Source organism: Winogradskya humida, assembly GCF_016862215.1.
Taxonomy (GTDB): domain Bacteria; phylum Actinomycetota; class Actinomycetes; order Mycobacteriales; family Micromonosporaceae; genus Actinoplanes; species Actinoplanes humidus.
On the sequence record NZ_BOMN01000098.1, the window covers coordinates 1 to 57,671 of the forward strand.

The window sequence follows — 57,671 nt, forward strand, 5'->3', positions numbered from 1 at the left end:
TCGTCGTCGCTTACGTCGGAGCAGATGGCTGCGGCTCTGACCGAGTCGGTGCTCGCCTGGGCCCGGCAGAACGAGGCGCTCGCGGCTTCCGTGAACCACAGCCCACCGGCCTGCGCCGTCGAGGACCTCACCGTCATCCACCAGGGCCGGCTCGCCGCCGTCCGTGCCGCCGCGCAGCTCTGCGACGTGCTGAGTTCCGCGATGGTGGCGAACTGAGCTCCGCGATGGTGGGGCCTGAGCTCCTCCATGGTCGCGAACTGACGTAGATCACGTGAACACGTGATGCCCCGTCCCGGCGGTGCGAGCCACGCTCGACATCGGAGACAAGCCGACCCGAAAAGGGGCCCCAGCCGATGTCCACGACCATCACCCACGAACTGCGGCACACCGTCACCGCCGGCTGGCTCCTCAGGCTCTCGGGCAACACGTCCCTGCGCCGCAACCACTGGCAGACGAAAATCATCTACTTCCGCGCGGCGGCGGAGCTCCTGGTCACCCGCCCCGGCACCCCGCTAACCTGGAAGAGCATCGTCGCCGCGGCCCGGCCACACGGCTGCCGCAGCACCTTCTACGAGGTGGCCGGCTCCCACGCCCGGCACCGCATGGTCGACGACCTGATCGCCGACGGCCGCCCCGACTCCGTCCAGCTCGCCCTGCGCTACCTTCGCACCGACCCGGTAGAGCAGCTGCTCGACGAAACCAAGGTCTGGTCCTACTGGCCCCACCGCCAGCAACTCCTCGCGTACTACGCAGCCCACGACCTCCCACCCGCCGCCATGGCCACAGCCCTCATCGAATCGGTCACCACCTGGGCCCGCCAAAACGAAGCCCTGGCCGCCGCCATCAGCCACACCCCACCCGCCGGCGCCGTCGAGGACCTCACCATCCTCCACCAGGGCCGCCTGGCCGCCGTCCGCGCCGCCGCCCAACTCTCCGACGTCCTGCGTCACTCCTCAGGGGCGCGCTGACCAGCCACTTCAGCACAATTGGCCGGCAGTGCGGGGCGGACCCGGCACCCGGGAGCGGAGGCGGCCGCCCCGGGCGCCGGGCCACTCACTCACCCCGGCCACTCACCCTGCCCGGCCACTCACTCTGCTCGGGCCGCTCAATCTGCGAGCACCGTTCACTCTGCGCGGGCCACTCGTTCTGCGACCGCCGCTTAATCCGCAACCACCGGCCACTCTGCGCGGACCGCTCACTCTGCGAACGCCGCTCACCCTGAGAGCACCGCTCACCCTGAGAGCACCGCTCACCCTGAGAGCACCGCTCACCCTGCGCGGGCCACGCACACTGCGAACGCCACTCACTCCGCGCGGGCCACTCACCCTGCAAGCGCCACTCACCCTGCAAGCGCCACTCACCCTGCAAGCGCCACTCACCCTGCGTGGGCCACTCACCCTGCGGGCGGCACTCACCCTGCGAACGCCACTCACTCTGCGAACGCCACTCACCCTGCGAATGCCGCTCACCCTGCGAGCACCGCTCACTCTGCGTGGGCCGCTCACCCTGCGAACACCGCTCACCCTGAGAGCACCGCTCACTCCGTGAGCACCACTCACTCTTTGAGCGCAGCGCGCTCTGCGCAAACCGCTCACTCTGCCGGGCCGCTCAAGCGGCCTCGCGCGGTCCGGCCGCCCAGCCACGGGGAAAGCGCATCCCCCCGGACCTGGCCGATCATGAGGACAGCCGTCCAGGCCACCAGAACCAGCAGACCGCCCCACCACGGCAGCGGGAAGTAACCGGTCGAGGGCGCATAGTGGGCCGCGACCTGCGAATATTCGGGAACCGTCCCCACGACCGCGAAACCCGCCGCCGGGGTGAGCCGCAAAAGCCACCCGGCAACCACGTCCGGCAGAAGCGGGAACGCCGCCAGCAGGTAAGGCAGAACGACCACGGCGATCGCGACAAGTATCGCGAGCCAGCGCCGGTGGAGGCGGACGGCGAGGGCTCGGGCGAACAGGGCGGCCAGCGCGAACAGCACCCCGACGCCGACGACCACTCGTAGCTCGGTAAGGGCAGACACCGCGTTGACCGTGTTGCCGTTCGTGCGCAGCAGCCGGACGCCGAGCGGGATGGTGACACCCGCCGCGATCAGTCCGGCGCCGAAGGCCACCGCGGCGAGTTTCATCGGGCCGGTGTTCGCGCGCGTGCTGATCACGAGCACGATCAGGAGGCCGAGTGCCAGGGCGGCCAGGGTGTCCTCGATGTCGCGCGCGCCGCCGTCGACCTGGGGGCCGATGTCGCCGCTGCCCGTGACGGTGACCGTGCCGGCGGACTCGGTCACGCCCGGGGGTCGATGGTGTTTCTCCCAGTCCGTGTGGCCGAGGTCGCCGACGATCGCGGGGGTCCAGGGCGCGGTGGGCGTACCCGTGGTGGTGATGGTGTCGAAGGTCGCGGAGGCCTGGGTGAAGCCGGATTCCGCGACGCTTCCGCCGAGTGCAACAGTGCGCAGTCCCAGCCAGCCGGGCGAGGTTGCGAACATGCCCGTTTCGACCGTGGCGGGCAGTCCGGGAATGCGCGTACGGCCAACTTCCGTCCACTCACGGCCGTCCATAGAATCAAAACCGATCACGGTGTCACCCGCCCGGGTGAGGCGCAACCAGGTCGCATCCGGGCTCCCGGCCAGATCATGGGTGTACGCGTACTGCAACCGGACGCCGTGCTCGGCTGTCCGCATGAGCGCGACGTACGGGCTGCCCTGACCGGTTCCGTCCTTGATGATGATGCCGCCCTTCGCCCACGGCACCAGCCCCGGCACGATCGCGTCGCGGCCGGGCGGCGGATAGGTGAGCGTTCCGGTCAGCGCGGCGACGTGGACGGTGATGCTGCCGTTCGCGCTCATCGGCTTGTGCGCGAAGGCGAACGTGTCGCTCACCCGTTCGGCGGCCGGGCAGGGCACTTCCCGCTCGCCCTCACTGCATTGGGCCATATCGGTGTACGCGGTGAGCAGCCCGCCGAGAATGACGACCAGCACAGCACTGGCGAACCCGATGATGATGGTTTTCCGCATGCCGAAATTCCTACCGGCCGGGCGGTGACAGGGCGGTGTCGCGAGCTGTTACCGCGTTGTTCCCGGTCATGCGGCATCCTTCACGCCATGGATCAGCCACGACGGACAGCCCGGCAACGGCTCGTGATCATGTACGCGGCCATGTTCCTGGTCTCGGGCACCGTGCTGCTGGCCCTGGCCAACGTCCTCGGCACGGTCAGGTACACCCGCCCCGCCGGTGCCGGACCGGATCTCCGTGAACAACTGGCCGGCGCCGAGGCGGCCCAGAACCGCCAACTGCTGGCCGGCTCCCTGATCGCGCTGGCCGTGATGGCGGCGGTGTCGGTGCTGCTGGGCTGGTCAGCCGCACGGCGCGTGCTGCGGCCCCTCACGATGATCACCACGGCCACCCGCCGGATCACCGCCGAGAACCTGCACGAGCGGCTCGCCGTCCCCGGCCCGGCCGACGAGGTGAAAGACCTCGCCGACACCATCGACGACCTGCTGGAACGTCTGGAGGTGTCCTTCGCGGCGCAGCGCAGATTCGTCGCGCACGCATCACACGAGCTGCGTACCCCGCTCACCACGATCCGCGCCACCCTCGACGTCGCCTCGGCGAAACCCCAGGCCGCCGCGCAGACCGTCGCCCTGGCCGAGCGGTTGCGCCCCGAACTCGACCGGATCGAGACCCTGCTCGAAGGCCTCCTCATGCTCGCCCGCGCCCAGCACGGCACCCTGTCCGCCGGCGGCGACCCGGCCGGCACCGCGGAGGTGGAGCTCGGGGCACTGATCGAGCGGGCGGTCGAGGCGCGCGGCGCGGACATCGCGGCCAAAGGACTGACGGTGGAGCGCACCGGAGACCCTGGCCGGACGTGGGGCAATCACGCGTTGCTGAGCCGGTTGGTGGACAACCTGATCGACAATGCGGTCACGCACAACGTGGACGGCGGGTGGGTGCGCGTTTCCGGCGACCATGCCCGGATCGTCGTGGAGAGCGGCGGGCCGGTGCTCGATCCCGCGCGGGTCGCCCGGCTCGGACAGCCCTTCCAACGGCTCGGCGAGGGCATCGGGGCGGGCAGCGGATCGGGACTCGGGCTGTCGATCGTCGCGGCTGTCGCCGGTGCGCACGGCGGGCGGCTGGAGTTGCACACTCGCGCATCGGGCGGACTTGCGGCGACGGTGACCTTGCACGAATGGACACCTGGAGGCGTACACCGATGAGGGTCCTGGTTGTTGAGGATGCGCGAGCCCTGGCCGATGTCGTCGCGGAAGGGCTGCGGGATCAGGGTCTGGCGGTCGACCTCGCCCACGACGGCCTGGAGGCGGCCGCAAAACTCGACATCACCGGGTACGACGTGGTCGTGCTCGATCGCGATCTGCCCGGGCTGCACGGCGACACGCTCTGCCAGATGATCACCGAACGCGACGACCGGCCGATGGTGCTGATGCTGACCGCCGCCGGAGCACCTGGCGATCGCGTCCGCGGGCTCACCCTCGGCGCCGACGACTACCTCGCAAAACCGTTCCACTTCCCCGAACTGGTCCTGCGCGTCCGGGCCCTGGCACGGCGCAGACCGGCGGCCCGCCCACGAACGTTACGGGCCGCGGGCATCGAGCTGGATCCCGTACGCCGCACCGCGGTCCGCGACGGCAGACAGCTCGACCTCTCCGCCAAAGAATTCGCGGTCCTGGAAGCCCTGCTTCTCTCCGGGCCGGCGTTCCTCAGCACCGAGACCCTGCTCGACAAGGTCTGGGACGAGCACACCGACCCGTTCACCAAAACGGTGACGGTGACGATCGGCCGCCTGCGCCGCAAGCTCGGCACACCACCGGTCATCATCACGATCCCCGGTGCGGGCTACCGCATAGCCGACTCCTGATCACCCGCGGCCGAGGGGGACTCCGCGGCCCAGGAGGTGAGCATGCGCAGGCCGTCGTGGGCGGGGGTGCCGGGGGCGGCGGTGAGGGCGATGAGTTGCTGGTCGGGATCGGCGGCATCGGTCAGGGTGGACCAGTCGAGTGCGAGCTCGCCCACGACCGGATGGCGCAGCGTCTTGGTCCCCGCGGCCGACGCGCCGACGCGGTGGTCGCTCCACCATCGACGGAAATCCGGGTCCTGCACGGACAGTTCGCCCACCAGCGTTGTCAGGCGGGGATTGCGCGGGTCGCGGGCGGCCTCCATCCGCAACTGCGCGACGCATGCGCGTGCCACGTAGTCCCAGTCGACGTACATTGCGCGGATCGCCGGGTCGGTGAACACCAAGCGGACAAAATTGCGCTCCTTCTCCGGCACCTGTGCGAAGTCGGTGAACAGTGCGGCGGCCAGCGGATTCCAGCCGAGAATGTCCGTGCAGCGACCGAGGACCATGGCCGGGGTGCTCGTCAGGTCATCGAGCAACCGCTGCAACTGCGGCTGAACCCGCTGGGTGGCACGCCGCCGCGGCCGGGCGGCATCCTTGCCCGAGAGCTCGAAAAGATACGTACGCTCGTCGTCGCTGAGCCGCAACACCCGCGCAAGAGCGTTCAACACCGGTTCGGCGGCCTGACGACGGCCCTGCTCAAGGCGGGTGTAGTAGTCCGGGCTGATCGACGCGAGCAGAGCAACCTCTTCCCGGCGCAGACCCGCCACCCGCCGCCGCCCGCCATCGGGCAGCCCTGCCGCCGCCGGGCTCACCTCCCGCCGCCGGGCCCGCAGAAAGTCCCCGAGTTCGCTGCTCACAGGTTCAAGTCTCGCACCGGAAAAGCATGGGGCAGGCGCCGTTGAGGGGGCCAATTCTGGCCCCTTATCGCAGCACGCAACGCCTGCGAGTGTCGAACCATGAAGATCGACGTCACCTTCCCCAGCAACAACCTCGCAATCGCCGGCACCCTCTACCTGCCCGAAGCGTCCGAAGCACCCGAAATCCTAGAAGCACCGGACGCGCCGTCCACCGACCGGCTTCCCGCCGTAGTCGTCTCCCACCCCGGCGGCGGGGTGAAGGAGCAGACCGCGACCATCTATGCCGAGCGCCTGGCCCGGGCGGGCTTCGCGGCCCTGGTCTTCGACGCGGCCTACCAGGGCGAGAGCGAAGGCGAGCCACGTGGCCTGGAGAACCCGTTCCAGCGCGCCGAGGACATCAAGTCAGCCGTGAGCTTCCTGACCACCCGCGACGAGATCGACCCGGACCGTATCGGCGCCCTGGGCATCTGTGCCTCCGGCGGCTACGTCCCGTACGCCGCCCAGACCGACCTGCGGATCAAGGCCGTGGCCACGGTCAGCGGAACGGACATGGGCGCGGTGATGCGCGAGGGCCTCGGCCGCACCCAGACCCCGGAGACGCTGCGTACGATCCTCGAGCTCACCGCCGCCGCCCGCACCGCCGAAGCACACGGTGAGGGCGTCCAGCGCCAGGAATGGATCACGGACGCGGTGGACGCCGAAACCTACGAGTACTACCGCACGCCGCGCGGTTATCACCCCCGTGCGGTGCAGCCCTGGCCGGTGCGCAGCCTCGATCAGCTCATCCAGTACGACTCGTACGCCCTGATCCGCCTCATTGCACCCCGCCCGCTCCTCATGATCATCGGCTCGGACGCGAACACGGCCTACCTCAGCCGCGAAGCGATCGCAGCGGCAGCCGAACCCAAGGAACTCTTCGTCATCGACGGCGCCACGCACATCTCGCTCTACGACAAGGACGAGCACGTCACTCAGGCCGTCGCCAAGCTGGTCCCGTTCTTCGCCGCGCTGCGTCAGGACGCCGAGCCGGTGGCCGCGCTCTAAAGGCTCCGGATCCGATCGCGGATGGCCCCGGCGACGAGGCCGACCGCTTCGGGAACGGTGTCGCTCTGATACGCAGGCTCAAACACCTCGACCTCGATCACTTCCGTCCCGGCTGCGATGTCGATCCGGGCATAAAGCGGAAGATCAAATCCCGTTTTCCGTACGGCCTCAAGTGCCCGTTCACCCAAAGCGATCTCCGCCGGGCTGGCCTCCGCGGCGGTGATCGCCGGCCCGTACTCCCCGCCCACATATTCCCCGCCGGGCGCCAGAATCGGCCCCTTGTGGAACGCGTACGCGTACGTCCCGTTCAAGAAGAACAACCCGTTCTCGCCGTACGAGATCACATGCTCGTTCGCGGGCTGAACCATGACGGTCTTCCCGGCGGCAACAATCCGGCCGGCCAGTGTGAGCGCCTCAAGATCACCGGCCGCGAACAACCCGGTATCCCGCGACCCGGCGGAAATGGACGGCTTGACCACGATCCGCCCCTGCCCCGAGCGCGACACGGCCACTTCCGCCTCCTCAACCGTCTCGCAGAAGACGGTGGGCACACACGGCAGACCATGTCCTTCAAGATCGCGCAGGTACTTTTTGTCGATGTTCCACCGGATCAGCTCGGGCGCGTTGAGAATCCGCGTCAACCCCGCCGCCCGATCCAGCCAAGCCATGAACTCCGCGAACCGCTCCGAGTAGTCCCAAGGCGACCGGACAACCACCAGGTCGTACGCACTCCAGTCAACCGACCCGTCATGCCAGACCGGCGCATCAACCCGAAGCCCGTCCCCCCGCAGCGCATCGAGCAGGGGTCCGGTGTCCACATCGCGACCGTGCAGGGCAACGCTGTCCGTGGTGAGCAGTCCGAGATAAGCCACCCGGCCAGCTTAAACTGTTGATCATCAAGCCGTTCCGCGCCCTTTATGAGCATTATTCGGTTAAATAACCCAGGTGCTGCGCCTCCACCGCGCCGAACGCGCCGACCGCCTCGCCGAAGCCCTGGCCACCCTCCTGCGCACACCACTCCCCGACCCCTTCACCCCAGAAATCATCAGCGTCCCCTCCCGCGGCGTAGAACGCTGGCTAACCCAACGCCTCTCCCACCACCTCGGCACAGCCCCCGCAACGTCCCGCCCCAAGGTGGTCGCCCACAACCCGGCCGGCCACGAGAAGGCCGGACACGAGAAGGCCGACCATGAGACGGCTGGTCGTGGAGACGGGATCTGCGCGAATGTGCAGTTCCCGTCGGTGGCCGCACTGATCGACTCGATCACCGATCCCGGCGCCCGGGCGGCCCTGGACGCAGCACCCGACCCCTGGCATCCCGACCGACTGGTGTGGCACGTCCTCGACGCGATCGACCGCTCAGTTCGTCAGCCGTGGTGCGACGCCCTGGCCGCCTACCTGGCGACGGACGGCCGCCGCTACGCGACAGCCCGCCACCTGGCCACACTGTTCGACTCGTACAACCTGCACCGCCCGGACATGGTCACCGCCTGGACAGCCGGCGACGACGTCGACGGCATCGGCAAAGCCCTCCCCGACGACCTGCGCTGGCAGGCAGCCCTCTGGCGCGACCTGCGAGCCCACCTCCACACCCCGAGCCCGGCCGAACGCCTCACCGACATCTGCGAAGCCCTGCGCCACGCCCCGCAAGCAGCGTCGATGCCACCCCGGTTGTCCATTTTCGGGCTGACCCGCCTCCCCTCCGCACACGCAACGCTCCTGACCGCCCTGGCCGAACACCACGACGTCCACCTCTGGCTCCCCCATCCCTCCCCCGCCCTCTGGGACCGCCTCCGCCCCTACTCAAAACCCCGCACCCGCCTGGACGACCCCACCAAGGACCTCCCCCGCAACCCGCTGCTCGCCTCACTGGGCCGCGACGCCCGAGAACTCCAACTCACCCTCACCGCCCCACCCCACGACACCCACCACCCCGGCCCCGCCTACCCGAACACCGCCCTCGGCCGCCTCCAGCACGCAATCGCCAACGACCTCCCGCCCGGACAAACACCGGCGTCGCAGAGACCCCCATCGCAAGAACCCTCGCCGCAAGAACCACCGTCACAGCGACCGGCACAGCAGGAACCGGCGACCCAAGGACCAACGCGGCAAGAACCGATACCGCAGGGACCGGCGCGGCAAGAACCGATGTCGCAGGGACCGGCGCCGCAGGGACCGATGTCGCAGGGACCGGCACCGCAGGGACCGGCACCGCAGGGACCGGCACCGCAGGGACCGGCCGATTTCAGTGTTCAGGTGCATGCCTGTCATGGGCCGGATCGGCAGGTGGAGGTGTTGCGGGAGGTGATCCTGCAGTTGCTGTCGCGTAGTCCCGGGCTTGAGCCGCGCGACATCCTCGTCATGTGCCCGGACATCGAGACGTTCGCGCCGCTCATCTCGGCCTCGTTCGGTCTGGGCGAGCAGGCGACGCACCCCGCGCACCGCCTCCGCGTCCGCCTGGCGGACCGGGCACTCCGGCAGGTCAATCCCCTGTTCGCCGTGCTGGCCCGCCTCCTGGAACTGGCCGAGTCGCGCGTGACGGCGGCCCAGGTCCTGGACTTCGCGAGCCTTCCCCCCGTACGCCGCAAGTTCCGGCTGGACGACGACGACCTCGACCGGATGCGTGACCTCGTGGTCGACTCCGGTGTCCGGTGGGGGTTCGACGCCGGTCACCGTGCCCGTTTCCAGCTTGACGTACGCCCGAACACCTGGGCCGCGGGCCTCGACCGGATCCTGCTGGGCGTGGCGATGTCGGAGGAAGAACTGACCTGGCTCGGGACAGCCCTGCCGCTCGACGACGTCGACTCCAGCGATGTGGATCTCGCCGGCCGGTTGGCCGAGCTGGTCGACCGCCTGGAGACCGTCCTGACAGTCATGACCGACGAACAACCGCTCAACGAATGGCGCGAAGTGCTCGCGGGCGCCGTCGATTCGCTCACCGAGGTGTCGGATGCCGATGCCTGGCAGAGCTCCCAGGTACGCGCGGAACTGTTCGCGCTCACCGAGAACGCGCAAAACCCGTCACTCGGTCTCGCCGACATCAGTTCACTTCTGAGCGAGCGCCTCCGGGGCCGGCCCACGCGAGCAAACTTCCGCACCGGCGATCTGACGATGTGCACCATGGTCCCGATGCGCTCGGTGCCGCACCGGGTCGTCTGCGTGCTCGGCCTCGACGACGGCGCTTTCCCGAGGCAGGCCGGCGTCGACGGCGACGACGTGCTGGCCCGTGACCCCTGCGTGGGTGAGCGCGACCCACGCGGTGAGGACCGGCAGCTTCTGCTCGACGCGGTCATGGCAGCCACTGACACTCTTGTCATGCTCTACTCGGGTGCGGATGAGCGGACGAACGCGCCGCGCCCGCCGTGCGTACCCCTGGATGAACTGCTTGATGTCCTCGGCCCGGACGTTGTGACCCGCCATCCGCTGCAACCGTTCGATCAACGCAACTTCACCGGTGACCCGTTCAGCTTCGACCCGACGGCGCTGGCCGGCGCGCTGGCCGCGGCCGGGGAGCGCCGGGCGCCCATGCCGTTCCTGACCGGCCCGCTGCCCCGCAACGGCCACAGCGGCCACAGCGGCCACAGCGGCCACAGCGAGACAGTCGCCCTGGACGATCTGCGCGCTTTCCTCGACCATCCCGTGCGCGCGTTTCTGCGCCGGAACCTCGGGCTCGGGTTCACCACCGGCGAGGACGAGCCGGACGACGCGCTCCCCCTCGAGCTGGACGCGCTGAGCAAATGGGCAGTCGGTGACCGGATGCTGCGCGCCCTGCTCGACGGTGCAGACCTGGAACGCTGTGTCCAAGCCGAATGGCGGCGCGGAGCCGTCCCTCCTGGCCCGCTGGGCAAGCGGCTGCTGGACGAGATAGCCACGGACGTCCGCCCACTCTCCGATGCTGCCCAGGCCCATCTGATCGGTACGCCCGAAGCCCTCGACGTCGAGCTCCCCCTCCCCGGCGGCCGCCGCATCACGGGCACCGTCACCAACGTCCACGACCACACCACCGTGACGGTCACGTACGCCAAACTCGGCCCCAAATACCGGATCCGCGCGTGGCTCAACCTCCTGGCCCTGTCCGCCACCCGCCCCGGCGTCCCGTGGCGGGCGGTCACCATCGGGCGCGGCATGCGCGGCGGGGCAAGCCGTTCCACGCTCGGCCCGATCGACGCGGACACGGCGCTGCGGACGCTGACCACGCTCACCGCATGGGCTGAGCAGGGAGAGCCGGCACCCATGGCGACAAGGACCTCCCATGCGTACGCGCAAAGCCGCCTTGCCGGTCGACCACCGGAGGTCGCAGTCGGCAAAGCCCGGGATGCGTGGACCCGCTTCGGTGGCGGTGGCGAGTCGGACGACCCGGCGCACACCCTGGTCTGGGGTCCCGGTGCCCCGCTGGATCGCCTGACAGCGACGGCGTCCACCGGTCCGGAACCGACTCTCTTCGGCGGCCTGGCGCTGCAACTCTGGCGCCCGCTGCACGACGCCGAAGTCCTGGACGTCCCGTGACGACCACGATTCCCGCGTTCGACGTGTGCGGGCCGCTGCCGACCGGCACCACGGTCCTCGAGGCCAGCGCCGGCACCGGGAAGACGTTCACGATCGCGGCGCTGGCGGCCCGCTATGTCGCCGAGGGGCGGGCGGGGCTGCGGGAGTTGCTGCTCGTGACGTTCGGGCGCGCGGCCACGGCGGAGCTGCGTCAGCGCGTACGGGAGAGACTTGTCAGTGCTGAGCGAGGGCTCGCAGACCCGGCAGCTGCCCGCGCGGGTGACGATGTGGTCCTTGCCCTGCTGGCGACGGCAGGCCCCGGGGAGGTGGCCGCCCGCAGGCAGCGGCTCGCGGCGGCGGTGGCGGACTTCGACGCGGCAACGATCGCCACCACGCACCAGTTCTGCCACCAGGTGCTGGCCGGGCTCGGCATCACGGCCGGCAGCGACCCGGACGCGACGTTCGTGGAGGACCTCGACGATCTGGTCGCGGAGGTGGTCGACGACCTCTACATCCGCAAGTACGCGCGAAGCGGCGCACCCGTCCCGCATTTCGGCCGCGAGATCGCGCTCGCCATCGCACGCCAGGCGGTCGCGGACAGCCAGGCGCGGCTCGAACCTGCGACAGCGCCACCGGATTCCGTTGCGGGGGTGCGCTACCGGTTCGCGTGCGCCGTGAGGTCCGAAGTAGAGCGACGGAAAGCGAGCCGACGGCTGTACTGCTACGACGACATGCTCACCGGGCTGCAGGCCGCACTCGCCGACCCGGCGCGGGGTCAGGCGGCGTGCACGCGGTTGCGCGAGCGGTACCCGGTGGTGCTCATCGACGAGTTCCAGGACACCGACCCGGTACAGTGGACGATCGTCAGCACCGCGTTCCACGGCCACACGACGCTGGTCCTGATCGGCGACCCCAAGCAGGCGATCTACGCGTTCCGCGGCGCGGATGTGGTGAGCTACCTGACCGCCGCCGGTGCCGCGCCCGCGCACGCCACTCTGGCCACGAACTGGCGCAGTGACGAGCAGGTCCTGTCCGCCTTCGAGACCGTCTTCGGGCACGCCGCGCTCGGCGACAGCCGCATCACCGTGCGCCCGGTCCGCGCCGCAACCCCCGCCAGGCACCGGGCCATGACGCCGTTCCGCCTGCGCGTCCTTGCCCGCACCGGATTCACGCTGAACAAACCCGGGCTGATCCCCGCCGCGGACGCCCGGGACGCGGTCGCCGCCGACCTGGCCGCCGACATCGCGAGCCGCCCCGGACTGGTCCCCGGCGACGTAGCGGTCCTGGTGCGCACCCACCGGCAGAGCACCCAGGTCCACGACGCCCTGACCGCACTCGGGGTCCCCGCCGTCCTGGCCGGGGCGACCAGCGTCTTCGGCACCCCCGCGGCCCGCGACTGGCTGGCACTGCTGGAGGCCCTGGAACAACCGCATCGCCGGGCCCGGGTCGCCGCCGTCGCGTTGTCGGGCCTGATCGGCTGGTCCGCTCAGCGCCTGGCCGCCGCCACCGAACCGGAGCTCGACGAACTCGGCGCGACGCTACGGCAGTGGGCCAAGCTGCTCGACCAGCGTGGCGTCGCCGCCCTGCTGGAAGCGGTCACCGCGACGGGGCTGCCCGCCCGGCTGCTCGCGGAGCGGGCCGGCGAACGCCACCTCACCGACCTGCGCCACATCGGCATGGCGATGCACGCCGCGGCGACCGAGGGCACCCTCGGGCTGGCCGCCGTCGCGGAGTGGCTGCGCCGCCGCATCGACGAGGCCCCGCACGACATGAGCCTGGAACGCAGCCGCCGCCTCGAATCCGACGACGACGCGGTACAGATCCTCACCGTCCACAGTAGTAAAGGCCTCGAATATCCGGTGGTGTATCTGCCGTTCGGCTGGGACAGGCACCTGGGCAAGCCGGACCTGCTGCACCTGCACGACGACACCGGCGCCCGGGTCCTCGACGTCGGCGGGCCCAGCGGCCCCGCGTTCACGGCGAGTCTGCGCCGGCATCTGGCCGAGGAAGCGGGCGAGGACCTGCGCCTGCTCTACGTCGCGCTGACCCGGGCCGCGAACCAGGTCGTCGCGTGGTGGGCGCCGACCCTGAACACCACCGCCTCGGCCCTGCACCGTTTCCTGTTCGGCCGTCCCGGTCCCGGTGAGAACCCCCTCCCCGAATACCCGGTCCCCACCGACGCCGCCGCACTGGACCATCTCCACCACCTCAACCTGACGGTCGAGCAGATCACCACCTCCCCGCCATCCCCCTTCCACGGCACACCGGCAGACCCGCCATCACTCTCCGCCGCCCGGTTCCACCGCCACCTCGACCTCGGCTGGCGCCGGACCTCCTATTCCCGCCTCACCGCCGCCCACCACGCCCAAGCCACCGCGGCCTCGCAGGAGGCGCCCGGTGTCCGCAGCGAGCCCGACGTCGGCATCGAGGATGAGCTGGATGCTTTCGCCGAAGGGGAGGCGGACGGTGGTGATGCGCCGATGGGTGGTCTGCCGAAGGGGGCGGCGTTCGGCACTCTGCTGCACGCTCTGCTCGAGGACCTCGACTTCACGGCCCCCGACCTGCACGCCGCCCTGCTGGAACGCGCACAACCGCTCATCGCCGCGACAGCCCTCACCCTCGATCCGGACACACTCGCGCAAGCGATGCTCCCCAGCCTGCACACCCCGCTCGGCCCGCTCGCCGGCAATCGCAGCCTCACCGGCTTCTCCCCCGCCGACCGCCTGGCCGAGCTGGACTTCGAGCTCCCCCTCGACGGCGGCGACCTGCCCCGCAACGGCCCGCCGGTCACCCTCGGCCTGTTCGGCGACAGCCTCGCGCGGCATCTGCCCACCGACGATCCACTCCTCGGGTACGCCCAGCAGCTGCGCGAACCGTCGCTCAGTTCGCAGCGGCTGCGTGGCTACCTGACCGGGAGCATCGACGCCGTGCTACGCCTGCCCGGGCCCCGGTACCTCGTCGTCGACTACAAGTCGAACTGGCTGGGAGCGGTGCCGCTCACGGCGTACGCATATCGGTCTGCGGCACTCGCGGAGGCGATGATCGCGGCGCACTATCCGCTGCAGGCTCTGCTCTATGCCGTTGCCCTGCACCGTTATCTGCGCTGGCGTCAGCCCGGCTACGACCCGCGGACCCACCTCGGCGGGGTGCTGTACCTGTTCCTGCGCGGCATGAACGGCCCCGCAACCCCGTCCGGGCAGGGCGTTTTCAGCTGGCGGCCGCCCGCCGCCCTCATCGAGGAACTGTCGGACCTGCTATGACCCTCGCCCTGCGCGCCACCGGCCTATTGCAGGTCTTCAACACCGCCGGTGTCCTGGCCCTCGCCGATGTGCACACCGCCCGTCGCGTCTCCGCGCTGGGCGGCGAGAGCGATGAGACGGTTCTGCTCGCGTTCGCACTGACCGTACGCGCACTGCGGCTGGGCTCGGTCTGTGTCGATCTGACGACGGTCGCCGGCACCGCGACCGGTGACGAGGACGTCGTCACGGGCGACCTGCCCTGGCCGGCGCCGGCCGAGTGGGTGCGGACCTGCGCGCGCAGTCCCCTGGTCGCCCCCGGCGGCCCGCTGCGTCTCGTCCGCGAACTGCTCTATCTTGACCGTTACTGGCGCCAGGAGGAGCTGGTCCGGCACCATCTCGAACAACGCGCCCGGTCCACCCCGCTGTTCGATTCTGCACGTTTGAACACCGACCTCGACGCGCTGTTCCCCGGCGCGGACAGCGAATGCCAGCGTCTCGCCGCCGCGGTTGCCGTCCATCGCTGGACGACAGTGCTCGCCGGCGGCCCGGGCACCGGCAAGACAACCACAATCGCGCGCATCCTGGCCGCCCTGCACCACCAGCCCGGCGACCCACCCCGCATCGCCCTGGCCGCCCCCACCGGCAAGGCCGCCGCCCGTCTGGAGGAGGCAGTCCGGGCCTGCGACCTGCCACACCTCGGCGACCTGCACGCGTCGACCATCCACCGCCTGCTCGGACGCCGCCCGGGCTCCCGCACCCGCTTCCGCCACGACCGCACCAACCGCCTCCCCTACGACGTCGTCGTCGTCGACGAGACCTCCATGGTGTCGCTCACCCTGATGGCAAGACTGCTGGACGCCGTACGCCCCACCGCCCGCCTCATCCTGGTCGGCGACCCCGACCAGCTCGCCTCGGTGGAAGCCGGAGCGGTCCTGGGCGACATCGTCCGCGCCGAGGGCCACCGCAGCGAGATCCTCGGCCGGCCCGTCACCAACGGCGTCGTCACCCTCGACCACACCTGGCGCTTCCAGGGCAGCATCGCCGCCCTGGCCAGAGCCATCCGCGCAGGCGACCCCGGCGCAGCCCTCGAAGTGCTGCACCGAAACGCCGACGCCAAGGAAAGTGGGCACGGAGAAGTCGAGCTGATCGAGGACGGCGCGACCGACGGCCTCCGCGCGGACGTCACAGCCGCACTCGACGAGGTGACCGAGGCAGCGCTGGAAGGCGACGCCGCGACCGCGCTCGACCGCCTCGACACCCACCGCCTCCTGTGCGCCCACCGCCGCGGGCCGCACGGCGTGACCCGCTGGAGCGCGGAGGTCGCCCGCTGGCGGGAAGCCAACCCGTCAGGCTCCGACTGGTACCCGGGCCAGCCGCTGCTCATCACGGCCAACGACTACGACGCGGGCCTCTACAACGGCGACACCGGCGTCATCGTCCAGACTCCGGCCGGGCTGCGAGCGGCTTTCGCCCGTGGGGGAACGCCGGTCCTGATCCCCCCGACCCGCCTCCTCGAGGCACAGACCCTCTACGCCCTGACCGTCCACCGCAGCCAGGGCAGCCAGTTCGGCCGGGTCACCCTGATCCTCCCGCCACCCGACTCCCCGCTCCTGACCCGCGAACTCCTCTACACCGCGGCCACCAGGGCGAAGACCCACCTGCGCATCCTCGGCACCGCGGAAGCGATCCGCGCGGCGATCACCCGCCCGATCGCCCGCGCCAGCGGCCTCCGCTCCCTCCTCGGCACGTAAAAGCCGTCAGAGAGCACGTAAACGCCGTCAGAGAGCACGTAAACGCCGTCAGAGCCGCCCGGCGAGCAGCAGTGGCAGGAGCCGGTCGACGATCAGCGGGGCGAGCACGACGTCACCAGGCGTCCGTGGGTCGAGCCACCGGGCCTCCTCGATCTCGGCGAGCGGCGTGACCGGGCCTGGGTAGGGCGCGGTGTAGACGTCCACGTCGATGTCGAACCCGGCCTCGTTGGCGGCGGGTGCCATGAACCGCCCGACATGCCCGAGCGCTTCCACCCCGACGCGCATCCCGAGTTCCTCGTGCAGCTCGCGTACCAGAGCTTGATCGGGTGATTCTCCCGGCTCGAGCTTCCCGCCCGGCTGCATGAAGATGGTTGTCCCGCGCTTGCGCACGAGCAGCCAGCGCCCCTCGGGATCGCGGATGACGGAGGCGACGATTCGCAGCGTGGGCACCGGATGGATCTTAGGGGCAAAGACCCGCGGACCGCCGGGTGACGGCGGTCCGCGGGCTGTGGGAGAGGGTCAGGTCGGAAATGCTCTACAGCGCCGGGTACGCGTTGGCCATCAGCTGCTGGAACTGTGCTGAGAACCAGGCACCCGAGATCGGGGCGTTGGGGAGTGCTCCGCTGAGGCTGTTGCCGTTGCGGGCGTTGCCGGTGTAGGTCGGGTCGCACATCCGGTCGAAGCCCTTGCCCTCGTCGTTCGGGATGAGGGAGCTCGAGCCGTCCGACTCGCCCGGGGGCTTGACCCAGACGTAGGCGTCGATGCCGGTCTCCGGGTTGGCCCGGGGGCGCTCGCCGAGGCCGGCGCCGGACTGGTTGCACCAGTTGCCGGCGTGGATGCGGCGGTCGATGCGGGACTGGTTGACGAACGTGTTGACGTCGGTCGAGGTGCTGGCCGCCGTCGGGCGGGCCGAGCCGCCCCAGCCGTTGCGGCTGGTGTCGATCAGCATGCCGATGCTCGAGTTGAAGCCGACCGCGACGAGCTGGTTGCGGAAGGACTGCGCGAACGTGAGCTCGTCGACGTACTGGTTCCAGTCCACCCAGGTCGACTGGCGTACCGAGGTGCCGTTGACCGAGGTGCCGATGCCGAACCACTGCTCCTTGAGCGCGGAGTAGTTCGCCGTGTTGACGATGAAGCCGGTCACGTTGTTGACGCTGCCGGAGGCCTGGGCCGCCTGGAGCAGAATGTTCGCGGTCGGGAGGAAGTTGCTGTCCCAGCCGATCCAGCCGTGGTGCGCGGCGTCGACGTAGTTGTAGACGTTGCCGATCGCGCCGAGCTTGTTGAGCGCGTACCCGACGCCCTGGACGTATCCGCCGTTGGCCTTCATGGTGTCGCAGGCCGCGGTGCCGCCGGCGTTGCCGGAGGTGTTCGTCACGAGGTTGGGCAGCGAGTCGATCTCGACGATGTTGATGATCCGCAGGGCGGCGTACTTCGGGTCGGCCTGGATCGCGGCGATCGGGTCGATGTACTCGCTCTTGTAGCGGGGCAGGTCGTTCGGGCCGAGCTCACCGTTGGAGGCGAGCGCCGCGCAGTCGCGGCCGGGCAGGTTGTAGATGACGAACTGGATGTAGCCGGCGCCCTGGGCGAGGGCCGCGTCCAGGTGGTCACGGACGCCCATCGAGCCGTTGGAGCTGCTGCCGTCGGTGCCTTCGATCGCGGCGATCCGGTCGAGCCAGACCGCGGTCGGGTTGTTGGAGACGCGGCTGCCTCCGGCCTCGGCGTTCGCCTTGGCCTGCCATTCCGGGTTCTTGTAGCCCTGCACACCCGCGTACGGGTTGTCGACCTTGGCACCGGCCGGCGGCGGGGTCGTGGTCGGCGGCGTGGACGGGCTGGTCGGCGGCGAGGACGGCGTCGCGGACGACGTCGGTGGCGTCGTGCCGGTGCTGCCCGTGCAGGCCACGCCGTTGAGCGTGAACGCCGTCGGGTTCGTGTTCGTCCCCGAGTAGTTCGCGTTGAAGCCGAAGGTCGCGGACGCGTTGGTGGCCAGCGAGTTCGCGTAGGTCGGGCTCACCGCGGTCACGTTCTTCGCGCTCTGGGTGATGGTGGCGTTCCAGCCCTGGGTGACGGTCTGGTTGCCGGCGAAGGCCCAGGCGACCGTCCAGCCGTTGGTGATCGGGTCACCCAGGTTGGTGACCGTCACGTTGCCGGTGAAGCCGGTGCTCCACGTGTTGGCGGAGTAGGCGACCCGGCAGCCGGCGGCGGCACTCGCCTGGGTGGCGGCCACCACGCCGAGTCCGGAGACCAGCGTCACGGCCGCGGCCACGGTGAGCGCCCGGGTGAGGGTGCGCCGGGGTGATCGAGAGGGAGGGGGAGTCATCGCAGATTGCTCCTCGGAGGACGGGGGCGGGGAATCGGATCGACGTTCGTCGGTGCCGAACTAGCGACTGAGCGTGATGTTGCCATGGGAGCGCTCCCAGCGCAATACCCAGTTAACGAACCCGAAACTTTCAGGAAATAGAGCACCCAGGAGTGGCCGTCGGGGCCGCGCCGGTGCCCTGGAATCCGAACTCGGTGCTGGCGCCGGCGGCGAGCGACCCGTTGTAGGCCACATTGGAGAACCGCACGGTGCCGCCGGACCCGGACGCGGTCGCGCTCCAGGTGTTGGTCACGGCCGCCCCGGAGGGCAGCGCGAGCGAGACGACCCAGCCGGTCAGTGCGGCGCTTCCAGCAGTGACACGCACGGTCGCCACGAACCCGCCTCCCCAGGAGTTCACGGAAACGGCCGCCGAGCAAAGTCCGGCAGGAGGCGATGAAGGAGGCGTGGACGGCGGGGTCGAAGGAGGCGTGGACGGCGGGGTCGAAGGAGGCGTGGACGGCGACGAGGGCGGCGTGGTGCCCCCGTAGACGCTGGCCTCGACAGAGGTCGCGGTGATGCCGTTGGCGCCGCTGAAGAGACGCTGACCCCACGAGGTGAGCGCGGCCGGGGAGAAGCCGGTGACCAGGTCCAGATATTCGACGCCACCGCCGTTGCCGCTCCACGACCAGCCGAGATAGCCGATGCCCAGCGACTGTGCGGTGGCCATGATGGTGTCCTCGTCCGGGTCACCGTCGGAGTGCAGGTTGCCGAACTCCCCCACCACGATCGGCAGCCCGGCGCTGCGGAACCGCCCCAGGTAGTCGGTGATCTCGGCGGCCGTGTCGAACACGCCGTACATGTGGATCGAGAAGATGGTGTTGCGCTGCGGGTCGGCCGCGAAGACCGCCGCGGCGTTGTCGCGCATGACGAACTGCCAGTCCTGGCCCCAGTTGGGGGCGTCGACCATGATGGAGTGCTCGAAGCCGGCCGCGCGCAGCCTGACGATCGCGTTCCTGGTCGCATCGGTCCAGGCCGCGGCGCCCGTGTTCCCGTACGGTTCGTTGCCGATGTTGAGAATGACGTAACGCTCCTGACCTGCCAGGGCGCTCTTGACCGAGATCCAGTAGTCGACGGCCTGGTCGAGGGTGGCGGCGGTGGCCTCCTCGCCGTAGCCGGTCGTGTCGTGCGCCTCGAGTACGCAGATCAGCCGGTTGGCCTTGCACTGGTTGATCACATTGGTCACGTCGGCGGCGTCGTTCTTGGTCCAGCGCTGACCGCTCGCGAGCACGACGCGCACGGTGTTGGCGCCGAGCGCCTTGATATCGGCGAGCGCCTGCGTCGTGCGGGTCGTGTACCAGGTGTGCGCGTGGTTGACACCGCGCATGACGAAGGTGGCGCCATTGGCATCAAGGATCCGCCCACCGCTGACGGTGAAACCGGCGGCGGCATGAGCGGGCTGCGCCACAAAAACAATCAGGAGCGACAAAACGCCCAGTAAAGCCAGAGCGAACTTACGCACGGGGATACGCCTTCCATCGCATACAGACGGATGCGCTCCCACGATGGATCGACAGCGGTCTTTCTAGTCCCCCGAACCGGGCGGCGTCAACAGGTACCGGCGCAAAGACCCCACATCGCGCCAGAGTTTGTTTCCAACTCTTGACAGCCACGTGAACAGACAGCATTGTCTGGGAGCGCTCCCACAATCACGTCCATCGATGGGAGGAACATTTGCACCGCCGACGCCTCACCGTCCTCATCGCCGCGCTGTCCCTCAGCAGTGCGGCCGCCCTCGCCGTGCCCGCGCTCCAGCAGCCGCTTCCGGCAGCTGCTGCCGCCTCGGACGCGTACGCCTGGAAGAACGTCCGGATCGACGGTGGCGGTTTCGTCCCGGGTCTGGTCTTCAGCCGCGCCGAGAAGAACCTGATCTACGCGCGCACCGACATCGGCGGCGCCTACCGCTGGAACCAGGCCGGCCAGAACTGGGTGCCCCTGCTGGACTGGGTGGCGCGCGACAAGTTCGGCTACAACGGCGTGCTGAGCATCGCCGCCGACCCCGTCGACGCGAACAGGGTGTACGCGGCCGTCGGCATGTACACCAACAGCTGGGACCCGAACAACGGCGCGATCCTGCGGTCGGCCGACCGCGGCGCGACCTGGCAGATCACCACGCTGCCGTTCAAGAACGGCGGCAACATGCCCGGCCGCGGCATGGGCGAACGGCTGGCCGTCGATCCGGGCAACAACCGCAACGTCTACTTCGCCGCCGAGGGTGGCAACGGGCTGTACCGCAGCACCGACTACGGCGCGACGTTCAGCAAGGTGACCGCGTTCCCGAACGCGGGAAACTACGTGCAGGACCCGAGCGACCCGAACGGCTACCTGAACCAGAACCAGGGCCTCACCTGGGTGACGTTCGGCGACACCAACCAGATCTACGTGGGCGTCGCGGACAAGCAGAACCCGGTCTACCGCTCGCTCGACGGCGGCACGACCTGGGAACGCGTCGCCGGGCAGCCCACCGGATATCTCGCGCACAAGGGCGTCATCCAGGGCAAGTACCTGTTCGTCGCGACCAGTGACACCGGTGGCCCGTACGACGGCGGCGCCGGCCAGGTGCAACGCCTCGACACCACCACCGGGACCTGGACCGACATCAGCCCGACCCCGGCCGCGGACGCGTACTACGGCTACTCCGGGCTGACCGTCGACCGGCTGCACCCCGGCACGCTGATGGTCGCCACCCAGATCTCGTGGTGGCCCGACGCCATCTTCTTCCGCAGCACCGACTACGGCGCCACGTGGACCCGGATCTGGGACTACAACGGCTATCCGAGCACGACCAAGCGCTACACCATGGACATCTCCACGGATCCGTGGCTCGACTTCAACACCAACCCGCAGCCGCCGGAGGCCACCCCGAAGCTCGGCTGGATGACCGAGTCGCTCGAGATCGACCCGTTCGACTCGAACCGGATGCTCTACGGGACGGGCGCGACCATCTACGGCACCACGCAACTGTCCAATTGGGACAGCGATACCGCGTTCACGATCAAGCCGTTCGCCACCGGCATCGAGGAGACGGCTGTTCTCGACCTGGCCAGCCCGCCGTCGGGGGCGCCGCTGGTCAGCGCGCTCGGTGACGTCGGCGGTTTCTACCACGCCGATCTGAGCGCCGTGCCGCCGAACTTCCACGACACCCCGAGCCTGGGCAGCAACACCAGCCTCGACTTCGCCGAGCTCAGCCCCGCGGTCTTCGCCCGGGTCGGCAACGCGGACGCCGCACCGCACCTCGGTGTCTCCAACGACGGCGGCAAGAACTGGTACGCGGGCCAGGAACCCTCGGGCGTCACCGGCGGCGGCACGATCGCGGTCGGCGCGGACGCCAACGCGTTCGTCTGGTCCCCGGCCGGCACCGGCGTCTACTACTCGACCACCCGCGGCAGCTCCTGGACCGCCTCCACCGGCATCCCTGCCGGGGCCAAGGTCGAATCGGACAGGGTCAACCCCAGGACCTTCTACGGGTACGCGGGCAGCTCGGTCTACGTCAGCAAGGACGGCGGGGCAACGTTCACCACCGGAGCAGCCCTCGCCGCCACGAACCTGAAGGCAGTGCCCGGAAAGACCGGCGACGTGTGGCTGGCCGGCACGACCGGACTGCACCACTCGACCGACGCGGGCACCACGTTCACGAAGCTCGCCACCGTCACCTCCGCCATCAACGTGGCGTTCGGCAAGGCGGCGCCCGGTGCGGCGTACCCGGCGGTGTTCCTGGTCGGTGTGGTCGACGGCGTGGACGGTGTCTTCCGCTCCGACGACGCCGGCGCGACCTGGGTGCGGATCAACGACAACGCCCACCAGTACGGCAACAACGGCGACGCACTCGCCGGCGACCCCCGCGTCTACGGCCGCGTCTACCTGGGCACCAACGGCCGCGGCATCCTCTACGCCGACCGCACCGGCACGACGACAACCCCGCCGACGTCCAGCCCGACGGCGAGCCCCACTCCCAGTACGTCGCCCAGCCCCACTCCTTCCACCACCACGCCCCCGCCTTCCACCAACGGCTGCACGGCGACCTACCGGGTCACCAGCTCGTGGCAGGGCGGCTTCCAGGCCGAGGTCACCGTCACCAACGGCCCGGCCGCGACGACCGCCTGGACCGTCGGCTGGACGCTCCCGTCCGGCCAGGACGTCACCCAGGTCTGGAACGGCACTCTCACCAAGTCCGGAGCGGCGGTCACCGTACGCAACGCGGCCTACAACGGCACTCTCGCCGCGAACGCCACCACCACCTTCGGCCTCACCGGCACCGGGGCAGCCACCGTCCCGGCCACCACCTGCGCACGGAGCTGAAAGGAGCACACCCCATGAAAGTCCGCAACAAGTTCATGGTGTACGCCGCCGCGGCCGTCCTCGCCGCGACCGGCGCGATCGTGATCACCCAGACGTCGGCGAGCGCGCACGGCGCCATGATGGCACCGGGCAGCCGTACCTATCTCTGCTGGAAGGACGGTCTGACCTCGACCGGGCAGATCGTGCCGCAGAATCCGGCCTGCGCGGCCGCCGTCGCCCAGAGCGGGGCCAACTCGCTGTACAACTGGTTCGCCGTGCTGCGTTCCGACGGCGCCGGCCGTACCTCCGGTTTCATCCCCGACGGGCAGGCCTGCAGCGCGGGCACCGGGGGGCCGTACGACTTCACCGGTTTCAACCTGGCCCGCACCGACTGGCCGGTCACGCACCTGACGTCGGGTGCGAGCATGCGCTTCGACTACAACAACTGGGCGAAGCACCCGGGCACGTTCAAGCTCTTCATCACCAAGGACACGTGGAGCCCGACCCGCGCGCTGGCCTGGAGCGACCTCGAGACGACACCGTTCTCCCAGGTCGTCAACCCGGAGTCGACCGGCGGACCAGGCACTGTGGATGGCCGGTACTCGTGGACGGCGAACCTGCCGTCGGGCAAGAGCGGCCGGCACCTGATCTACTCGGTGTGGCAGCGCTCGGACAGCAACGAGACGTTCTACGGCTGCTCCGACGTGGTGTTTGACGGCGGCAACGGCGAGGTCACCGGAGTCGGCACGGGCGGCGGCACGACCCCCACCACGCCACCCACGACCACTCCCCCCACCTCGACGCCGCCGACGAGCACCCCGCCGACGACCACGCCTCCCACGGGGAGTTCGTGCTCTGCTGCGTACACCACAACGAGCTCGTGGTCCGGTGCCTTCCAGGGTGAGATCAAGGTGACCGCGACCACCGCGGTGTCGAACTGGATGGTGCACTTCATCTGGCCCGGCGGTCAGACCGTCACCCAGTCGTGGGGCGGCACGTTCAGCGCCATGGACACCTCGGCCATGGTCGCGCCGGAAGCCTGGAACAAGTCCCTGACGGCCGGAGCCACCACCACCGTCGGGTTCATCGCCAACGGCAGCGCGCCCGCATCACTACCCGGCCTCTCCTGCCTCCCCGCATAGGAGCCTTCCCCGCCCGGATAGGAGTTTTCCCTTGCGATACCGACCCGTCCTCGCCGCGGCACTCGCCGCCGCGACGGTCACCGGGCTGGGCGTCCTGACCGCCCGGCCCGCGCTGGCCGCCGACTCCCCCTACTACGTCGACCCGTCGACCCAGGCCGCCCGCTGGGTCGCCGCTAACCCGAACGACTCCCGCACGGCGGTCATCCGCGACCGGATCGCGAACGTGCCACAGGCCCGCTGGTTCACCGCCAACAACCCCGCGACAGTGGCGTCCGAAGTGGACAGCTTCACCACCGCGGCGTCGACGGCGGGAAAGATCCCGATCCTGGTGGTCTACAACATCCCGAACCGTGACTGCTCCGGCGCGAGCTCCGGCGGGCTGCCGACGCACACGGCGTACCGTCAATGGATCGACCAGGTCGCAGCGGGCCTGCACGGCCGGGCCGCCGCGATCATCCTGGAACCGGACGTCCTGTCGCTGATGACCACGTGCCTCACCACGGCCCAGCAGGCCGAGGTCTACACGTCGATCGCCTACGCGGGCAAGACGCTCAAGGCCGCGTCGGCGCAGGCCAAGGTCTACTTCGACGCGGGTCACTCCGCCTGGCTCGCTCCGGCCGAGATCGCTTCCCGACTGGTACGCGCGGACATCGCCAACAGCGCCGACGGCATCTCGGTCAACGTGTCCAACTACCGGACCACGGCGGAGAGCACCACGTACGTCCGCAACGTCATCGCCGCCACCGGAGTCTCCCGCCTCAAGGGCGTCATCGACACCAGCCGCAACGGCAACGGCCCCGCGGGCAGCGAATGGTGCGACCCGGCCGGCCGCGCGATCGGCACCCCGAGCACGAACCAGGTCGCCGACCCGATCCTCGACGCGTACCTCTGGATCAAACTCCCCGGCGAGTCGGACGGCTGCATCGGCCCCGCCGGCCAGTTCGTCCCCCAGCGCGCCTACGACCTGGCCATGGCAGCCCCGGTCACCACCACTCCACCGACCACGACCCCGCCCGCGTCCCCGTCGCCCTCCACGCCGTCGTTCCCGGGCGCCTGCGCGGTCACCTGGACGGCGAACCAGTGGTCGACGGGCTTCACCGCCGACCTTCGCATCACGAACAACGGCCCGCCGCTGAGCACCTGGCGGCTGACGTTCACGGTCGGCAGCACGGTCACCCTCAGCAACGGCTGGAACGGCGTCTGGTCCCAGTCCGGCACCACGCTCGCGGTCACGGGCCCGAGCTGGGCTGCCACCCTCGGCTCCGGCGCCACCGTCACCCCCGGCTTCCAGGCAACCTTCACCGGCAGCCCGGGCACCCCGTCCGCCTTCGCCCTCAACGGCACCACCTGCACCGCGACCCTCTGACAACCCTGGGGTCCAGGCCCGGCCTTCGTTGCGGGAAGGCCGGGCTTCCCCGTGTCACGGCGATCCGCTCGCCCCGGCACCGGCGATTGCGCCCTGCTCTGTCGCGGGAGGGCTGAACGTGGGCGGGACCGAGATACCGTGAGGTGACAAGCGACTGGAGGCGCCGATGTTAGCCGCGGACGTGGCCGTCACCATGGCGACGGTCACCGAGGACATGCCCGCCCGCGAGGCCGTCAAGGTGCTCGCCGGTCAGGACCTGCCCGGTCTGATCGTCGTCGACCGCCGGGGCCGCCCGCTCACCGTGCTGGCCGGCGTCCAGGTCCTGCGGATGGCGCTGCCGTCCTACTGCCAGGAGGACCCGGCTCTGGCCCGGGTGATCGGCGAGGCCGACGCCACGGTGATCCTCGACGGCATCGGCGACCGCACGGTCGCGGACCTGCTGCCCCGCGAGCGCCGGGAGCTGCCCGCGGTCAGCCCGAAGGCCACGCTGCTGGAGGTGGCCGCGGTGATGGCCCGTGCGAAAGTGCCGCTGGTGGCGGTCGTCGACGCCGACCGGGTGATGACCGGCGCGATCACCCTGGACGGCCTGCTCGACCGCATCCTGGGCACCTGAGCATCCTGGGCGCCTGAGCTCAGAAGAAGCGCAGGTAGAGGTAGGGGACGGCCAGCGCGACCGAGACGACCGTGACGATCAGGCCCCACCGGGTGAACTCCCAGAACGTGATCCGGTGCCCGGCGCGTTCGGCCAGGCCCAGTACGACCACGTTCGCCGAGGCTCCGACGGCGGTGGCATTCCCACCGAGGTCGGCGCCGATGGCGAGCGCCCACCACAGGACCTGAGCGCGGCCGAGCCCGCCGTTGGCGTCGACGAGGTCCGCGACGATCGGGCTCATGGTGGCCACGTAGGGGATGTTGTCGACGATCGCGGACAGCGCGGCGGAGGCCCACAACAGCAACATCGTCGCCGGCCACAGCTTGCCCGCGGTCGCTTCGGTGGCGGCGTGGGCCAGGGAGCCGATGACGCCCGTAGTCACCAGGGCGCCGACCATGACGAACAGGCCGGCGAAGAAGATCAGTGTGGGCCACTCGACCTCGCGGGCGATCTCGCCCGCGTCGATCCGGGACAGGGCCAGCAGCAGCAGCCCGCCGAGCAGGGCGACGACGGACGGCTCGAGATCCAGGACGGTGTGCAGCCCGAACGCGGCGAGCACCGCGGCGAGCACGGACAGGCTCGTCACGACCAGGCGCGGGTCCCGGATCGCGTCCCGTTCGTTCAGCGCCATGATCCGCTGCACCCGTTCGTGGTCGTAGCGGAACGCCTTGCGGAACATGATCCGGCAGAGCCCGACCAGCACCACGAGCACGACCACCACGAACGGTGCGAGCACACTGAGGAAGTCGTTGAACGTCAGCCCGGAGCGCCCGGCGATGATGATGTTCGGTGGGTCACCGATCAGCGTCGCGGTTCCGCCGATGTTGGAGGCGAACACCTCCGCAAGCAGGAACGGCACCGGTGGTACGCCGAGCCGTTCACAGACGAGCAGCGTCACGGGTGCCACCAGCAGCACGGTGGTGACGTTGTCGAGCGCGGCGGAGAGCACGCCGGTGACCACGATGAAGATCACCATGATCGGGAACGGACGGCCACGGGCTCGTTTGGCCGACCAGATCGCCAGGAACTCGAACAGTCCCGTGCGGCGGAGCACGGCGACGATCATCATCATTCCCATCAGCAGGAAGATGACGTTCCAGTCGATGCCGGCGTCCTCGGAGAAGAACGCGTGCTCCGCGTCGGTCGCGCCGATGGCCAGCATCAGTGCCGCGCCACCCACGGCGACGGCGACGCGGTTGATCTTCTCGGTGGCGATCAGGACGTACGCGGTCACGAAGATCGCCACCGCGATCCAGCCGAGTGTGCTCACGCGGGATCTCTCTGATAGACGTCGGGAATACCGTCCCGGTCGCTGTCGACCTCTTCCTGCTCGCAGAGCCGCCGGTAGTGGCGATTGCGCAGCCGCAGCACCACCATCGCGAGCAGGGCCGCGACCAGCGAGCCGGCCAGGACACCGATCTTCGCGTAGCCGTCGCGCTCGGTGCCGGCGCCGAACGCCAACTCGCCGATGAGCAGCGAGACGGTGAAGCCGACCCCGCCGAGCAGGCCCAGGCCCGTGACGTCCCACCAGCTCAGCCCGTCGTCGAGCCGGGCCCGGGTGAAGCGCTGCACGAGCCACGTCGACCCGGTGATGCCGGCGACCTTGCCGAGGACCAGCCCGGCGACGACAGCGAGCGTGACGGTGTTCGTCAGCGCCGAGCCGATCCCCCCGGCGTCGGCCACCGACACTCCGGCCGCGAAGAACGCGAAGACCGGGACCGCTACGCCGGCCGAGATCGGCCGCCAGCGGTGCTCGAAGAGCTCAGCCGGCCCGTGGCCCGTGCCGTCGCGGTCGCGCACCGGGACGGTGAAAGCCAGCAGGACGCCCGCCACAGTGGCGTGGATGCCGGACGCGTGCACGAGTCCCCAGGCCACCACGGCCAGCGGTAGTAGCAGCCACCAGCTGCGGACCCGGCGCTGCACCAGCACGCCGAACAGTGCGATGGGCACGAGTGCCAGCAGCAACGGGATCAGGTGCAGCGCCGACGTGTAGAAGACCGCGATGATCGCGATGGCCAGCAGGTCGTCGACCACCGCCAGGGTCAGCAGGAACGTCCGCAGCGAGCTGGGCAGATGGGTGCTGATCACGCTGAGCACGGCCAGCGCGAATGCGATGTCGGTGGCGGTGGGGATCGCCCAGCCTGCGAGGGCACCGCCGGTGCGAGAGGCGACAGCGGCGAAGATCAGCGCCGGCACCGCCATACCGCCGACCGCCGCAGCCACCGGTAGCGCGGCGCGTCGCGGATCGCGCAGGTCGCCGGCGACGAACTCGCGCTTGAGCTCGAGCCCGGCGACGAAGAAGAAGACGGCGAGCAGCCCGTCGGCCGCCCACTGGGCCAGGGTCAGGTCGAGGTGCCAGCCGTGCGGCCCGATCCGGATCTTCGACAGCTCGTGGTAGGCGTCCGACCAGGGCGAATTGGCCCAAACCAAGGCGAGCACCGCAGCCGCGAGAAGCAGCACGCCGCCGACCGTCTCGGCGCGCAGCACGTCGGCGATCCGCCGGGCCTCGGGCCAGGTGCCACGGGAGAAGAGACGGGAAGTGGCCATGGGCTGAATCCTCCGGAGGGGTCGGCAAAAGAACCGCCGACCAGACTTCCCGGCACACCTGATCCAAACCCTACGGGATCACGGGATCCGCCGCCCGGTCTACGGGCCGCGGATCCCGTGGCATCTTTCACGATCGAAAACGCCGAGGCACCGTCAGCGAGGGCTCAGGCCTGCGCAGTGGTGGTTCCTGCCAGCCCGGTCGCGGCATCCGCGACGGCGGACGACGCGGCGGCTGCGGAAGCTGCTACGGCGGAGGATGCCGCGGCCGCGGAGGCAGCGACGGCTGCCGGGGCCTCGGCCACCGCCGCCGAGGCACGGCGCCAGCGGGCGGAGGGGTCGCTCGCGACGACGGGCTTGACGGCCTTGGGGCGGCGGATGGCGGCTTCGCCCCGGTTGGGGAGGGAGAGGCGGATGACCTTGTACCAGGCGGAGGCCACCTGCTTGGGGAGCGGGCCACTCGTGTACGTGAGGCCGTACCGCTGGAAGAGGTCCTTGATCTTGGGGGCGATCTCGGCGTAGCGCCGGCTGGGCATGTCGGGGAAGAGGTGGTGCTCGATCTGGTGGGAGAGGTTGCCGGTCATGATGTGCATGGCCTTGCTGCCGCTGATGTTGGCGGAGCCGAGCATCTGGCGCAGGTACCACTCGCCGCGGGTCTCGCCCTCGATGGAGGTCTTCTCGAACGTCTCGACGCCGTTCGGGAAATGGCCGCACATGATGACCGAGTGGCTCCACACGTTGCGGATCAGGTTGGCCGTGGCGTTGGCGGCGAGGGTGTGCAGGAACGACGGGCCGGACAGGGCCGGGTGCACGACGTAGTCCTTGAGCATCTGCTTGCCGATCTTGCGGCGGACCTTCTTGAGGGCGCTCTTGAACTCGGGGCGCTGGCGGCGCTCCTTGGTGGCGAGGTTCTTGCCGAGTTCGAGGTCGTACGCCGCGATGCCGTACTCGAAGAAGCAGGCGTTGATGAAGTTCCACAGCGGCTGGCCCAGGTGCATGGGGTGCCAGCGCTGATCCTCGTCGACGCGCATGATGCCGTAACCGAGGTCGTTGTCGCGACCGACGACGTTGGTGTAGGTGTGGTGCAGCTCGTTGTGCGAGTGCTTCCACTGCTCGGCCGGGGAGGCGTGGTCCCACTCCCACTTGGTCGAGTGGATCTTCGGGTCGCGCATGAAGTCCCACTGGCCGTGCATGATGTTGTGGCCGATCTCCATGTTCTCGAGGATCTTCGCCACCGACAGACCGGCCGTGCCCACCAGCCACGCCGGCGGGAACAACGAGAAGAGCAGCACCCCGCGGCTGCTGAGCTCCAGCCCGCGCTGCCAGGCGATCACCCGCCGGATGTACGCGGCGTCCTTCTCACCCCGGCTGTTCATGACCTCGTCGCGGATGGCGTCGAGCTCCACGCCGATCGCTTCGATGTCCTCGGGCGTGAGGTGGGCGATCGGGCTGGACTTCTTGCGCTGGATGGTGGTCATAAAATTCCTCGTTTTCGCAGGGAGCGGGGGAAGAGGTAGGAGGGTCAGTCTTCGATGCGGCAGGGGCCCGCCGCGGCTGACACACAGGTTTGTACGGGGATGCTGTCGCCGGCCTCGGCGACGGTGAGCGTCCCGTCGCGCAGGTCGCGGACGGCGCCCTCGCGCAGCGGGAGAACGCAGCTGAAGCAGATGCCCATCCGGCAGCCGGACGGCATCAGGACGCCGGCGGCCTCACCGGCGTCGAGCAGCGGCACCGAGCCGTCGGTCTCGAGGACCGTGCCGGACTGCGTGAACGTGACCGTGCCGCCGCCACCGGCGCTGATCAGAGCGGGCCGGAAACGCTCGGTGACGAGCCGGTCCGCCTGGCCGGCGTCGGCCCAGTGCGCCTCCAGGTCGTCCAGCATCTCGTTGGGCCCGCAGGCCCAGGTCTGCCGGTCGAACAGGTCGGGGACCAGGTCGTCCAGGTCGGCGGGCTTGATCCGGCCATCGGTACGGGTGTGCCGCTCGACCAGCCGGATCCGTCCCTCGGCGGCGAGCGTGCGCAGCTCGGCGCCGAACACGACGGCCTCGTGGGTGCCGGCCGAGTGCACCACCACGACGTCGGACATCTCGTGCAGGGCGCTGCGCAGCATCCCCATGACGGGGGTGATGCCGCTGCCGGCCGTCACGAACAGCGCCTTGCCGGGGCGCGCCGCCGGCAGCTGGAACTCGCCGGTCGGGACGTCGAGGTGCAGCAGCATCCCGCGCCGGGCCCGGGTGAGCAGGTGGGTGCTGACCGCGCCGTCGGGCACGGCGTTCACGGTGATCGTGATCCGGCCGTCCTTGCGGGCGGGCGGGCTGGTGATGGAGTAGGAGCGCCAGAGGCGGACGCCGTCGACGTCGACTCCCACCCGTACATACTGGCCTGGCTCGTGCGGCAGCCAGCCGCGACCGGGCCGCAGCACCAGCGTGACGGCCCTGTCCGTTTCGGGACGAACCGCATCGACCCGGGCACGCAACACGTTCGCGTTGCGTAGCGGGGCGATCACGTCGAGGTAGTCGGCGGGGACCACCGGCGTGGTGATGAGTTCCACGACGCGCCAGGCGCCGGTCCGCAGGTTGCGTATAACAGCCACATAACAAGGGTCCTGCGTTTCAGGGGTAGAGTCCTGACCACACGAAGTGAATTCAAGCGTGTTCTTTGTTCGTCCTGCACAAGATTCCGCGTTTAAACGGGAGTATTGCCGTGACCGAGCCCCTCCCCGACGTCCGGAGCTACCGGCTCTCGCCGGACGTGGTCGCTCCGTTACGCGAACGGCTGTCGGATGTCGCGCTGCAGACCATCGATGCGATCACGGCCGAGGTCCCGGCGTACACCGAGGCTTTCACCGGCCTGCTGGGCAGCAAGATCGAGCGGGCGGTCAAGGCGGCGCTGGGCACGTTCCTCAATCTCGTGGCACGCGCGTACGGCCCCGATCCGCAGTCGCCCCTGGCCCCCGCACTCGAGGCGGCGTACGCCCTGGGCCGGGGTGAGGCCCGCAGCGGTCGCAGCCTGGACGCCCTGCTCGGTGCCTATCGGGTGGGGGCACGGGTCGCCTGGCACGAGCTGGCCGCGATCAGTGTCGGCGCGGGGCAGCCCGCCCCGATCATCGCGCACTTCGCCGAGCTGGTCTTCGCCTACATCGACGAGCTGTCCGCGGCGAGCGTGGCCGGGCACGCCGACGAGCTGGCCTCCACCGGCCGGGCCCGGCTGCGCCACCTGGAGCAGCTCGCGCGCGCACTGCTCGCGGGCGAGGCCGAGCAGAGCCTGATCGCGGCGGCCGAGCGCGCCGACTGGGCACCCCCGCAGTCGCTGACGGCGGTGCTGGTGCCCGAGCACGCCGCGCGTACGGTCGTCGATCTGCTCGACGGCCGGACCCTGCAGCTGAGCGAGGCAGGTCCGGGGGTGCAGGATTTCTCGCTGCTGCTCGTTCCCGACGCGCACGGCACGTCGCGGGCGGCCGTCACCGGTCTGCTGCGCGGGCAGAGTGCGGTGGTCGGCCCGGCCCGCCCGTGGACGCAGGTGCGGGCGTCGTTCGACCGCGCGGTGCGCACGATGCAGATCCCGGGGCTCTCGCCGGCCGGGCGGGTCGTCGACACCGAGGACCACCTCGCCGTCCTGGTGCTCACGGCCGACCCGCAGGCCCTCGCCGACCTGCGTGCGAAGGTGCTGGCGCCGCTCGCCGGCGGCCCGGATCTCGCCGCCGCGAAGCTGGTCGAGACGCTGCGCAGCTGGCTGATGCACCAGGGGCGGCGCGAGGACGTGGCGGCGGAGCTGTTCATCCACCCGCAGACCGTGCGCTATCGCATGACCCGGCTGCGGGAGCTCTACGGCGAACGGTTGCGCGACCCGGAGTGGCTGTCCGCGCTCACCATCGCACTGGCGGCGCCGTCCGCACCGTCACCGTGAACCAGACGACCTTGCCCTGAGCCTCCTGCCGCCACCCCCACCGGGCGGCGAGCGCCTCGACGAGCAGCAGCCCGCGGCCACCGAGCGCCCGGGGCTGCTGCTCGGCCACCGCCGGCGGCAACGAGCTGGAATCACCGACCTCGACGCGGACGAACTCGTCGGCCAGGGCCAGGGTCAGGTCACCCGGCGGCGGCGCGTGCTTGACGGCGTTGGCGACGAGTTCACTGGTGAGCAGAACGGCGATGTCGACGGTGTCCGGCGGCAATCGCCACCGGGTCAGTTGCGCGGTGACGAATTCCCGCCCGGCAGCGCCGGCACCGGAGTCGTCGGGAAGGGTCAGCCGGGTTATGTGCTCGTCCGTTGGTGAAGGCAACATGGGTCCCGCGGACTCGGCAGCCGACGAGGGGTGGCCTGCCGCTGACACACCCTCCGGGCGACTCCGGAAAACTCCGGTGCCGCACCTGACAAGTGTCCCACCGCGCACCGGGGACCGCATTTCGCCTTTGCCGGGAAAAGCCGCGGCGGCCCACCGAACCGGTTGGGCCGCCGCGCGACATTTCGGGGCAACATTTCGCCGCGGTATTTTCTCAGCAACCGAGGTTGAGCGCGAACGCGGTTGAACGCGAACACGGTGGAGGCATACACGGTGGAGGCAAAAGCGGTGAGGCAAACGCGGTTGGGGCAAATGCTGTGGGGCAAACATTTGCTGCAATCGGGGCGGTCGATGACGAAACCCGACACTACGAGCCTAACACGAAAAAATTGATCGAATCCGAAATCGGCCGGTGCGCGAGCATTAAAACCGGTGCGCGGGCATTAAAACGCCGCTGCGAATTCCACGGGGGAAGAACTCGCAACGGCGTGTCCTCAATGTAGAGCCCCCCGCTGCCGCTGTCCAGCCTCCGCGGCCCGCACGGGCAATGATCGCAGCGCACGGGACCGGAAGGACGGCCGCCAGCCGAGCTCGCCGACCGGCACCGCGAGCTGCAGATCGGGAAGCCGGCGCAGCACCGCACCGATGGCCTCCTCGGCTTCGATCCGGGCGAGCGGGGCACCAAGGCAGTAATGAATGCCGTGCCCCAATGACAACTGCCCGGACGTGTCGCGCGTGAGGTCCAGCGTGCCGGGATCGGGCCACCGCGCCGGATCCCGGTCGGCCGAGGCGATGGCGATCAGCACGGTGTCGCCGGCCGGTATGCGTACCCCGCCGATCTCCAGGTCCTGCTTGGGAAAGCGCCGCAACGACACCGGCGCGGGTGGCTCGAACCGCATCAACTCCCGCACGGCCCCGGGCAGCAGCCCCGGATCGGCCCGCAGAGCCGCCCATTGCGCCGGATGCCGCAGCAGGGTGAGCAGCGAGAGCCCGATCAGATTGGCGGAATTCTCGTAGCCCGCGATGATCGTCAGGAATGCGAGCGAGGTCAGCTCGTCCTCGCTCAAGCGGTCGTCCTCGTCGCGGGCCGCGATCAGGGCGGAGAGAATGTCATCCCCCGGCCGGCTCCGCTTGTCCTCGATGAGCCGCCCGAGAAATTCCTGAATCTCCAGCACTGCCCGGCCGGCGGCCTTCGGGTCGTCCTTCGGCGGTGCCAGCAGGACAGCGGCCCAGTTCTTCAGCTCCCCGCGCTGCTGCCCGGGAATGCCGAGCACGTCACAGATCACCGCGACCGGCAGCGGCGCGAATGCCCTGACCAGATCCCCCTGCCCGGCGGCGACAACGGGCTCCAGCAACGCATCGGCGACCTGCGCGATCCCGGGCCGCAGAAGCTCCATCCGACGTGGTGTGAAAGCCGACGAAACCAGCCGGCGCAGCCGCGTGTGGTCCGGCGGATCCATGTTCAGCAGATTCGCGTCGAGCGCGGGCGGCAATCCGAAACCCTTCCAGGCACCGGGCCCGGCGTGGGCCTTGCTCAGCGAGAGCCGGGGGTCGGCCAGCGCCGCCCGCGCATCGTCATAACGGGTCACGATCCACGCGGAACTGCCGTCCGGAAGCACGAATTGGTGAACCGGTCCGTCCTCCCGCAACTGCGCATAAACAGCGTGCGGATCAGAGACGATAGCTGCCGGCAACATTCTTTCGGTACGCACAACGTGCAATTCAACCGCAAATGCCGCGTCCACGCATCCTCGCCGATCCACTGCCTGGTCCGGGCCATACGCTGCTGCCGGGCGATGGCTCATTCCCCGCGGATGGTCAGCTTTCCCCCGGGTGCCCGGTCTCGCTCTCGGCCTGCGCGGCGGCCGCGTCCGCGAGTGCGTAACTGCGCCGGTGGACGATCCGCACCCCACGCTCGGTGACCCAGCGCGCGACCTCCGCGAGGGACTTCCGGGTCTGCTCGCCGCCTGTGGAGTACGGGATCCCCAGCTCGAACGCAGCGTCGTCGGCGATGGTGATGATCCGTCCCTTGCCGCCGAGCAGCTCGATCGATCCCGGCAGCTGTCCGTGCCCGGCCGCGTCGTAGACCGCGTCGATGTGTCCTGCCGCGACGAGGCGGGCTCGGTGGGGCCAGCCCTCGCCGTACAGGATCGGCACGACGCCCAGCGCCCGCAGGTCGTCGTGGTGGCGGGCCCCGGCGGTGCCGATGACCGTGACCCCCTTGGCAAGCGCGACCTGGGCCGCGAACCGGCCGGTTGTCCCGCTGGCACCGTGGATCAGCAACGTCTCCCCCGCGCGGACCGCCAGCCGGTCGAGGTCGCGGACCGCCGCGGCACCGGCGATCGGCAGCGTCGCCGCGTCGGCCCACGAGAGCCCGGCGGGTTTCGGCGCGAGGTTGGTGGCCAGCGCGAACTCGGCGTACGCGCCGGCGTCCGCCCAGCCGAACACCTCCTCGCCGACCTCGAAGCCCGCGTCCACCCCGGCGGCGTCGACGATGCCCGCCAGTTCCAGGCCGGGCGTGTGCGGCATGGTGACCGGGAAGACGTGCCGGAGCGCGCCGCTGCGGATCTTCCAGTCGATCGGGTTGATTCCGGCGGCGCGGACTTTGACGCGTACCTGTAGCGGTCCTGGTTCTGGAATGTCGATCTCGGAGATCCGCAGGACCTCGGTGCCGCCGTACTCGGTGAAGGTGATCGCTCGCATGGGATTTCCTGACGCCGGAGTTGTTTCGACGCCGGGAAGTCAACTCGCCGGGCGGGCGCGGCAGCCCACTCGAAGGAGCAGCGTCCACTACCCGAAGGAGCAGTCCCCCGGCCCGCCGGCCTGCCTACCCTGGTTGCCATGGACGCCTGCTGGTCGGACCCGCGCCACGTGCTCGACGTCGTCGAACGGTTGCTGGCGGTCCCGCGCGCGGACCTGTACGAGTTGTTCACCGCCGAGCTGGAAAAGCTCATCCCGCACCACGCCACCGCGATCCAGACCGGCGACTGCGCCCGCAGCCCCCTGGCGGTAGCGGGTGACCCGGCGATCACGGAAGCGGTCACCAGCGCGGAACTGCTCCGCCTGTCCGAACGCGCAGAAGGACACGCAGAAGTCGGCGGCGCCCTCCTGATCGATGCTGTCCTCGCAGGCGCCGAACGCCGCCTCGTCCTGCTCGCCTCGGCCCGGTCACTGCTGGTGATAGTCCCCGAGGACCCCGAACCACCGGCCGCCGCCCTGGACGTGGCTGCCCGGTTGTGGCGCGTCCTCAGCACGGACCAGGGCAAACGTGCGACCGCTCAGACCCCGGACCTGCTGGCGGGCAACCTGGCAGCGGCCGCCGCCCGGGCCCGGACGATCACCGATCTCGGCCAGAGCTGGTCGACCACCCTCACGAGCCTGCTGGCGGTGCTCCGATCGGCCCGCCTCACCGACCCGGTGGCGCGCAGGACAGCCACCGATCTCGCCGCCGAAGCCCTCATCGAGCTCAAGGCCGTGGCCGACCGCGACCAGGAGCTCTCCGCGGAACCGGCGAGCGCGTCGTTCGCCGCCCTGGAGGACCAGCTCGCCCCGCTCGTCCGTCACACGCACATCGACATCACCCTGGCCGGTTCCGCGGAGGACGGCTTGATCCCGCAGGACATCGCGCACACCGCCCGCGCGGTGACCCGGGGCCTCGTGCTCGCCGCGATCGACCGGCCGAGGACCACCCGCATCCGGGCGTCCTGGCGCCTCGGAAGCCAGGCACTGCACATCACGGTCCGCGACGACAGCACCGACGGGAGCGGCCCGGCCCACGACATGAGCGGCTCAGCCCACGACGTGAGCGGACCGGCCCACGACGTGATCCGGCGGCTCGCGGCGCTCGGAGGCGGCTGGGAGGTCGATGCCGTCCCCGGGTGGGGAACCACGGTGACCGCGAGCCTCCCGCTGGGCATCGAGGCGCCGGCGGACATACGCCCCCTCGACCGGCTCAATCCGCGGGAGCTGGAGGTGCTCGCGGGGATCACCCAGGGCCTGCGGAACCGTGCGATCGCCGAGCGTCTTCAACTCAGCGAGCACACGGTCAAGTTCCACGTCCGCAACATCCTCGACAAGCTCCAGGTGAGCTCCCGCGGCGAAGCGGCCGCCCTGAGTTTCAGGCGGTGAGCGCGGCGAGCGTCCGCCATTGCCGTAGTGGCAGCTCGCCGGGCAGCGCCCCGATCACGCTCAGGCAGACGTGGTCGGCACCGGCGTCGAGGTGCTCCCGGACGCGCTGCCCGATCTCGTCGACGCCGCCGCGGGCCACGAGATCGTCGACGAGACCGTCCGGGCCGGCGCTCAGGTCGTACCCCAGGGATCGCAGCATTTCTGCCCGATTGGGCAGGGCCTCCACGACGTATTGGCGGGCTGCGGCCCGGTCCTCGACCCGCTCGCCCACGCCGGTGCGGTCGGCCGGGAGGACGGGCAGCACCACGCCGAGGAACGCCGCCGGACCCATCAGTGCCCGCGCCATCCGGGTGTGCCCGACCGGCATCCCCATCGGCAACGCGCCGTCGGCGTGCGAGGCGGCCAGCCCGAGCATTCCCGGCCCGACCGCCCCGAGCACGCGCGGTGGCCGCTTCTCGGCGTTCGGCGGGCCGAACGACACCTCGTCCAGCCGCTCGAGGTAGGCGCGCATCGTCGGCAGGCGCGGCCCGAACGGGAGCCCGCGCATCTCGCTCACCGTCCACGGATGCCCGACACCGAGACCCAGCAGAAAACGCGGGCCGTACGCCTCGTGCAGCGTCCGCTGTGCCTGCACCATCACGGTGGCGTCCCGGCCGTGGATGCTCGCCACGCCCGTCGCCACCGTGATCGCGCTCGTCGCGGACAGCACGAGCGTCGCCTGGGTCAGCGCCTCGCGGCCGAACAGCTCACCGAGCCACAGCGCCGAGTATCCGAGCTGTTCGAGCTCGGCCGCGGCGCGCAGGGCGGACGACAGGCGTACCTGATCGAATTGATTGGTCCAGATGCCGACCCGCCCGATCTCCATCCGCTCAGATTAGGCGTCTTCTGTTACGTCGAGGACGAACCGGTACCGCACATCGTTGCGGCGCAGGCGGTCCATGGCCTCGTTGACGTCGGCCAGGGCGACGATCTCGATGTCCGCGGTGACGCCGTGCTCCGCGCAGAAGTCGAGCATCTCCTGCGTGCCCTTCGTTCCCGCACTGCCGGCGGAGGCGAAGCTCTTGCGGCCGACGAGCAGGCTCATCGGGTCGACCGTCCAGCTGCCCGGGATGCCGAGCACGCACAGGGTGCCGTCGAGGCCGAGCGCCCGCAGGTACGGGTTGGGGTCGTGCGCGCCTGACGCCGTGTCGAGGATGAACGCGAAGCGGCCCTTCTGAGCCTCCATCGCGCTCGCGTCGCTGGAGACGACGACCTCGTCCGCGCCGAGCTCCAGTGCGGCCGCCTGTTTCGCGGGCGAGGTGGTGAACACCGCGACGCGGGCGCCGAGGGCCTTGGCGAGCTTGACCGCGAGGTGACCGAGCCCGCCGAGCCCGACCACGCCGACGAGCATGCCCGGGCCGGCGTTCCAGCGGCGCAACGGTTCCCAGACGGTGACGCCGGCGCACATCAACGGGGCTGCCGCGGCCGGGTCGAGCCCGTCGGGCAGGTGATAGGTGAACGCCTCGCGGACCACGTACTCGCGTGAATACGCACCCCGGGTGACACTGCCGTCCTGCCGGTCGATCCCGCCGTACGTGGTGGTCGGGAACGAACGGCGTCCCCTCGTCGCTCGCGCCGTCGACGGCGTGCACGTCGGAGTGGCAGAGGCCGCAGTAGGTGACAGTGACTGCCACGTCGTCGGGCCGCAGGTCACGGCGCTCGAACTGCCACGGGCGCAGCTCGTCGCCGGGCTTGTGCAGGGCATATCCGGATGTCTGACGCATGCGCGTTGCCTTTCGACGGAGGCCAACGAACTAGTTGGTTGGTCGACCGTACCACTAGGGCAACCATCTAGTTGGTTTGTCCCCTGTTAAGGTCGCCACATGGCAGACGGACAGGCATCGCGACGCCGCCTCCTCGACGCGGCCGCCGCCGAGTTCGCCACCTGGGGCCTGGCCGGCGCCCGCGTCGACCGCATCGCCACCACTTCCAAGGTCAACAAGCAGCAGATGTACGCCTGGTTCGGCAACAAGACCGACCTCTTCGACGCCATCTGGACGGAATCCGTCAACGAGATCGTCGACGCGGTCCCCTTGACCGCCGACGACCTCCCCGGCTACGCGACCCGCCTGTACGACGCGTACCTCGGCAGCCCCCACCTCGTCCGGCTGAGCGCCTGGGCCCGCCTCGAACGCATCCCCACGGGCAACCTGTACGCCCACATGGCCAAGAGCGACGAGAAGAAGCACCAGTCGATCGCCGACGCCCAGGCAGCGGGTCACATCGACACCGGCTACGCCCCGCAGGACGTCCACTCGCTGGTCATCGCCATGTCCATGGCCTGGTCCCCGGCGAGCACCCTGGTCGCGGCGAGCCCCGAGGACACCGCCACGGAGCACGCCCGCCGCAAGAAAGCGCTGGCCACGGCCGTCGACGGAGCATTCCGCCCGAAGTCCTGACCGCCTGCCGGGCTGGCCGCGCGCCGGGCTGGCCGCGCGCCGGGCTGGCCGCGGGTCTCGCCCATTTAGGTTGTGCACAATTAAATTGTGCACAACCTTTCGCCGAACCGAACCGAACCGGCCGGCCGGCCGGCCTTGGTCAGCGGTCGAGGAGCTCGGTCAGGACGCGGGACAGCTCCTGGGACGGGCCGGCGGCGAGGTGGGCGGAGCGCCAGGCGACGTGCGCGTCCGGGCGTACCAGGACACAGCCGTCCTCGCCGACCTCCCGCAGCCGGGCCCAGTCGTCGTAGAGATCGGTGAGGTCCGCGCCGGGCCCGATGACAACGGCCTCGAGCTTGACGCCGAGCTGGTCCGCCACCTTGGCCGCGGCCTGCACCCACGCCCGCCCGGTGATGCCGGTGAGCAGCACGAACCGCCCCTTGCCCGCCACGTCCAGCGTGCTCACCTTGTGCCCGTCACGGCCGAGCCAGCAGTGCGGCAGCCGCGCCCCCGGCCACGTGGTCGGGTGGTAGAAGAGCTCAGGATCGCGTGTGTACGCGGGCTCCGGCGACCCGTCGGAAACGATCGCGCGGGAGGCGTACCGTTGCCCGAGCTCGACCCCGTGCGCGTTGAACTCGTAGTCCTTCAGCTCGAGCGCCGTCCGCAACTGCTCGCGCCGGGCCGCGCCTTCCGGTGAGTCGTCCCCGCGGGCGGCGATGGCCTGCTGCATCTGCGTCACGTCCTGGTCGCCCCGCACACCGAGCGCCGCGAGGATCGCCCCGAACTCCTCGATGCTCTTGTTGGCCCGGAGCACGATCTGCTTGCCGACCGGCGCGCGCTCGGCGTCGAAGCTGTCGAGCAGCCCCTCCCCCGCCTTGCCACTGAGCACATGCGCGAGCTTCCACGCCAGGTTGTACGAGTCCTGGATGGACGTGTTGGACCCGAGCCCGTTCGACGGCGGGTGCCGGTGCACCGCGTCGCCGACGGCGAAGACCCGGCCCTCGCGGTAGCGCTCGGCGTACATCTTGTTGTTGCCCCACAACGACAGCGACCGGATGACCACCGGCACGGAGTCGTCACCGATCAGGCTGTGCACGATGCCGGTGGCCATCTCGTCGTCGAGCTTCGGCGGCGGCCCGATGATGTCGTAGCCCCACGTGATCAGCCATTCGTTCCACGGCCGGACCATCCGTACCAGCCCGAGCCCGATGCCGCCGATGGTCGCGCCCGGCTGCAGCACCCAGTAGAGGACGCTGGGCCGGTGGGCGACGAACGTGCTGAGGTCGGCGTGGAAGACAATGTTCATGCTGCCGGCGACGTCCATCTGCCCCGCCATGGGCAGCTCCAGATCGGCGGCGACCTTGCTCCGGCCGCCGTCCGCGGCGATCACGTACTTCGCGCGGATGACGTACTCGTGACCGGAGATGCGGTCCCGGACCCGCACGCTGACCCCGTCGGCGTCCTGCTCCAGCGACACGTACTCGGTGTCGAACCGGATCCGGCTCCCGCGCGCCGCCGCATGCCCGATGAGCAGCGGCTCGAACAGCGTCTGCGGCAGGTCGCAGTTGAGGGAGGGGCTCGCCAGCCGGTAGTCGGCCTCGCGCGCCGGGTGGGTGCCCCAGGTGCGTACCCGGCCGATCTCGTCACCGGCCAGGCTGCTGCAGAAGACGGTGTCACCCATCAGGTGATGCGGCGTCGCCTCGGCGAGCACCTCGTCCTCGATGCCCATGTCCCGCATGATCTCGACCGTGCGCTGGTTGGTGATGTGCGCGCGCGGGGTGTTCGCAGTCCAGCGGTACTTCGTGACGACGATGTGCTCCACGCCGTAGGTGGCCAGGAACAGCGCGGCGGACGCGCCGGCCGGGCCGCTGCCGATCACCAGGACGCCGGTCTGCAGCTCGGTCATGCGGGCTCCCCAAGGTCGATGAGAACAATGTCGAACTGCGCGCGGGTCCAGGTGCCGTCGAGCTCCCGTCCCGTGGGATTCGGGGTGTCCGGCTCCTGCTCGGTGAAGTCCACGACCAGGGATTCCTTGACGCCGAAGACCGCGTCGGAGTCCTGGTAGGTGTCACCGCGTACGAATATGTGTGTCACCAGCCGGTGGAAGCCCGCCGCCGTGACCATGAAGTGCAGGTGCGCCGCGCGCATGGGCCCGCGGCCTGCCGCGGTGAGCAGATCCCCCACCGGGCCGTCATGAGGGATGGGGTACGGCGTGGGCGTCACACACCAGAACCCGTAACGCCCCCGCTCGTCGGTGAGAAGATGCCCGCGCCCCGCCGTACGGTCGTCGCCGTACTGCACGTCGTACCGCCCGTCCTCGTCCGCCTCCCACACGTCGATACGCGCACCCGCGACCGGCCGCCCGTCGCCACCGCGGACCACGCCGTCCACCCAGCACGGCTGCCCGTTGGCCTCCTGCGCGAGGTCACCGCCGTACGGCACGGCGGGAGCCCCGGCGACGAAGAACGGCCCGAACACCGTCGCCTCGGTGGCACCCGGCTCCGGCGGCTGGTTCACCGCGATCGTCAGCATCGACAGGCCGAGCACGTCGGAGAGCAGGATGAACTCCTGCCGCCGGTCGTCCGTGATGTGCCCGGAGCGGGTCAGGAACCCGATCGCGGCCTCCCATTCGGCCTCGGTGAGCCGCACATCGCGGACGAACGCGTGCGAGTGCCGGACGAGCGCCTCCATCACTTCCTTGAACCGCGGCTCGGGAGCGTCCGCGAAGCTCCGCAGCACCTGATCGGTCACGTACTGCTCGCGCCGCGCGGCCTCACCCGACGGTCCCGCCGTGGGAATCCGACCGGACCAGGCGTCCCGGATCAGGTGGTCCGCGACGGCGAGGGGGACGGAAGCGGCCTCCACGACCAGACGTGCGGCCTCCCCCAGGGCGGATTCCGGCATGCCGAGGTCCCGCAGCGCGCGTGGCGCCCCGATCGCGTCGTACAGAGCGAGCAACTCGGTGAGCGCATCGGCCGTGCCTTTGTACGCAAGCACGTGCGGCAACACCACCGCGTGGGTCTGCGCGTGCGGCAGGTTGTAGGCGCCGCCGAGCACGTGGCAGATCTTGTGGTGCAGCCCGGAGCCGGCCCCGGCGAAACTCAGCCCGGCGAGGTAGGCGCCGTACAGAACCTGCGTGCGCCCGGCCAGGTCCTTGCCGTCCGCGTGCACGAGCGGCAGACCGGCCATGAGCGAGCGTGCACCCTCGCGCGCCAGGGCGGTGTCGACCGGGTTCGCCTGCGGGGCCCACTGCGAGTCGATGCAGTGCGCGAGCGCGTTGAGCCCGCTCGCGACGGTCAGCTCGGGCGGCAGGCCGAGGGTCAGCTCGGGGTCGTAGATGACGGTCCGGGGCAGCACTCGCGGGTCGGTGCCGGTCGTTTTGCGGCCCGCTTCGGTGAGGCCCCAGACCGGGGTCACCTCGCTGCCGGCGTACGTGGTGGGGACGGCGAGGATCGGCAGGCCGCTGGTGAGCGCGACGGCTTTGGCCGTACCCGTGGTCGAACCGCCCCCGATGCTGAGCAGGAGGTCCGCGCCCGCAGAGACGGCCTGTTCCCGGGCCCGCCCGGCGGCCTCGACAGGAACGTGCATCCGGACGTCGGCGACGAACCCCGCCACCGGAAGCTGCGCGGTCAACTCCTCGGCCAGCTGCCGTGAGGCCTTTCCGGCGACGACGAGTACGCGCTTCGAGCCGAGCCGTTCGATCTCGGCACCGAGCTGGGAGCGGGCGGCGCCGGCACCGAAGACGACCCGCTGGCCGTTGGTCTGACGCTCGAAGGGGACGAGGGACATGAGTGCTCCTGTGATCGCGGTCACGACGGAGGCCGATGTGCCCACTCTCCCCGGAGCGTGCGATACGAACAATATGTATCGGGCGCATTTACGATACGTTTCCGATATGGATATCCGGCAGCTCCGCTACCTCGTGACGGTCGTGCACGAGCGATCGGTGTCGCGGGCGGCCGAACGGCTCGCCATGACGCAGCCCCCGCTGAGCGCGGCGATCGCTCAGCTCGAGCGGGAGCTGGGCGTACCGCTGCTGGAACGGCACCCTCGCGGGGTCGAGCCCACCGAGGCCGGCCGGTATCTGATCGAGCAGGCCACCCAGATCCTCGAGTCCATGGAGGCAGCCGCCGCCACGGTCCGCGCCGTCGGCACCGGTCGCCGCGGACGGCTCACGATCGCGGCGTCCCCCGCGATCGCCCAGGATCTGCTGCCCGCCGTGCTGGGCCAGTTCGACGAGACGTCACCCGAGGTGACGACGGAGATCCACGACGCCGCGGATCCTGACGTCGTGACCCGGGTACGCGATCGGGACAGCGACGTGGGCCTGGTCTACTGCGCGAACGCGGCCGAGCTCGACCGGCTGACCCGCCGCGATCTGGACGTGGCCCTGATCCGCCGGGAACCGCTCGTCGCCGTCGTCCACGAGCGGCCCGCCTCGCCGATCCTGGAGCATCTGGCCGACGAACGCTGGATCCTGCCGACCGCACACCCCGGCTTCCCCGGTCTTGGCGACGTGGTGGAGCGCGCCTGGGCCCGGGCCGCCCTCCACCCGCAGAGCCGTCGCCATGTCGCGAGCCCCGTCACCGCGATCCGGCTGGCGGTCACCACCCGGGCGGTGACCCTCGTCCCGTCCTCGCTGACCTCGTTCGCCGAAGGCCTGGGGGCGCACGTGCTCCCCCTGAGCGACCCGCTCACCTCCGTCGAGGCCGCTGTCCTCTGGCGGCGGCACGAGCGCCGTTCCCCCGTGCTCGCGCATTTCCTGCGGGCGGCCTTGTGGACCCGCGAACCCGATCGCCTCGAACCCGCGCACCGCACCGGACCCTCAGATGGTTAACAGCGGGTTCACAGCTCACTAAGGCGTAATGGACGCGTCGTTACCGCCGGATGAGGGACCTTCGTGAACCAGCTCCTGGTCGTCGCCGCCGACCTCGTCGCCATCGCCCTGCTCACCTTCGGGAGCTGATCGCCGCCGTCAGCTCCGCAGTTCTGGCCGCCGCCGCGCTCACCGCCCGCACCGACGACAAGGACAGCGACACCCCGCCGACCGCGCAGACGAGCGCGGCGGCCACGGTCGACGCCGGCCAGGACGCGGCCACCGTGCTCGCCGCGAACAAAGCCGTGCACAGTGACGGCTCGGTCCACCTCCACGGCGTCGCGCTGACGGCGGCGAGCGGCGATGACGGCGTACACGCGGAGGATGCTCTTCGTATTGACGCCGGGAGAGTGACGATCACCGGGAGCAACGAGGGTCTCGAAGCGGCCCACATCGCCGTCGCGGGCGGCACGGCGTCCGTGACCTCCAGCGACGACGGTGTGAACGGGTCGGGGGAAAGCGAAGGGGACAGCGAAGGAGGCGGAGGAGGCGAGCAGGTCGGCGACTTCGACGTCACCGTCTCCGGCGGCACCCTGATCATCAACGCGGACGGCGACGGCCTCGACTCCAACGGCACCGCGTCGATCACCGGCGGCACCGTCGTCGTGAACGGCCCGACCGAGAGGAACAACGGCGCCCTGGACGTCAACGGTGCCTTCACCATCAGCGGCGGCATCCTGATCGCGGCGGGGAGCTCGGGCATGCCGGTGGCACCGGGCACGGACTCGACGCAGGCCTGGCTCTCGGCGACCCTCGCCTCCACCGTCCCGGCCGGCACGACCCTGTACGTGACCGACGCCAACGGCAAACCGCTCGCCACGTTCGTCACGAGCAAGGACATGCAGAACCTCGTGTACTCGTCGTCCACGCTCACCAAGGACGGCAAGTACACGATCTACTCGGGCGGCAAGGCCTCAGGGACGAGCACCGGCGGCCTGTCCGCCTCGGGCACCCTGGGCTCGGCGAAGAAGCTGACCACCGTCACCGCGGGAGTCGCTCCCGAGGGCGGCTTCGGCGGCCGCCGCCCGGGCCGGTAGGAAACGCTCGCCGAAGCCCGGGCCCGGGCCCGGGGAGACACGCTCACCGGCGCCCAGGTGGAGCCGGCTCATCGCAGGACGACGTTGTCGGGGTACAGCTTGCCGAGCAGCGCGAGCCTCACCAGGTCGTCCGGGTGGGCGGGCACACCGATCTCGGCGCCGTCCGTCCACACCAGGCCGTCAACGACAAGAACCGCCCCGATTTCAGGCGCCGCAACAGCTGCGGGGCGCCGATGGGCGAAGCGATGGCCGCGGAGGGCCTGGCCGAGATCGACCCGCGAGGTCTGCGCGCCACGAACAACCTCGATGGCAGCGGTACGAACCCCGCCAACGACCGGGCTCGCGACAACGCGAGCGCTCAGCACAGCATCCGGCACGTCTTCGGCAAGATCCTTCAGCGTTGTACCAAGATCCTGCAGCGGTGTACGAGGTGCCGCGTAGTAGTCCGCGTGCTCAGCGACGTACGTCGCCGTTCCGGTGGTGACGCTGCCGGGCCGCCAGGACAACAGGTAGCGGGGTGCGGTGAGGACTGAACCGCCGACGACCGCCGGCAGCGCCGTACCCGTGTCATGGTCGAAGCCGTAACCCGCCGGGCCGGACGTGCCGGTCACCACCGTGCGCGCGAAGGCCACGATGCTGGTGTGCCGGACCTGCCGGAACATCAGCTCGGCGAGGAATTTCTCCCGGGCGGCCTCGACGTGGCGCAGGCCCTGCGGGGTCACCAGCAGCGGTACCTCCGCCCAGTTGGTGAACGGCAGCAACGCGTCGCGCAGCAGGACCATCTGGTGCAGCCACTCGTTGTAGAGCTGCATCCCCACCGGCCCGCCCCGGCTCCCGAGCAGCAGGTCCGCCGCGGCCGGGGTGAGCAGGTGCCCGTCGCAGTGACTACGGATTGCCAGCGGCCCACCGGGCAGCGGCACCGGCGCGTCCAGCGACTCGGCGAGGGCCCGCGATGCCCATTGTGCCAGCGTCTCGCCGATCGTCCGGGCCTGCTCCGCGAGCTCGCGGGTGACCGGGGCAGCGTCGGCGTACCCGGAAAGTGGCAGTGACGTCTCCCGGGTGCCCAGGGCGAGCGTGGCGCGGATCTGTTCATCGAGGATGTGCGGGTCGACGTCGTCCGTGGCCTGCACGGCGCCCTGCAACAGGGGCCGGAGCTGGGCGAAGACGCTGTCCGCGGTGAGGTTCGCCCGCTCGGGCAGGGTGTTCCAGCGGTTGCCGCCGAGAGTCATGAGCCACTCCTTTTGTGGATCGTGCGATACAGAATTTGGGCACGAGAAAATCAGTCGAGGGTGGACAGCGCAATTTCCACGAGCGGTTCGAGCTCGCGCACCTCGGGCGTGACCTTCGAGACGACCAGCAGCCCGTTGAGAAAGGTGACGAGGAAGGCGGCCAGCGTGACCGGATCGCGGCCGGTCCGGATCTCGCCGCGTCTGCCCGCCGCGCGCAGCACCTCGGCGAGGGCATCCCTGCTGGCATCGAGCGTTTCGCGGACGGCCCGCGCGGTGGCGGTGTCGCCCGGCAGCCGTTCGGCGATCGCATTCACGAGGAGACAGCCCCGAGCGCCGTCGGTGGCGATGGCGACCCGTTCGAGCAGCATCGCCCGGATGACGGTGCGCGCGTCGCCGGACTCCTCCAGCGAGGCGAGCGCGTCGGCGGCCAGCGTCTCCCGGTATCGGGTCAGCGCCGCCCGATAGAGCCCGTCCTTGCTGCCGAACGCGGCGTAGAGCGACCCCTGCCCGACCCCGAGCGCCTCGGTGAGGTCGCGCACCGACGTCGCCTCATATCCGCGCAGCCAGAACAGCTCCATGGCACGCGCCACGGCGAGCTCCGTGTCGAACTCCCGCAACCGCGCCATGCCGACACGCTACCTTTTCTGGAACGCGCGATCAAGATAGTGTCACCAGCCGCGGGTGCCGGGCCCGCCCTTGAACGGACCGGTGATGTCCGACGTGATCCAGCCGCCGTAGAAGTCACCCTCCTGCGCGCGGACCACCTCGTCCCCGACCCGGCACTCGTCGACCTTGCTGGGATAGAAGGCGACGGCGCCGGTCATCTCGGCGTACGCCGGGGAAGGATCTTCGTAGGACCACGCGGCCTCCGGGATCCGCGCGCCGCCGACGCTGAGGTCCCAGTAGGTCGCGTCGCCCTTGAACTCGCAGAACGACCGCCCCCGAGCGGGCTGCAGCACCCCCGCCGCGACATCCTCGCGCGGCACGTAATAGACCGGCGGATGCGACGTCTCCAGCACCCGCCAGCACCGATCACTGCTCACGATGCTCTGCCCGGCATGCACGATACTGACCCGCGCACGGCTCAGCTCCAGCCGCGGCGGCCGCGGATAATCCCACACAGATTCCACCCTTTGACCGTACGCCGTCAGCGCCGCCGCCCGGTTTGGCACCGTGCAGCATGATGGCCGGAATGAGGACACGATGGCTGGTGCCCGTGCTGGTGACGGCGGTGCTGCTCGCGGGTTGCGACGTCTCCCCGGAGGACGGCCGGCCCCTGGTGCTCGGCTCGCCCGCGCCGGCGGTGCCCGTGCCGGCCGCGGTCTCGCCGTCCCCAGCGGCGGTGGGTGATACCGGGTGCCTGGAGCCCGGTGTGGAGCTTTCGCTCAGCGAGGTCGATGGCGCGATGGGGCTGCGGGCCGTCGGGATCCAGCTGCGCAACTGCGGCACGAAACCGTACGTCGCCTACGGTTATCCCCTGGTCGATGTCCTCGACGCCGACCACCGGAAGCTCGACGTGAAGGTTCTGGTCGGGACCGACAACATTCAGCAGGTCGACACGCTGAAGGACACCCCGGAGCGGGTGGAGGTCGCGCCGGGTGAGCAGATCGGCGCCGCGCTGTTGTGGCGCAGCACGAACGCCCCGGGTGAGGGCGATTTCATGCTCGGCGCCTACCTGAGTGTCGCCCCGGCGGAGGGGCAGCCCCGGCACACGCTCCCGCTGAACGTCGATCTGGGCACCACCGGAAAAATGGGTGTGGGGCCCTGGGAGTAGGTGCGATGATCTCCGCGATGACCCAGCCTTCCGTACGTTTTGTGCCCCTGCCGCCGCCCGTTCTCGAGGCGCTGCTGGCCGGCGATCTCGCCACCGCCCGCGACCTGACCGGTGTCCCGCTGTCCGAGTGGTTCCTCTCCGACGAGGTCACCTGGTTGTGGCGGCTGCGGCTCGACCAGATCGCCGCCGACCCGCGCGCCGCCGATTGGATCGTGCGCGCGACGGTCAGCGTCCCGGACGGCGTTGTTGTCGGCGCCGGCGGTTTCCACGGGCCGCCCGATGAGGCCGGCATGGTCGAGATCGGCTACAGCACCGATCCGGCTTTCCGCAGGCGCGGGTACGCGCGGGCCATGGTGACCGAGCTGCTGCGCTGGGCTGCTTCCGAGCCGCAGGCCGTGACGGTTCGCGCGAGCATCCGCCCCGACAACGTGGCCTCGCTGGCGACCATCGCGGGCTTCGGCTTCGAGCACGTCGGCGAGCAGTGGGACGAGGAGGACGGCACCGAGTATCTCTACGAGGTGAGTCTGCGCTCGATCGAGACCAGGGTGCCCGTCGACGAGGACGTCACCCGCACCTCGCCGTAGGCGTTCATCAGCAGGGCGCCCCGGCCACGGTCGAGCGGGGCCGGGCGGCCGCGCCAGCTGCCGTAGTCCTGGACGCTGACCCGGATGGTGCCGTGCGCGATCCGCAGCCGGACGTCGACCTCCGGCCGGGTCGGCTGCTGGGCGTGCTCCACCGCGTTGTTGACCGCCTCGGTCGCCGCGAGCTGCAGGTCACCGAGCAGGTCCGCGTCGATCAGGCCGGTGAGCGTGGCGCGCAGATCCGCGCGCATCATCGAGGACGCGGTCGGCACCAGCGGATAGCGCCAGCTCACCTCCAGGTCGGCGATCGTGGGCAGCGCCGTGGCGGGGTCCTCGCCGGGAGCACGCCGGAGCGCGAGCGCCGCGATGTCGTCCGCCGCCGGTTGCACGGCCGCCGCCAGCGCGGTGGTGAGCAGGTCGGCGGCGGGAACGCCACGCCCCGCGCCGTCCGCGCAGCGGGTGAGCACGTGGGAGACCCCGGTGTCGAGCGGTTCGTCCCGGGTCTCGACCAGCCCGTCGGTGAAGAACAGCAGGTAGCCACCGGGCGGCAGGACAGAACTGTTCGACGTGTACGCGGCCGCGGAAAGCCCGAGCGGCGGCCCCACCACACCGCGCATCCAGACGGGCGCCTGCCCGGGAGCCCACTGCAACGGCGCAGGATGCCCCGCCGTGCACCACGTCACCTCCCCCGTCGCCGGGGTGAGCCGCGCGAGCAGCATCGTGGCGAAGTACGGCGTGCTCAACCGGCCGAGCATGGACACGATCCGGGACAGGATGCGCTGCGGGCCGCCGTCCTCGACCGCGTAGGCGCGCACGGCGTTGCGCAGCTGCGCGGCTGTCACGGCGGCGCCCAGGCCGTGACCCGCGACGTCGCCGATCACGAGCAGCAGGTCGTCGCCGGGCAGCGTGATGACGTCGTACCAGTCGCCGCCGAGGTTCCCGGACGCCGGCTGATACCGCGCGCTGAACTCCCATCCGGGCACCGCGGGCAGGGTCTCCGGCAGCACGCTCTGCTGCAACGTGATCGCGATCTGCCGTTCGTGGTCGAGCTCCCAGCGACTCTCGGCGAGCGCCGCGAGCATCGCCGCGACCGGCGCGAGCAGGGCCTGGGCATGCGCCGGAGCCGGCGCGCCGAGCAGAACCGTGACCGAGCCGATCTCGCTGCCGTCCCGGCCCTTCACGGGGGTACGCACGGAGTCCGCCGCGGTCGCCTTCCCGTCCGGCAACGGTGTGCTGAACGTCAGCGCCCTGCGGTCCGGCCCGCCGCTCAGCTCGGTGAACGCCTGCAGGCCGTCGAGCAGCGCCCGGGCCTGTTCGGTGGTGGCGTGCACGGCCTCCTCGAGCGCCCGGCCGGAAGCGATCACCGCCGTCGTACCGGCGGACCCGCCCCGGGGCCGGGCGGACGCGTCCCGGTCACGCTGCAGGTTGCTGCGGACCCGGGCGATCAGCTCGGCCGGCGTGAACGGTTTGACCACGTAGTCGTCCGCGCCCGCGTCGAGACCCTCCACGCCGGCCTCGCCACCCGCCCGCGCGGACAGCATCACGATCGGCAGGGTGCGCGTGCCGTCATGCCGGCGCAGGGTGCGTACCAGGGCGAAGCCGTCCATCCGCGGCATCATCGCGTCGGTGATCAGCAGATCCGGGGGCCGGCGCCGGATCGCCTCCAGCGCGGCCTGCCCGTCACCGACCGTTTCGACCTGCCAGTTCTCCGCGGTCAACAGCCTCTGCAGGTACGCCCGCATGTCGCTGTTGTCATCAGCGACCAGCACCCGGACGTCATGCTCGCCTGAGGGAATGGGATCCGGGGCGGCGAGCCAGCCTTGCGCCTCCTCGGCGAGGGCGTAGGCGTGCGCGGTGGGCGTACCCATAGCTGGGGTTTCGTCCTGGGGTGTAATGGTTTTCCAGGGCAGCGTCACGCTGAAGGTGGTGCCCGAGCCCGGCGCGCTCGCCACGGTGACCTCGCCGCCGAGCAGCCGGGTGAGCTCGCGGACGAGCGCCAGACCGATGCCGCTGCCCTCGTGACTGCGCGCCTGGGCGCCCTGCACCCCTCTTTTATGGAGGTCAACTCTGTGAAAGCGGTCGAACAGGTGCGGCAGCTCGTCGGCGCTGATCCCGATGCCGGAGTCGGCGACCCGCAGGCGTACTCCCTGGTCGTCGCTGTCGAGGGTCACCCGGATCTCGCCGACGAACGTGAACTTGAGCGCGTTGGAGACGAGGTTCGTGACGATCGTCTCCCAGTTCACGGGGTCGACCGCGGTCGGGCGGGACAGTGGCGGGCTCTCCACGACCAGGCGCAGCGACGCCCGCTCGACGGCGGAGCGGAACACCCCGGCCAGGTCCGCGGTGAGCCCGGCGAGGTCGATGCGGCGCGGGGTGTTCCCGGCCCTCCCGGCCTCCAGGCTGGAGAACGTCATCAGGTTGTTGACCAGCGTCAACAGCCGGGTCGCGTTGCGCCGGGCGGTGTCGACTCGCTCGTGCTGACGCTCCCCCAGCGGTTCGGCAGTGTCGGCGAGGGCCTCGGTCAGCGGGCCGAGCATGAGGGTCAGCGGGGTGCGGAACTCGTGGCTGACGTTGGTGAAGAACGCGGTCTTGACCCGGTCCAGCTCGGCGAGCTGCTCGGCCCGGCGGCGTTCCTCCTCGTACGCGTACGAGTTGCGCACCGCCAGCGACACCTGCTGGGCGAGCAGGTGGAAGAACGAGCGGTAGCCGTCGTCGAGCGCGCGGCTCGGGCTCGCACCGGCCACCAGGACGCCGAGCGGTTGCCCCTGCCCGGCCGAGTCGAGCGGGATCGTCACCGCTGTGCGTACGGGTAGGTCCCAGGGCCCGCCGGTCACACCGTACGTCCCGGGTTCGGCGTCCCCGCTCAGCTCCTCAGGCAGGTTGTCGGCGTCCCCGCTCAGCTCCTCGGGCAGGCCGCCGGCGCCGCCGCTCAGCTCCTCGGGCAGGTTGTCGGTGCCGCAGCTCGCGACGCGCCGCAGCCGGTCGCCGTCGCGCAGGTAGATGCCGGCGAACGGGACGTCGAGCGGGTGCTCGGCGATCGCCGCCGCCAGCCGTTCGCAGGTCGGTCCGGCGCCGATCGCCTCACCGCCGGCGCGGACCGAGAGCTCCCTCAGCAGCCGCAGCCGCCGCTCCCCCACGACCTGGTCGGTCACCTCGCTGCACACGGTGAGGACACCGACCGTACGGCCGTCGTCGTCCCGGGCGGGGGCGTGCGAGACGCTGAAGTACGCCTCCTCGCGATACCCCGCCCGCTCGAGCATCAGCTGCAGCGCGGGCACCCAGCTCGCGACGCCGGTGGCCATTGCTTCGGCGATCAGCGGCTCCAGCACGGCCCACCCGGCCGCGAGGGTGACCCGCACATCCCCGCCGAGCGCGGCCGGATGCTGATCACCGATGAGCGCGGAATACGCGTCGTTGTACAGCTGGGTGTACTCCGGGCCCCAGAGCAGCAGCATCGGATAGCGCGACGAGAGCACGATGCCCACCGCCGCCCGCAGGCTCTGCGGCCACTGGTCGACGGCGCCCAGCGGCGTCCCGGCCCAGTCGAGACCGGCCATCAGCCGTCCGGTCTCCCCACCGCCGGCGAACAATCCGGCCATCATCCCCGCATCACCCCCGGCACGGTACCCGTGGCCGGGCCTGACCATGCCTGAGCGCTTAAAACCAGTCGGAGCAGACAGTCTGCGTGTACGTTTCGGCAACGTTGGAAATGATCCGCGCAAAACCGGGGAAAACGTCGCGCCCGCACACCCGGACCATGGTCGGCGGGCTGTCGGCATAACCCGGGGTATAGCTCGTCCCGTCGGCGGAAAATGGGCGTGACCGGCTCTTTCCGAGCAGTCCCTCCCACGTTTCGCCGGCGTCAAGGGTCAGGTCGATCCACAGCTCCCCGGCGCCACGGGTGCCCAGGAAGCCCCACGCGCAGCGGTGACTGTCGGAAAACCTCAGTTCGAGCGTGGCGCCGGCCTGCGTACTGATCTCGTAGACGGCTCGGGCGCCGAGGTCACCGGCGCCGCAGCCAAGATCGATTTCGGGATGCCGGTGAAATGGTTGCCCCGCGGATGCCAGAACCAGGCCGGCGACGACCGCTTGCACAACGTATTTATGCACGGTTCTCCATCCGCTTTCGCCGCTTCAAATTCCCATTCGCGCGGCGGCGCGGGCAAGCAATGTCATCCCTGCGGGTAAACCGGCACTCCCGTGGTCACCCGGACCGGTTCGCCGGTTCGGCCGGCCGTTCGCGTAGCGTGAGGTTTCTGTCGATCTCACGGAGGTTTCGGATGCGGTACGCGGCGGTCGGGGACAGCTTCAGTGAGGGGATGGGTGACGAGCTGCCCGACGGGTCACCGCGCGGCTGGACAGACCTGGTCGCCGCGGGTCTGCCCGGCGACGTGCAGTACGCCAACTTCGCGATCCGTGGCCGCCTGCTCGCCTCGATCGTCGACGACCAGCTGCCGGCGGCGCTCGCGCTCGACCCGCAACCGACGCTGCTCACCCTCAACGGCGGCGGGAACGACATGATGCGCCCGGGCACGGACACCGTCCGCCTGATCGCCCTGCTCGAACAGGCGATCAAGCGGGTCGTCGACGCCGGCATCCGGCTCGTGGTGATCAGCGGCGCCGACCCGTCCCAGCGGCTCCCGTTCGGCGCCTCGATCCGACGCAAGGGCGAGATCCTCACCGAGGCCACCCGGGAACTGGCCGAGCGGCACGGCGCCCAGCTCGTCGACGTCTTCCACGACGTCGAGATCCGCCGCGCGCCGTACTGGTCGGCGGACCGCCTGCACCTCAACGCCGCCGGCCACCAGCGGGTCGCGGGTCTCGTGCTCACCCAGCTGGGCTACGCGGAGGCCGCCCACGCGGTCGACCCGGGCCCGGCCGAGACCCGCCGGGTGCTGTCCGAGGCCCGCTACTACCGCGAGCACGTCCTGCCCTGGGTGCAGCGCCGCCTGCAGGGCCGCTCCTCGGGCGACGACCGCACGGGCAAGTACCTCGACTGGACCAGCATCAAGCCGGGCTGACACGGCTTAACCGGCCGGTCATCCCTACGCGACAGCCGGGACACGCCCGCTGCATAGAACTACGCCAATGAACAGGATGCGTGAGGCGCTGGGTCGGCGTACGTTCCTGCGGGCGGTTGCGGCGGTCGGAGCCGGCGGTATGCCGGCTGCCGTCCCCCATCCCAAGGTCGCCGGGCTTCTGCAGCCGGGCAGGGGGCCGATCCACGGCCGGCACTATCTGGGCTCGCGGCCGGATCAGGTCCGCTGGGGGTACGTGCCGTCGACCACCAGCGACGCCGTCCTGCGGATGCGCTCCGGTGAGACGGTCACCGTGGACACCGTCTCGCACGAGGGCATCCTCGAGGACCAGGGCCGCGACCCGGTGACGTGGTTCGCCGGGCACGGCGTCCCCCGGCGCGAGGTCCTCACCGACGCGATCGACATCGCCCGCGAGTACGACCGGGCACCGCGTAACTTCGATGTGGACGGTCCGCACGTGGTCACCGGCCCCATCCACGTCGACGGGGCCGCACCCGGCGATGTCCTGAAGATCGAGGTGCTGTCCGCGCTGCCCCGGGTCCCGTACGGCGTCGTCTCCTCCCGGCACGGCAAGGGCGCTCTGCCGCGGCTCGCGGGCGGCGCCGTTCCCGCCGGGATCACCGAGGCGGAGATCATGCCGCCGGTGGCGACCGACGGCCGGGCGACCGGGGACCCGACCCGTTACGGCAACGTCTCGGTCTTCACGCCCGTGCGGTCAGGCCACGGCATCATGCCGCGCGGCCCGCGCAGGCAGGTGAGGTTCCCGCTGAACCCGTTCATGGGCATGATGGGCGTGGCGTTCGCCGGTGCGCCTTCTCTGACCGACCCGCTGCTCAACTCGATCCCGCCGACCCTCGGCGGCGGCAACATCGACATCAACCTGCTCGGTGTCGGCGCCACGTTCTACCTGCCGGTCTTCGCCGAGGGCGCGCTGTTCTACGTCGGCGACCCGCACCTGGCCATGGGCGGCGGCGAGGTGGCGCTCACGGCGATGGAAGGCTCGCTGCGCGCGACGTTCCGCCTGACCGTCGTCAGGAAGGGCAGGCCGGGTGCGCCGTCGGTGGCGTTCACCTACCCCTTCGCCGAGACGCGGGACGCGTGGATCCCCATCGGGCTGTCCGATCCGGACGGTGTGCGGGACGGTCAGGGCAACGATCTCGACATCGCGATGCGCCGGGCGGTGGTCAATGCCCTCGACTTCCTCCAGCACGATCTCGGGATGGACAGATCTGTCGCGTACGCCTACCTGTCAGCAGCCGCGAACTTCGAGGTCTCCCAGGTCGTCGATCGCACCACGGGCGTGCACGGCGTCATCAACAAGGGACACTTCTGAACGCGTCCCGGACGCCCACGGTCCAGCGGCAGCCGAACTTCGGGTCAGCGACAGCGCGGCGGTTGAGGACGGCGTCACCGGCGGGGCGGTGACCGGTGCGGACCCAGGTGACAAGGTCGTCGAAGCCGCGCTGGAGTTCGGGCTGGGTGAAGTCGCAGTGGCCGACGCCGCGGATCGCCCGGGAGACGAACAGGTTCGAGCGTCCGTTGGCGGCAGCGCGCTGGGCGTACACCTGCTCCATGGAGAACGGCACGAAGAGGTCGCCGATGTCGTGCATCGACAGGACGGGGATGGACGGTCTGCCGTCGACGCGCGGGATGCCGTCGAGGCCGTCGCTGGCCCGGGCGGTGTGGCGCACGCGCAGGACCTCGGCGTTGAGGCGCCGCTCGGCCGCCGTGAGCTTCCGCTTGTCGGTGCTGCGGTAGACCGTGAACCGGTTGTCCGTGACGTTGCCGTCCGCGATGCCGCCGGTCCCGCCCGTGACACCCGGGTAGAGGCCGAACAGGAACGGCAGGTCGCTGAGGGGCTCGATCGAGCGGGCGGTGTTCCAGTACGCGAAGGCGCCGTCGAATCCGGGGCGCTCGCCACCCGTACGCCGCTCGACGACGTCCGACCAGGTCCGCCCCGCCGGGGTCAGCGCCGGCGGGGCGCCCGGTGTCACGCCGAGCTTGGGCAGGATCCTGCCGACCTGTTCACGCCATGTCTGCGGATAGTCGGCGGCGGGCTGGAGCGGGAAGTCGATGTCGACACCTGCCAGGGCGGCGGCGGTGACGTTGGCGTCGAGGAAGTAGTCGTAGAGCTCGGTGTCCCCGATCACGCCGCAGGTCGGCATGGCGCCCACGAACGCGCGGGGGTGTTCCTCGATGGCGACGGCGGTGACGTGGCCGCCCATCGACTCGCCCGTCATGTAGACGTCGTTCGCACGCTTGCCGGTGGCGCGGCGGAACACATCGATCAGGGTGTACGAATCGCGCACGCCCTGCCCGACGTCGTACCCGTTGGTGCTGTAACTGGAGGACGCCCACGCGAAACCGCGCGCGAGATAGTGCGCGCGCAGCGCCGGGTTGTTCACATAGACGGTCGTGCCGGCACCGCGATAGCCGTGCGCGTAGACGACCAGAGAGCCGTTCCACCGGCGCGGTAGCTCGACCCGCCACGCCGCACCGTCACGGATTCCGGTGTAGACCCGGGAAGCGTCCGGCAGCGCGGTGAACGGGGTGCCGTCGACATCGCAGTCCGGGTCGGCGACGAGGTAGCCGGGCTGGGTGGTGCTGGGCGTGGGCGCCGTACAGGCCGCCGGCGCCGCGGATGCGGGTGTCGCGACCAGCGAGACCCCGAGCGTCAGCACCACTATGGAGTGTTTCCACTTCATCACCATCGGGCTACCTCCCTGTGACATCAAACGGCCGCCGTCGATGCGTGTCAACACCCGCATCGTGTTCGCTTGCGAATACTCGCACGCGAATAATACGGTGGCCGGGTGAAGCGACGCAGGGTGGCGAACATGTTGGCGCTGGCTGTGCTCTCCGCGCTGGTGGAGCGGCCGATGCACCCGTACGAGATGGCCACGATCCTGCGGGAGCGCGGCAAGGACGACGACATGGAGATCAAGTGGGGGTCGCTCTACACCGTCGTGCGCAACCTCGCCAAGCACGGTCTGATCGAGCCCGCCGAGGTCGGCCGGGACGGCCGGCGTCCTGAACGGACGGTCTACCGGATCACCACCATCGGCCACGACGAGCTGGTCGACTGGGTCCGCGAGCTGATCGCGATGCCGGGCCCCGAGCACCCCCGCTTCCGGGCCGGCCTGTCCGTGCTGTCCGTCCTGCACCCCGGCAACGCGACGGCCCTGCTCCGCGAACGCCTCGCCCGCCTCGACGACGGGGTGATCGCAGCCCGCGCGGCACTCGAACAGTACGGCCGCGAGGTCCCCCGTCTGTTCCTCGTCGAATCGGAATACGACCTCGCGATCCGGGTCGCGGAAGCAGCCTGGGTCCGCTCCCTGCTGGCCGAGATCGACCTCGGCACCTACCCCGGGCTGGACGCCTGGCGGGCCTTCCACGAGGAGAACCCATGACACAGGTACGCACAGCGCTGATCGTCGGTGGCGGGATCGCCGGTCCGGTGGTGGCAGCGGCGCTCCGGCGAGCCGGCATCACCTCAACGGTCGTGGAGGCGCACGCCGCGCAGGACGATCACCTCGGCGGCACCCTGGCCCTGGCGCCCAACGGCGTCGCGGCCCTGCACGCCATCGGCATGGACGAGGGCGTTGTGGAGCACGCGACGCCGATCAGCAGACAGGTCATGGCGTTCGGCGGTAAGCGCATCGCCATGCCTTCGCTCAAGGACGTGCCACCCCTGCGCGTGGTGCACCGCGCAGCTCTGCACCGCGCCCTGTACGAGCAGGCGGGCGTGC

The 57,671-nt window shown here is 70.4% G+C and carries 44 protein-coding genes and 2 pseudogenes (1 of these 46 running past the window's edge); 23 read left to right on the plus strand and 23 right to left on the minus strand.

Going from position 1 to position 57,671, the window contains the following annotated elements; translation table 11 throughout:
• A pseudogene (locus tag Ahu01nite_RS34160) lies at positions 1–216 on the plus strand (hypothetical protein); the annotation flags it as partial.
• 137 nt (positions 217–353) lie between these two features.
• Positions 354–968 carry a hypothetical protein gene (locus tag Ahu01nite_RS34165; RefSeq protein WP_203840847.1) on the plus strand — a complete coding sequence of 205 codons (615 nt, stop codon included), beginning with the start codon at positions 354–356 and terminating at the stop codon, positions 966–968.
• Positions 969–1,591: 623 nt separating this feature from the next.
• Here the strand turns inward: Ahu01nite_RS34165 and Ahu01nite_RS34170 are convergent.
• On the minus strand, positions 1,592–3,010 hold the full coding sequence (locus Ahu01nite_RS34170; protein WP_203840848.1) for a DUF1349 domain-containing protein: 1,419 nt from the start codon (positions 3,008–3,010) through the stop codon (positions 1,592–1,594).
• A gap of 87 nt (positions 3,011–3,097) precedes the next feature.
• On the opposite strand from Ahu01nite_RS34170, the gene Ahu01nite_RS34175 reads away from it, so the two are divergent.
• Both Ahu01nite_RS34175 and Ahu01nite_RS34180 read left to right on the plus strand, forming a co-directional pair.
• On the plus strand, positions 3,098–4,210 hold the full coding sequence (locus Ahu01nite_RS34175) for a sensor histidine kinase (RefSeq protein WP_203840849.1): 1,113 nt from the start codon (positions 3,098–3,100) through the stop codon (positions 4,208–4,210).
• Positions 4,207–4,869 (plus strand): response regulator transcription factor, encoded by a 663-nt coding sequence (locus Ahu01nite_RS34180; RefSeq protein WP_203840850.1) that lies wholly within the window; start codon positions 4,207–4,209, stop codon positions 4,867–4,869. Before Ahu01nite_RS34175 ends, Ahu01nite_RS34180 begins: the two co-directional genes overlap by 4 nt.
• Here the strand turns inward: Ahu01nite_RS34180 and Ahu01nite_RS34185 are convergent.
• A complete protein-coding gene (locus Ahu01nite_RS34185; RefSeq protein WP_203840851.1) occupies positions 4,848–5,708 on the minus strand; it encodes a helix-turn-helix domain-containing protein in 861 nt (286 codons plus the stop codon). The two genes, Ahu01nite_RS34180 and Ahu01nite_RS34185, sit on opposite strands and share 22 nt — an antisense overlap.
• Positions 5,709–5,807: 99 nt before the next feature.
• Here Ahu01nite_RS34185 and Ahu01nite_RS34190 point away from each other — a divergent pair, with 99 nt between their 5' ends.
• Positions 5,808–6,752 (plus strand): alpha/beta hydrolase, encoded by a 945-nt coding sequence (locus Ahu01nite_RS34190; RefSeq protein WP_203840852.1) that lies wholly within the window; start codon positions 5,808–5,810, stop codon positions 6,750–6,752.
• Here the strand turns inward: Ahu01nite_RS34190 and Ahu01nite_RS34195 are convergent.
• Positions 6,749–7,624: an ATP-grasp domain-containing protein gene (locus tag Ahu01nite_RS34195; protein ID WP_203840853.1), complete on the minus strand. Its 876-nt coding sequence runs from the start codon at positions 7,622–7,624 to the stop codon at positions 6,749–6,751. The genes Ahu01nite_RS34190 and Ahu01nite_RS34195 overlap by 4 nt on opposite strands.
• Before the next feature lie 73 nt (positions 7,625–7,697).
• Here Ahu01nite_RS34195 and recC point away from each other — a divergent pair, with 73 nt between their 5' ends.
• Genes recC through recD form a run of 3 tightly spaced genes read left to right on the plus strand, consistent with a single transcriptional unit; the run spans position 7,698 to position 16,227 of the window.
• The gene (gene recC, locus Ahu01nite_RS34200; RefSeq protein WP_203840854.1) at positions 7,698–11,258 is read left to right on the plus strand and encodes an exodeoxyribonuclease V subunit gamma; all 3,561 of its coding nucleotides are present in this window, start codon (positions 7,698–7,700) and stop codon (positions 11,256–11,258) included.
• Entirely contained in the window at positions 11,255–14,497 is a 3,243-nt protein-coding gene (locus Ahu01nite_RS34205) for a UvrD-helicase domain-containing protein (protein WP_203840855.1), read from the plus strand. The genes recC and Ahu01nite_RS34205 overlap by 4 nt, the downstream gene beginning before the upstream one ends.
• A complete protein-coding gene (gene recD / locus Ahu01nite_RS34210; protein ID WP_203840856.1) occupies positions 14,494–16,227 on the plus strand; it encodes an exodeoxyribonuclease V subunit alpha in 1,734 nt (577 codons plus the stop codon). Before Ahu01nite_RS34205 ends, recD begins: the two co-directional genes overlap by 4 nt.
• A gap of 48 nt (positions 16,228–16,275) precedes the next feature.
• Here the strand turns inward: recD and Ahu01nite_RS34215 are convergent, their stop codons facing one another.
• From Ahu01nite_RS34215 to Ahu01nite_RS34225, 3 genes are all read right to left on the minus strand, one after another.
• Positions 16,276–16,677 carry an NUDIX hydrolase gene (locus tag Ahu01nite_RS34215; RefSeq protein ID WP_203840857.1) on the minus strand — a complete coding sequence of 134 codons (402 nt, stop codon included), beginning with the start codon at positions 16,675–16,677 and terminating at the stop codon, positions 16,276–16,278.
• An 85-nt stretch (positions 16,678–16,762) separates the two neighbouring features.
• A complete protein-coding gene (locus tag Ahu01nite_RS34220) occupies positions 16,763–18,544 on the minus strand; it encodes a glycoside hydrolase family 6 protein (RefSeq protein ID WP_203840858.1) in 1,782 nt (593 codons plus the stop codon).
• A 130-nt stretch (positions 18,545–18,674) separates the two neighbouring features.
• Positions 18,675–20,009 carry a cellulase family glycosylhydrolase gene (locus Ahu01nite_RS34225; RefSeq protein WP_239159349.1) on the minus strand — a complete coding sequence of 445 codons (1,335 nt, stop codon included), beginning with the start codon at positions 20,007–20,009 and terminating at the stop codon, positions 18,675–18,677.
• A 245-nt stretch (positions 20,010–20,254) separates the two neighbouring features.
• Between Ahu01nite_RS34225 and Ahu01nite_RS34230 the strand changes: the two genes are divergently transcribed.
• The 4 genes from Ahu01nite_RS34230 (at position 20,255) to Ahu01nite_RS34245 (ending at position 25,979) form a co-directional block, all read left to right on the plus strand.
• Positions 20,255–22,879 (plus strand): cellulose binding domain-containing protein, encoded by a 2,625-nt coding sequence (locus Ahu01nite_RS34230; protein ID WP_203840860.1) that lies wholly within the window; start codon positions 20,255–20,257, stop codon positions 22,877–22,879.
• A gap of 14 nt (positions 22,880–22,893) precedes the next feature.
• Positions 22,894–24,000 (plus strand): lytic polysaccharide monooxygenase, encoded by a 1,107-nt coding sequence (locus tag Ahu01nite_RS34235; protein WP_239159350.1) that lies wholly within the window; start codon positions 22,894–22,896, stop codon positions 23,998–24,000.
• Between the two features lie 31 nt (positions 24,001–24,031).
• Positions 24,032–25,366, plus strand: coding sequence for a glycoside hydrolase family 6 protein (locus tag Ahu01nite_RS34240; RefSeq protein WP_203840861.1), 1,335 nt, complete (start codon positions 24,032–24,034; stop codon positions 25,364–25,366).
• Between the two features lie 166 nt (positions 25,367–25,532).
• Positions 25,533–25,979, plus strand: a complete 447-nt coding sequence (locus Ahu01nite_RS34245) for a CBS domain-containing protein (RefSeq protein WP_203840862.1) — start codon at positions 25,533–25,535, stop codon at positions 25,977–25,979.
• A 19-nt stretch (positions 25,980–25,998) separates the two neighbouring features.
• On the opposite strand, the gene Ahu01nite_RS34250 is transcribed toward Ahu01nite_RS34245, so the two are convergent.
• From Ahu01nite_RS34250 to Ahu01nite_RS34265, 4 genes and pseudogenes are all read right to left on the minus strand, one after another.
• Positions 25,999–27,288 (minus strand): ArsB/NhaD family transporter, encoded by a 1,290-nt coding sequence (locus Ahu01nite_RS34250; RefSeq protein ID WP_203840863.1) that lies wholly within the window; start codon positions 27,286–27,288, stop codon positions 25,999–26,001.
• The gene (gene nhaA, locus Ahu01nite_RS34255; RefSeq protein ID WP_203840864.1) at positions 27,285–28,565 is read right to left on the minus strand and encodes a Na+/H+ antiporter NhaA; all 1,281 of its coding nucleotides are present in this window, start codon (positions 28,563–28,565) and stop codon (positions 27,285–27,287) included. The genes Ahu01nite_RS34250 and nhaA overlap by 4 nt, the downstream gene beginning before the upstream one ends.
• A gap of 389 nt (positions 28,566–28,954) precedes the next feature.
• Positions 28,955–30,040, minus strand: a pseudogene (locus tag Ahu01nite_RS34260) (fatty acid desaturase family protein); the annotation flags it as partial.
• 44 nt (positions 30,041–30,084) lie between these two features.
• A complete protein-coding gene (locus Ahu01nite_RS34265) occupies positions 30,085–31,146 on the minus strand; it encodes a ferredoxin reductase (RefSeq protein WP_438874850.1) in 1,062 nt (353 codons plus the stop codon).
• Between the two features lie 119 nt (positions 31,147–31,265).
• Between Ahu01nite_RS34265 and Ahu01nite_RS34270 the strand changes: the two genes are divergently transcribed.
• A complete protein-coding gene (locus tag Ahu01nite_RS34270) occupies positions 31,266–32,468 on the plus strand; it encodes a PucR family transcriptional regulator (protein WP_203840867.1) in 1,203 nt (400 codons plus the stop codon).
• On the opposite strand, the gene Ahu01nite_RS34275 is transcribed toward Ahu01nite_RS34270, so the two are convergent.
• From Ahu01nite_RS34275 to Ahu01nite_RS34285, 3 genes are all read right to left on the minus strand, one after another.
• Positions 32,428–32,844, minus strand: coding sequence for an ATP-binding protein (locus Ahu01nite_RS34275; protein ID WP_203840868.1), 417 nt, complete (start codon positions 32,842–32,844; stop codon positions 32,428–32,430). The genes Ahu01nite_RS34270 and Ahu01nite_RS34275 overlap by 41 nt on opposite strands.
• Positions 32,845–33,335: 491 nt before the next feature.
• Entirely contained in the window at positions 33,336–34,430 is a 1,095-nt protein-coding gene (locus tag Ahu01nite_RS34280; protein ID WP_239159351.1) for a cytochrome P450 family protein, read from the minus strand.
• A 229-nt stretch (positions 34,431–34,659) separates the two neighbouring features.
• Entirely contained in the window at positions 34,660–35,544 is an 885-nt protein-coding gene (locus tag Ahu01nite_RS34285; RefSeq protein ID WP_203840869.1) for an NADP-dependent oxidoreductase, read from the minus strand.
• Between the two features lie 138 nt (positions 35,545–35,682).
• Between Ahu01nite_RS34285 and Ahu01nite_RS34290 the strand changes: the two genes are divergently transcribed.
• Complete coding sequence (locus tag Ahu01nite_RS34290; RefSeq protein ID WP_203840870.1) at positions 35,683–36,969, plus strand: helix-turn-helix transcriptional regulator; 1,287 nt, start codon at positions 35,683–35,685, stop codon at positions 36,967–36,969.
• Here the strand turns inward: Ahu01nite_RS34290 and Ahu01nite_RS34295 are convergent.
• Together Ahu01nite_RS34295 and Ahu01nite_RS34300 are read right to left on the minus strand one after the other, a co-directional pair.
• On the minus strand, positions 36,959–37,834 hold the full coding sequence (locus Ahu01nite_RS34295; RefSeq protein ID WP_203840871.1) for an LLM class flavin-dependent oxidoreductase: 876 nt from the start codon (positions 37,832–37,834) through the stop codon (positions 36,959–36,961). The genes Ahu01nite_RS34290 and Ahu01nite_RS34295 overlap by 11 nt on opposite strands.
• Positions 37,835–37,843: 9 nt before the next feature.
• Positions 37,844–38,713 (minus strand): zinc-binding dehydrogenase, encoded by an 870-nt coding sequence (locus Ahu01nite_RS34300; RefSeq protein ID WP_239159352.1) that lies wholly within the window; start codon positions 38,711–38,713, stop codon positions 37,844–37,846.
• Between the two features lie 118 nt (positions 38,714–38,831).
• Between Ahu01nite_RS34300 and Ahu01nite_RS34305 the strand changes: the two genes are divergently transcribed.
• Positions 38,832–39,407 carry a TetR family transcriptional regulator gene (locus tag Ahu01nite_RS34305; protein WP_203840872.1) on the plus strand — a complete coding sequence of 192 codons (576 nt, stop codon included), beginning with the start codon at positions 38,832–38,834 and terminating at the stop codon, positions 39,405–39,407.
• Positions 39,408–39,546: 139 nt separating this feature from the next.
• Here the strand turns inward: Ahu01nite_RS34305 and Ahu01nite_RS34310 are convergent, their stop codons facing one another.
• Both Ahu01nite_RS34310 and Ahu01nite_RS50760 read right to left on the minus strand, forming a co-directional pair.
• Positions 39,547–41,292, minus strand: a complete 1,746-nt coding sequence (locus Ahu01nite_RS34310) for an FAD-dependent oxidoreductase (RefSeq protein WP_203840873.1) — start codon at positions 41,290–41,292, stop codon at positions 39,547–39,549.
• Positions 41,289–43,175 carry an iron-containing alcohol dehydrogenase gene (locus Ahu01nite_RS50760; RefSeq protein ID WP_239159353.1) on the minus strand — a complete coding sequence of 629 codons (1,887 nt, stop codon included), beginning with the start codon at positions 43,173–43,175 and terminating at the stop codon, positions 41,289–41,291. The genes Ahu01nite_RS34310 and Ahu01nite_RS50760 overlap by 4 nt, the downstream gene beginning before the upstream one ends.
• 106 nt (positions 43,176–43,281) lie before the next feature.
• On the opposite strand from Ahu01nite_RS50760, the gene Ahu01nite_RS34325 reads away from it, so the two are divergent.
• Both Ahu01nite_RS34325 and Ahu01nite_RS34330 read left to right on the plus strand, forming a co-directional pair.
• Positions 43,282–44,223 (plus strand): LysR family transcriptional regulator, encoded by a 942-nt coding sequence (locus Ahu01nite_RS34325; protein ID WP_203840874.1) that lies wholly within the window; start codon positions 43,282–43,284, stop codon positions 44,221–44,223.
• 50 nt (positions 44,224–44,273) lie between these two features.
• Positions 44,274–45,299, plus strand: a complete 1,026-nt coding sequence (locus tag Ahu01nite_RS34330) for a carbohydrate-binding domain-containing protein (protein ID WP_203840875.1) — start codon at positions 44,274–44,276, stop codon at positions 45,297–45,299.
• Between the two features lie 68 nt (positions 45,300–45,367).
• Here the strand turns inward: Ahu01nite_RS34330 and Ahu01nite_RS34335 are convergent, their stop codons facing one another.
• From Ahu01nite_RS34335 to Ahu01nite_RS34345, 3 genes are read right to left on the minus strand one after another with little or no spacing between them, the layout of a single operon-like run.
• Positions 45,368–46,528 carry a hypothetical protein gene (locus tag Ahu01nite_RS34335; protein WP_203840876.1) on the minus strand — a complete coding sequence of 387 codons (1,161 nt, stop codon included), beginning with the start codon at positions 46,526–46,528 and terminating at the stop codon, positions 45,368–45,370.
• A 50-nt stretch (positions 46,529–46,578) separates the two neighbouring features.
• Positions 46,579–47,154, minus strand: a complete 576-nt coding sequence (locus Ahu01nite_RS34340) for a TetR/AcrR family transcriptional regulator (protein WP_203840877.1) — start codon at positions 47,152–47,154, stop codon at positions 46,579–46,581.
• Positions 47,155–47,196: 42 nt separating this feature from the next.
• Complete coding sequence (locus Ahu01nite_RS34345; protein ID WP_203840878.1) at positions 47,197–47,658, minus strand: DUF427 domain-containing protein; 462 nt, start codon at positions 47,656–47,658, stop codon at positions 47,197–47,199.
• 62 nt (positions 47,659–47,720) lie between these two features.
• On the opposite strand from Ahu01nite_RS34345, the gene Ahu01nite_RS34350 reads away from it, so the two are divergent.
• Positions 47,721–48,302, plus strand: coding sequence for a DUF4232 domain-containing protein (locus Ahu01nite_RS34350; RefSeq protein WP_203840879.1), 582 nt, complete (start codon positions 47,721–47,723; stop codon positions 48,300–48,302).
• Between the two features lie 17 nt (positions 48,303–48,319).
• Complete coding sequence (locus tag Ahu01nite_RS34355) at positions 48,320–48,886, plus strand: GNAT family N-acetyltransferase (RefSeq protein ID WP_203840880.1); 567 nt, start codon at positions 48,320–48,322, stop codon at positions 48,884–48,886.
• On the opposite strand, the gene Ahu01nite_RS34360 is transcribed toward Ahu01nite_RS34355, so the two are convergent.
• Positions 48,814–52,485 (minus strand): SpoIIE family protein phosphatase, encoded by a 3,672-nt coding sequence (locus Ahu01nite_RS34360; protein ID WP_239159354.1) that lies wholly within the window; start codon positions 52,483–52,485, stop codon positions 48,814–48,816. The two genes, Ahu01nite_RS34355 and Ahu01nite_RS34360, sit on opposite strands and share 73 nt — an antisense overlap.
• Positions 52,486–52,540: 55 nt before the next feature.
• A complete protein-coding gene (locus Ahu01nite_RS34365) occupies positions 52,541–52,993 on the minus strand; it encodes a hypothetical protein (protein ID WP_203840881.1) in 453 nt (150 codons plus the stop codon).
• A gap of 170 nt (positions 52,994–53,163) precedes the next feature.
• Here Ahu01nite_RS34365 and Ahu01nite_RS34370 point away from each other — a divergent pair, with 170 nt between their 5' ends.
• Both Ahu01nite_RS34370 and Ahu01nite_RS34375 read left to right on the plus strand, forming a co-directional pair.
• Positions 53,164–53,904 carry an SGNH/GDSL hydrolase family protein gene (locus Ahu01nite_RS34370; RefSeq protein WP_203840882.1) on the plus strand — a complete coding sequence of 247 codons (741 nt, stop codon included), beginning with the start codon at positions 53,164–53,166 and terminating at the stop codon, positions 53,902–53,904.
• Positions 53,905–53,971: 67 nt separating this feature from the next.
• Positions 53,972–55,255: an acetamidase/formamidase family protein gene (locus tag Ahu01nite_RS34375; RefSeq protein WP_203840883.1), complete on the plus strand. Its 1,284-nt coding sequence runs from the start codon at positions 53,972–53,974 to the stop codon at positions 55,253–55,255.
• On the opposite strand, the gene Ahu01nite_RS34380 is transcribed toward Ahu01nite_RS34375, so the two are convergent.
• Positions 55,236–56,633 carry an alpha/beta hydrolase family protein gene (locus Ahu01nite_RS34380; RefSeq protein ID WP_203840884.1) on the minus strand — a complete coding sequence of 466 codons (1,398 nt, stop codon included), beginning with the start codon at positions 56,631–56,633 and terminating at the stop codon, positions 55,236–55,238. The genes Ahu01nite_RS34375 and Ahu01nite_RS34380 overlap by 20 nt on opposite strands.
• 102 nt (positions 56,634–56,735) lie before the next feature.
• Between Ahu01nite_RS34380 and Ahu01nite_RS34385 the strand changes: the two genes are divergently transcribed.
• Together Ahu01nite_RS34385 and Ahu01nite_RS34390 are read left to right on the plus strand one after the other, a co-directional pair.
• The gene (locus Ahu01nite_RS34385) at positions 56,736–57,332 is read left to right on the plus strand and encodes a PadR family transcriptional regulator (RefSeq protein ID WP_239159355.1); all 597 of its coding nucleotides are present in this window, start codon (positions 56,736–56,738) and stop codon (positions 57,330–57,332) included.
• Positions 57,329–57,671 carry the 5' end (the start) of an FAD-dependent oxidoreductase gene (locus Ahu01nite_RS34390; protein ID WP_203840885.1) on the plus strand. 830 nt of this gene lie beyond the right edge of the window, so only the first 343 of its 1,173 coding nucleotides appear in the window; it begins with the start codon at positions 57,329–57,331; its stop codon lies off the right edge, out of view. Before Ahu01nite_RS34385 ends, Ahu01nite_RS34390 begins: the two co-directional genes overlap by 4 nt.

Bases quoted from the DNA above. Each gene is read 5' to 3' on its own strand.
- Ahu01nite_RS34165 (WP_203840847.1), top strand. From the start codon at position 354: ATGTCCACGACCATCACCCACGAACTGCGGCACACCGTCACCGCCGGC.
- Ahu01nite_RS34170 (WP_203840848.1), bottom strand. From the start codon at position 3,010: ATGCGGAAAACCATCATCATCGGGTTCGCCAGTGCTGTGCTGGTCGTC.
- Ahu01nite_RS34175 (WP_203840849.1), top strand. From the start codon at position 3,098: ATGGATCAGCCACGACGGACAGCCCGGCAACGGCTCGTGATCATGTAC.
- Ahu01nite_RS34180 (WP_203840850.1), top strand. From the start codon at position 4,207: ATGAGGGTCCTGGTTGTTGAGGATGCGCGAGCCCTGGCCGATGTCGTC.
- Ahu01nite_RS34190 (WP_203840852.1), top strand. From the start codon at position 5,808: ATGAAGATCGACGTCACCTTCCCCAGCAACAACCTCGCAATCGCCGGC.
- recD (WP_203840856.1), top strand. From the start codon at position 14,494: ATGACCCTCGCCCTGCGCGCCACCGGCCTATTGCAGGTCTTCAACACC.
- Ahu01nite_RS34220 (WP_203840858.1), bottom strand. From the start codon at position 18,544: ATGACTCCCCCTCCCTCTCGATCACCCCGGCGCACCCTCACCCGGGCG.
- Ahu01nite_RS34235 (WP_239159350.1), top strand. From the start codon at position 22,894: ATGAAAGTCCGCAACAAGTTCATGGTGTACGCCGCCGCGGCCGTCCTC.
- Ahu01nite_RS34245 (WP_203840862.1), top strand. From the start codon at position 25,533: ATGTTAGCCGCGGACGTGGCCGTCACCATGGCGACGGTCACCGAGGAC.
- nhaA (WP_203840864.1), bottom strand. From the start codon at position 28,565: ATGGCCACTTCCCGTCTCTTCTCCCGTGGCACCTGGCCCGAGGCCCGG.
- Ahu01nite_RS34275 (WP_203840868.1), bottom strand. From the start codon at position 32,844: ATGTTGCCTTCACCAACGGACGAGCACATAACCCGGCTGACCCTTCCC.
- Ahu01nite_RS34285 (WP_203840869.1), bottom strand. From the start codon at position 35,544: ATGCGAGCGATCACCTTCACCGAGTACGGCGGCACCGAGGTCCTGCGG.
- Ahu01nite_RS34290 (WP_203840870.1), top strand. From the start codon at position 35,683: ATGGACGCCTGCTGGTCGGACCCGCGCCACGTGCTCGACGTCGTCGAA.
- Ahu01nite_RS34295 (WP_203840871.1), bottom strand. From the start codon at position 37,834: ATGGAGATCGGGCGGGTCGGCATCTGGACCAATCAATTCGATCAGGTA.
- Ahu01nite_RS34300 (WP_239159352.1), bottom strand. From the start codon at position 38,713: ATGCCCTGCACAAGCCCGGCGACGAGCTGCGCCCGTGGCAGTTCGAGC.
- Ahu01nite_RS34305 (WP_203840872.1), top strand. From the start codon at position 38,832: ATGGCAGACGGACAGGCATCGCGACGCCGCCTCCTCGACGCGGCCGCC.
- Ahu01nite_RS34310 (WP_203840873.1), bottom strand. From the start codon at position 41,292: ATGACCGAGCTGCAGACCGGCGTCCTGGTGATCGGCAGCGGCCCGGCC.
- Ahu01nite_RS50760 (WP_239159353.1), bottom strand. From the start codon at position 43,175: ATGTCCCTCGTCCCCTTCGAGCGTCAGACCAACGGCCAGCGGGTCGTC.
- Ahu01nite_RS34325 (WP_203840874.1), top strand. From the start codon at position 43,282: ATGGATATCCGGCAGCTCCGCTACCTCGTGACGGTCGTGCACGAGCGA.
- Ahu01nite_RS34330 (WP_203840875.1), top strand. From the start codon at position 44,274: ATGAGGGACCTTCGTGAACCAGCTCCTGGTCGTCGCCGCCGACCTCGT.
- Ahu01nite_RS34335 (WP_203840876.1), bottom strand. From the start codon at position 46,528: ATGACTCTCGGCGGCAACCGCTGGAACACCCTGCCCGAGCGGGCGAAC.
- Ahu01nite_RS34340 (WP_203840877.1), bottom strand. From the start codon at position 47,154: ATGGCGCGGTTGCGGGAGTTCGACACGGAGCTCGCCGTGGCGCGTGCC.
- Ahu01nite_RS34350 (WP_203840879.1), top strand. From the start codon at position 47,721: ATGAGGACACGATGGCTGGTGCCCGTGCTGGTGACGGCGGTGCTGCTC.
- Ahu01nite_RS34355 (WP_203840880.1), top strand. From the start codon at position 48,320: ATGACCCAGCCTTCCGTACGTTTTGTGCCCCTGCCGCCGCCCGTTCTC.
- Ahu01nite_RS34360 (WP_239159354.1), bottom strand. From the start codon at position 52,485: ATGATGGCCGGATTGTTCGCCGGCGGTGGGGAGACCGGACGGCTGATG.
- Ahu01nite_RS34370 (WP_203840882.1), top strand. From the start codon at position 53,164: ATGCGGTACGCGGCGGTCGGGGACAGCTTCAGTGAGGGGATGGGTGAC.
- Ahu01nite_RS34375 (WP_203840883.1), top strand. From the start codon at position 53,972: ATGAACAGGATGCGTGAGGCGCTGGGTCGGCGTACGTTCCTGCGGGCG.
- Ahu01nite_RS34380 (WP_203840884.1), bottom strand. From the start codon at position 56,633: ATGGTGATGAAGTGGAAACACTCCATAGTGGTGCTGACGCTCGGGGTC.